Origin of the sequence: Paracoccus ravus (assembly GCF_004522175.1) — a bacterium.
In the GTDB taxonomy this organism is placed as follows: Bacteria; Pseudomonadota; Alphaproteobacteria; order Rhodobacterales; family Rhodobacteraceae; genus Paracoccus; species Paracoccus ravus.
Genome location: NZ_SDEB01000004.1, coordinates 1 through 56,701, shown reverse-complemented (window position 1 = coordinate 56,701; position 56,701 = coordinate 1). Strand labels below are relative to the sequence as shown.

At 64.2% G+C, this 56,701-nt stretch carries 50 protein-coding genes and 1 pseudogene (1 of these 51 cut by a window edge); 18 read left to right on the top strand and 33 right to left on the bottom strand.

Features of this window, described 5'->3' with window-relative positions; all coding sequences use genetic code 11:
* The 4 genes from recG to sciP form a co-directional block, all read right to left on the bottom strand.
* Positions 1-206: the start of an ATP-dependent DNA helicase RecG gene (recG, locus tag ESZ60_RS04715; protein ID WP_134679273.1), read on the bottom strand. 1,906 nt of this gene lie to the left of the window's left edge; the window shows 206 of its 2,112 coding nt (coding positions 1-206); the start codon lies at positions 204-206; the stop codon falls past the left edge of the window.
* Positions 182-2,461, bottom strand: coding sequence for an NAD-dependent DNA ligase LigA (gene ligA / locus ESZ60_RS04710; RefSeq protein WP_134679272.1), 2,280 nt, complete (start codon positions 2,459-2,461; stop codon positions 182-184). Before ligA ends, recG begins: the two co-directional genes overlap by 25 nt.
* A gap of 101 nt (positions 2,462-2,562) precedes the next feature.
* On the bottom strand, positions 2,563-3,276 hold the full coding sequence (ctrA, locus tag ESZ60_RS04705) for a response regulator transcription factor CtrA (protein WP_134679271.1): 714 nt from the start codon (positions 3,274-3,276) through the stop codon (positions 2,563-2,565).
* Between the two features lie 94 nt (positions 3,277-3,370).
* Positions 3,371-3,646 carry a CtrA inhibitor SciP gene (gene sciP / locus ESZ60_RS04700; protein WP_134679270.1) on the bottom strand — a complete coding sequence of 92 codons (276 nt, stop codon included), beginning with the start codon at positions 3,644-3,646 and terminating at the stop codon, positions 3,371-3,373.
* Between the two features lie 171 nt (positions 3,647-3,817).
* Here sciP and mnmA point away from each other — a divergent pair, with 171 nt between their 5' ends.
* Positions 3,818-4,984, top strand: coding sequence for a tRNA 2-thiouridine(34) synthase MnmA (mnmA, locus tag ESZ60_RS04695; RefSeq protein ID WP_134679269.1), 1,167 nt, complete (start codon positions 3,818-3,820; stop codon positions 4,982-4,984).
* A 3-nt stretch (positions 4,985-4,987) separates the two neighbouring features.
* On the opposite strand, the gene ESZ60_RS04690 is transcribed toward mnmA, so the two are convergent.
* Positions 4,988-5,395: a SufE family protein gene (locus ESZ60_RS04690; RefSeq protein ID WP_134679268.1), complete on the bottom strand. Its 408-nt coding sequence runs from the start codon at positions 5,393-5,395 to the stop codon at positions 4,988-4,990.
* 155 nt (positions 5,396-5,550) lie between these two features.
* Here ESZ60_RS04690 and ESZ60_RS04685 point away from each other — a divergent pair, with 155 nt between their 5' ends.
* Complete coding sequence (locus ESZ60_RS04685) at positions 5,551-6,063, top strand: hypothetical protein (RefSeq protein WP_245155576.1); 513 nt, start codon at positions 5,551-5,553, stop codon at positions 6,061-6,063.
* Positions 6,064-6,111: 48 nt separating this feature from the next.
* On the opposite strand, the gene ESZ60_RS04680 is transcribed toward ESZ60_RS04685, so the two are convergent.
* The 4 genes from ESZ60_RS04680 to miaB form a co-directional block, all read right to left on the bottom strand.
* Positions 6,112-6,660, bottom strand: coding sequence for a GNAT family N-acetyltransferase (locus tag ESZ60_RS04680; protein ID WP_134679266.1), 549 nt, complete (start codon positions 6,658-6,660; stop codon positions 6,112-6,114).
* A gap of 108 nt (positions 6,661-6,768) precedes the next feature.
* Positions 6,769-7,041 (bottom strand): 50S ribosomal protein L27, encoded by a 273-nt coding sequence (rpmA, locus tag ESZ60_RS04675; protein WP_134679265.1) that lies wholly within the window; start codon positions 7,039-7,041, stop codon positions 6,769-6,771.
* A gap of 12 nt (positions 7,042-7,053) precedes the next feature.
* Positions 7,054-7,434 carry a 50S ribosomal protein L21 gene (rplU, locus tag ESZ60_RS04670; protein ID WP_134679264.1) on the bottom strand — a complete coding sequence of 127 codons (381 nt, stop codon included), beginning with the start codon at positions 7,432-7,434 and terminating at the stop codon, positions 7,054-7,056.
* Positions 7,435-7,649: 215 nt separating this feature from the next.
* Positions 7,650-8,999, bottom strand: a complete 1,350-nt coding sequence (gene miaB / locus ESZ60_RS04665; RefSeq protein ID WP_134679263.1) for a tRNA (N6-isopentenyl adenosine(37)-C2)-methylthiotransferase MiaB — start codon at positions 8,997-8,999, stop codon at positions 7,650-7,652.
* 67 nt (positions 9,000-9,066) lie between these two features.
* Here miaB and ESZ60_RS04660 point away from each other — a divergent pair, with 67 nt between their 5' ends.
* Positions 9,067-9,408 carry a TfoX/Sxy family protein gene (locus tag ESZ60_RS04660; RefSeq protein ID WP_134679262.1) on the top strand — a complete coding sequence of 114 codons (342 nt, stop codon included), beginning with the start codon at positions 9,067-9,069 and terminating at the stop codon, positions 9,406-9,408.
* Here ESZ60_RS04660 and ESZ60_RS04655 read toward each other — a convergent pair.
* Positions 9,387-9,839, bottom strand: a complete 453-nt coding sequence (locus tag ESZ60_RS04655; protein WP_167620063.1) for a DUF2380 domain-containing protein — start codon at positions 9,837-9,839, stop codon at positions 9,387-9,389. The genes ESZ60_RS04660 and ESZ60_RS04655 overlap by 22 nt on opposite strands.
* A 138-nt stretch (positions 9,840-9,977) precedes the next feature.
* On the opposite strand from ESZ60_RS04655, the gene ESZ60_RS04650 reads away from it, so the two are divergent.
* Positions 9,978-11,339 carry an aminotransferase gene (locus ESZ60_RS04650; RefSeq protein ID WP_134679260.1) on the top strand — a complete coding sequence of 454 codons (1,362 nt, stop codon included), beginning with the start codon at positions 9,978-9,980 and terminating at the stop codon, positions 11,337-11,339.
* A gap of 128 nt (positions 11,340-11,467) precedes the next feature.
* Positions 11,468-13,216 carry a pentapeptide repeat-containing protein gene (locus ESZ60_RS04645; RefSeq protein ID WP_134679259.1) on the top strand — a complete coding sequence of 583 codons (1,749 nt, stop codon included), beginning with the start codon at positions 11,468-11,470 and terminating at the stop codon, positions 13,214-13,216.
* Between the two features lies 1 nt (position 13,217).
* Here ESZ60_RS04645 and ESZ60_RS04640 read toward each other — a convergent pair whose 3' ends face one another.
* A complete protein-coding gene (locus ESZ60_RS04640; RefSeq protein WP_134679258.1) occupies positions 13,218-13,487 on the bottom strand; it encodes a DUF3572 domain-containing protein in 270 nt (89 codons plus the stop codon).
* 110 nt (positions 13,488-13,597) lie between these two features.
* Here ESZ60_RS04640 and ESZ60_RS04635 point away from each other — a divergent pair, with 110 nt between their 5' ends.
* The 3 genes from ESZ60_RS04635 (at position 13,598) to ESZ60_RS04625 (ending at position 16,195) form a co-directional block, all read left to right on the top strand.
* On the top strand, positions 13,598-15,001 hold the full coding sequence (locus ESZ60_RS04635; protein WP_134679257.1) for a diguanylate cyclase: 1,404 nt from the start codon (positions 13,598-13,600) through the stop codon (positions 14,999-15,001).
* 115 nt (positions 15,002-15,116) lie between these two features.
* Positions 15,117-15,518 carry a DUF983 domain-containing protein gene (locus ESZ60_RS04630; RefSeq protein ID WP_134679256.1) on the top strand — a complete coding sequence of 134 codons (402 nt, stop codon included), beginning with the start codon at positions 15,117-15,119 and terminating at the stop codon, positions 15,516-15,518.
* On the top strand, positions 15,515-16,195 hold the full coding sequence (locus ESZ60_RS04625) for an NUDIX hydrolase (protein ID WP_134679255.1): 681 nt from the start codon (positions 15,515-15,517) through the stop codon (positions 16,193-16,195). The genes ESZ60_RS04630 and ESZ60_RS04625 overlap by 4 nt, the downstream gene beginning before the upstream one ends.
* A 647-nt stretch (positions 16,196-16,842) precedes the next feature.
* Here ESZ60_RS04625 and ESZ60_RS04620 read toward each other — a convergent pair.
* The 8 genes from ESZ60_RS04620 to ESZ60_RS04585 form a co-directional block, all read right to left on the bottom strand.
* Positions 16,843-17,613 carry an enoyl-CoA hydratase-related protein gene (locus tag ESZ60_RS04620; protein WP_134679254.1) on the bottom strand — a complete coding sequence of 257 codons (771 nt, stop codon included), beginning with the start codon at positions 17,611-17,613 and terminating at the stop codon, positions 16,843-16,845.
* Positions 17,614-17,685: 72 nt separating this feature from the next.
* Complete coding sequence (locus ESZ60_RS04615; RefSeq protein ID WP_134679253.1) at positions 17,686-18,138, bottom strand: cytochrome c-type biogenesis protein; 453 nt, start codon at positions 18,136-18,138, stop codon at positions 17,686-17,688.
* A gap of 4 nt (positions 18,139-18,142) precedes the next feature.
* Positions 18,143-20,104, bottom strand: a complete 1,962-nt coding sequence (locus tag ESZ60_RS04610) for a heme lyase CcmF/NrfE family subunit (RefSeq protein WP_134679252.1) — start codon at positions 20,102-20,104, stop codon at positions 18,143-18,145.
* 84 nt (positions 20,105-20,188) lie between these two features.
* The gene (locus ESZ60_RS04605; RefSeq protein ID WP_134679251.1) at positions 20,189-20,740 is read right to left on the bottom strand and encodes a holin family protein; all 552 of its coding nucleotides are present in this window, start codon (positions 20,738-20,740) and stop codon (positions 20,189-20,191) included.
* On the bottom strand, positions 20,731-21,342 hold the full coding sequence (locus ESZ60_RS04600) for a holin-associated N-acetylmuramidase (protein ID WP_134679250.1): 612 nt from the start codon (positions 21,340-21,342) through the stop codon (positions 20,731-20,733). The genes ESZ60_RS04605 and ESZ60_RS04600 overlap by 10 nt, the downstream gene beginning before the upstream one ends.
* A 74-nt stretch (positions 21,343-21,416) precedes the next feature.
* Positions 21,417-21,860, bottom strand: a complete 444-nt coding sequence (gene ccmE, locus ESZ60_RS04595; protein ID WP_134679249.1) for a cytochrome c maturation protein CcmE — start codon at positions 21,858-21,860, stop codon at positions 21,417-21,419.
* Positions 21,861-21,878: 18 nt separating this feature from the next.
* Positions 21,879-22,691 carry a glutamate racemase gene (locus ESZ60_RS04590; RefSeq protein WP_134679248.1) on the bottom strand — a complete coding sequence of 271 codons (813 nt, stop codon included), beginning with the start codon at positions 22,689-22,691 and terminating at the stop codon, positions 21,879-21,881.
* A 65-nt stretch (positions 22,692-22,756) separates the two neighbouring features.
* Entirely contained in the window at positions 22,757-26,152 is a 3,396-nt protein-coding gene (locus ESZ60_RS04585) for an indolepyruvate ferredoxin oxidoreductase family protein (RefSeq protein WP_134679247.1), read from the bottom strand.
* A 158-nt stretch (positions 26,153-26,310) separates the two neighbouring features.
* Between ESZ60_RS04585 and ESZ60_RS04580 the strand changes: the two genes are divergently transcribed.
* Positions 26,311-27,216, top strand: a complete 906-nt coding sequence (locus tag ESZ60_RS04580; RefSeq protein WP_134679424.1) for a LysR family transcriptional regulator — start codon at positions 26,311-26,313, stop codon at positions 27,214-27,216.
* A 328-nt stretch (positions 27,217-27,544) separates the two neighbouring features.
* Positions 27,545-29,716 carry a phosphoribosylformylglycinamidine synthase subunit PurL gene (purL, locus tag ESZ60_RS04575; RefSeq protein WP_134679246.1) on the top strand — a complete coding sequence of 724 codons (2,172 nt, stop codon included), beginning with the start codon at positions 27,545-27,547 and terminating at the stop codon, positions 29,714-29,716.
* 106 nt (positions 29,717-29,822) lie between these two features.
* Here the strand turns inward: purL and ESZ60_RS04570 are convergent, their stop codons facing one another.
* The 3 genes from ESZ60_RS04570 to ESZ60_RS04560 form a co-directional block, all read right to left on the bottom strand.
* Positions 29,823-31,340, bottom strand: a complete 1,518-nt coding sequence (locus ESZ60_RS04570) for a peptide MFS transporter (protein ID WP_134679245.1) — start codon at positions 31,338-31,340, stop codon at positions 29,823-29,825.
* 237 nt (positions 31,341-31,577) lie between these two features.
* Entirely contained in the window at positions 31,578-32,876 is a 1,299-nt protein-coding gene (locus tag ESZ60_RS04565) for an MFS transporter (RefSeq protein ID WP_134679244.1), read from the bottom strand.
* Positions 32,877-33,110: 234 nt separating this feature from the next.
* A complete protein-coding gene (locus ESZ60_RS04560; RefSeq protein WP_134679423.1) occupies positions 33,111-35,084 on the bottom strand; it encodes a bifunctional 2',3'-cyclic-nucleotide 2'-phosphodiesterase/3'-nucleotidase in 1,974 nt (657 codons plus the stop codon).
* A 139-nt stretch (positions 35,085-35,223) separates the two neighbouring features.
* Here ESZ60_RS04560 and ESZ60_RS04555 point away from each other — a divergent pair, with 139 nt between their 5' ends.
* The 5 genes from ESZ60_RS04555 (at position 35,224) to ESZ60_RS04535 (ending at position 44,603) form a co-directional block, all read left to right on the top strand.
* Positions 35,224-36,483 carry an Hsp70 family protein gene (locus ESZ60_RS04555; RefSeq protein WP_134679422.1) on the top strand — a complete coding sequence of 420 codons (1,260 nt, stop codon included), beginning with the start codon at positions 35,224-35,226 and terminating at the stop codon, positions 36,481-36,483.
* A gap of 103 nt (positions 36,484-36,586) precedes the next feature.
* Complete coding sequence (locus tag ESZ60_RS04550) at positions 36,587-37,753, top strand: AI-2E family transporter (protein WP_425331303.1); 1,167 nt, start codon at positions 36,587-36,589, stop codon at positions 37,751-37,753.
* A 123-nt stretch (positions 37,754-37,876) separates the two neighbouring features.
* Positions 37,877-41,203 (top strand): transglutaminase family protein, encoded by a 3,327-nt coding sequence (locus tag ESZ60_RS04545; RefSeq protein WP_134679242.1) that lies wholly within the window; start codon positions 37,877-37,879, stop codon positions 41,201-41,203.
* Between the two features lie 8 nt (positions 41,204-41,211).
* Entirely contained in the window at positions 41,212-43,617 is a 2,406-nt protein-coding gene (locus tag ESZ60_RS04540; RefSeq protein WP_245155575.1) for a circularly permuted type 2 ATP-grasp protein, read from the top strand.
* Positions 43,614-44,603, top strand: coding sequence for a transglutaminase family protein (locus ESZ60_RS04535; protein WP_134679241.1), 990 nt, complete (start codon positions 43,614-43,616; stop codon positions 44,601-44,603). Before ESZ60_RS04540 ends, ESZ60_RS04535 begins: the two co-directional genes overlap by 4 nt.
* A gap of 39 nt (positions 44,604-44,642) precedes the next feature.
* Here ESZ60_RS04535 and hflC read toward each other — a convergent pair whose 3' ends face one another.
* Genes hflC through rpiA form a run of 4 tightly spaced genes read right to left on the bottom strand, consistent with a single transcriptional unit; the run spans position 44,643 to position 49,125 of the window.
* Complete coding sequence (gene hflC, locus ESZ60_RS04530; RefSeq protein ID WP_134679240.1) at positions 44,643-45,737, bottom strand: protease modulator HflC; 1,095 nt, start codon at positions 45,735-45,737, stop codon at positions 44,643-44,645.
* Positions 45,737-46,942: an FtsH protease activity modulator HflK gene (gene hflK, locus ESZ60_RS04525; RefSeq protein WP_134679239.1), complete on the bottom strand. Its 1,206-nt coding sequence runs from the start codon at positions 46,940-46,942 to the stop codon at positions 45,737-45,739. Before hflK ends, hflC begins: the two co-directional genes overlap by 1 nt.
* Positions 46,943-47,002: 60 nt before the next feature.
* On the bottom strand, positions 47,003-48,403 hold the full coding sequence (gene gorA / locus ESZ60_RS04520; protein ID WP_134679238.1) for a glutathione-disulfide reductase: 1,401 nt from the start codon (positions 48,401-48,403) through the stop codon (positions 47,003-47,005).
* Complete coding sequence (gene rpiA, locus ESZ60_RS04515; protein ID WP_134679237.1) at positions 48,400-49,125, bottom strand: ribose-5-phosphate isomerase RpiA; 726 nt, start codon at positions 49,123-49,125, stop codon at positions 48,400-48,402. Before rpiA ends, gorA begins: the two co-directional genes overlap by 4 nt.
* A gap of 173 nt (positions 49,126-49,298) precedes the next feature.
* Here rpiA and ESZ60_RS04510 point away from each other — a divergent pair, with 173 nt between their 5' ends.
* The 3 genes from ESZ60_RS04510 to ESZ60_RS04500 are packed head-to-tail and all read left to right on the top strand — an operon-like array spanning position 49,299 to position 51,402.
* Complete coding sequence (locus tag ESZ60_RS04510) at positions 49,299-50,441, top strand: bifunctional 2-C-methyl-D-erythritol 4-phosphate cytidylyltransferase/2-C-methyl-D-erythritol 2,4-cyclodiphosphate synthase (protein ID WP_134679236.1); 1,143 nt, start codon at positions 49,299-49,301, stop codon at positions 50,439-50,441.
* A 2-nt stretch (positions 50,442-50,443) separates the two neighbouring features.
* The gene (locus ESZ60_RS04505) at positions 50,444-50,935 is read left to right on the top strand and encodes a phosphatidylglycerophosphatase A family protein (RefSeq protein ID WP_134679235.1); all 492 of its coding nucleotides are present in this window, start codon (positions 50,444-50,446) and stop codon (positions 50,933-50,935) included.
* Positions 50,932-51,402 carry a CinA family protein gene (locus tag ESZ60_RS04500; protein WP_134679234.1) on the top strand — a complete coding sequence of 157 codons (471 nt, stop codon included), beginning with the start codon at positions 50,932-50,934 and terminating at the stop codon, positions 51,400-51,402. The genes ESZ60_RS04505 and ESZ60_RS04500 overlap by 4 nt, the downstream gene beginning before the upstream one ends.
* Here ESZ60_RS04500 and ESZ60_RS04495 read toward each other — a convergent pair.
* The 7 genes and pseudogenes from ESZ60_RS04495 to ESZ60_RS04465 form a co-directional block, all read right to left on the bottom strand.
* Positions 51,399-52,436, bottom strand: coding sequence for a threonine aldolase family protein (locus ESZ60_RS04495; RefSeq protein ID WP_134679233.1), 1,038 nt, complete (start codon positions 52,434-52,436; stop codon positions 51,399-51,401). The genes ESZ60_RS04500 and ESZ60_RS04495 overlap by 4 nt on opposite strands.
* Positions 52,433-52,873 (bottom strand): YcgN family cysteine cluster protein, encoded by a 441-nt coding sequence (locus ESZ60_RS04490; protein ID WP_134679232.1) that lies wholly within the window; start codon positions 52,871-52,873, stop codon positions 52,433-52,435. Before ESZ60_RS04490 ends, ESZ60_RS04495 begins: the two co-directional genes overlap by 4 nt.
* Entirely contained in the window at positions 52,873-53,802 is a 930-nt protein-coding gene (locus tag ESZ60_RS04485) for a bifunctional riboflavin kinase/FAD synthetase (protein WP_134679231.1), read from the bottom strand. The genes ESZ60_RS04490 and ESZ60_RS04485 overlap by 1 nt, the downstream gene beginning before the upstream one ends.
* Before the next feature lie 32 nt (positions 53,803-53,834).
* Positions 53,835-54,278, bottom strand: a pseudogene (locus ESZ60_RS04480) (MaoC family dehydratase).
* Positions 54,279-54,383: 105 nt separating this feature from the next.
* Positions 54,384-55,253 (bottom strand): TIGR01459 family HAD-type hydrolase, encoded by an 870-nt coding sequence (locus ESZ60_RS04475; RefSeq protein WP_134679230.1) that lies wholly within the window; start codon positions 55,251-55,253, stop codon positions 54,384-54,386.
* 12 nt (positions 55,254-55,265) lie between these two features.
* Positions 55,266-56,186: a manganese-dependent inorganic pyrophosphatase gene (locus ESZ60_RS04470; protein WP_134679229.1), complete on the bottom strand. Its 921-nt coding sequence runs from the start codon at positions 56,184-56,186 to the stop codon at positions 55,266-55,268.
* A 211-nt stretch (positions 56,187-56,397) separates the two neighbouring features.
* Positions 56,398-56,701, bottom strand: a 304-nt coding sequence (locus ESZ60_RS04465) for a transposase (protein WP_167620062.1), incomplete at its 5' end; no start/stop codon positions are given.

Sequence of the window (56,701 nt, the reverse complement as noted above, 5' to 3'; positions counted from 1 at the left end):
GGGCTGGCCTCGGCAAGATGGTTGATCCTGCGCCGGGTGACGCCGGAATGTGGCAAGGTCAGGATGAGGTCACGCGGCCGAGCGACCCCCATCTGCGAAAAGGCCTCGGCCGCCTTCGGACCGATGCCGGGCAGCGATTCCAATGTTCCGAAAAGCGGAAACAGCGCGGTGGGCCGCCCCGTCACCGCTGGGCGATCGCCAGCCATTCGTCCTCGTCGATGACCCTGATCCCCAGTTCCGCGGCCTTCTTGGCCTTGGAGCCCGCCCCCGGTCCCGCAATCAGCAGATCCGTCTTGGCCGAGACCGACCCCGCGACATGCGCGCCCAGGGCCTCGGCACGGGCCTTTGCCTCATCCCGCGTCATCTTTTCAAGCTTGCCGGTAAAGACGAGGGTCAGGCCGGAAACCGCGCTTTCCGACGAGACGGCCTCGGGGGGCTGAATGTCGAGATGGCTGACCAGCCTGTCGATCGCAGCACGCTCGCGCTCGTTGGAAAAGGCTTCGGCAATCGACATGGCAAGGACCGGGCCGATGCCGTTGACGGCGATGAGATCTGCCCAGGCCGAGCGGGCGGAGATAGAGATCGCGCTTTCCGCCAGCACCGCCGAACGGGCTTCGGCCACCCGCGCCCGGCGGCCCGTCCTTGCCGCGGCGGCACGTTCGGCCTCGGCGGCTGTTTCTGCCGCGCGATGCGCCTCGGCCGCGGGCGTCAACCGATCGACCGCTTGCGCCAGCGCATCCCAATCGCGGTAGTGCCGCGCCAGATCACTGGCCGCGACTTCGCCCAGATGGCGGATTCCCAGCGCGAAGAGCAGCCGCGCCAAGGATATATGGCGCTTCTCCTCGATTGCACGAAACAGGCTCGCGGCACTTTTCTCGCCCCAGCCCTCGCGGTTCTTCAACTGCGTCAATTGCCCTGGCCCGTAGCGGTCGCGCAGCAGAAAGATATCGGCAGGCTCGGCGATCCAACCGTCGCGGAAAAGCTCTTCGACGAGCTTTGCGCCAAGCCCCTCGATGTCGAAGGCGGCGCGGGATACGAAGTGCTTGAGTTTCTCGACCGCCTGGGCCGGGCAGATCAGCCCACCGGTGCAGCGCCGCACCGAGTCGCCCTCTTCCCGGATCGCGGGAGAGCCGCATTCGGGACAGGTTTCGGGAAATTCGTAGCGCTCGGCCCCCGGCGGGCGCTTTGCCAGATCGATATCGGCGACCTTTGGAATGACATCTCCCGCGCGATAGACCTCGACCCAATCGCCGATCCGGATATCCTTGCCGTCCCGGATCGTGCGGCCATCGGCGCTGCGGCCGGCAATGTAATCTTCGTTATGCAGGGTGGCGTTCGACACGACGACCCCGCCCACGGTCAGCGGATGCAGGCGCGCCACGGGGCTGAGCGCGCCGGTCCGGCCGACCTGGATGTCGATCCCTTCGAGGCGCGTCCAGGCCCGTTCGGCGGGAAACTTATGCGCGATCGCCCAGCGCGGCGTGGTGGAACGCAGGCCCAGCCGCGCCTGATAGGCCAGGTCATTCACCTTGTAGACCACGCCGTCGATGTCATAGCCCAGCGTCGCGCGCATCTGCTCGATCCCGGTCCAGACCTCGATCATCTCGGCGACAGAATGACAAAGCCGCATATGAGGGTTGGTGCGAAATCCCATTTCACTCATCCGCGCGACCGCCTGCATCTGGGTCAGGCCGAGGGGCCCCGAGAGTTCGCCCCAGGCATAGGCAAAGAAGCGCAGCGGGCGGGCGGCCGTGACATTGGGGTCGAGTTGGCGCAGCGAGCCGGCCGCGGCATTGCGCGGATTGGCAAAGCTGCGCCCGGCATCCGACGCGTTCAGCGCCTCGAAATCGTCATGCGACATGTAGCATTCGCCGCGGATCTCGACGATTTCCGGGATGTCAGGACTGGCCAGGCGCTGGGGAATATCCGCGATCGTCCGCGCATTCGCCGTCACGTTCTCTCCGACGGCCCCATTGCCCCTTGTCGCCGCATGAACGAGCAGCCCGTTTTCATAGCGCAGCGACAGCGACAGGCCGTCGATCTTGGGCTCGGCCGTCATCTCGACCGGGGCATGGGCCGGCAGGCTGAGAAAGGATCGGATGCGCTGCACGAAGGCGCGAATATCCTCTTCGTCGAAGCCATTCTCAAGCGAGAGCATCGGCAGGCGGTGGGGCACCTTGGCAAAGCGACCGTCCGGTGCCGCGCCAATGCGTGAGACCGGACTGTCGGGCGAAGCCAGTTCGGGGAATTGCCGTTCAAGCGCGGCAAGCTGCCGCTTCTTGGCATCATATTCCGCGTCGCTGATAAAGGGCGCGTCCTCGGCATGATAGGCGCGGTCCGCCTTCAGAAGCACGTCCCTCAGAGCCGCCATCTCTGTCGCGACCGCGTTTCTCTCGCCCGGTTCCGCCCCTGCCTCTGCGGCGAGGTCGCCCTCATTTTGATCCCGATCTTCTGGGGTCATACCCGCCTCCGCATGTCGCCCCGCGCGGGGGCATTCAATCAGAGCCAAGTTGATAGCTTTTCGGGCGGGCTCTTGTCCAGCTTGAGGCCAGGAATGATCGGCTAGGCCCCCAGCGCCATCCGGTCGTTGCCGAGTCCCGCCACCGGGTCGCGCAGCACATATCCCCGACCCCAGACCGTCTCGATATGGCTTTCACCATTCATGACCGCGGCAAGCTTCTTGCGCAATTTGCACACGAAGACGTCGATGATCTTCAGTTCCGGCTCGTCCAGCCCGCCATAGAGATGATTGAGGAACATCTCTTTCGTCAGGGTCGTGCCCTTTCTGAGACTGAGAAGTTCGAGGATCTGATACTCTTTACCCGTCAGGTTCACCGCCTTGCCCCTGACCTCGACAGAGCGAGCGTGAAGATTCACCATCATCTCGCCAGTCTGGATGATCGACTGGCTATGCCCCTTGGAGCGCCTGATGATGGCATGGCTGCGCGCCACCAGCTCGTCGCGGTTGAACGGCTTGGTCATGTAGTCATCGGCCCCGAAGCCAAAGCCGCGAAGCTTGCTTTCCGTGTCATCCGAACCGGTCAGGATCAGGATGGGCGTATCGACGCGAGACATCCGGATCTGGCGGAGCACTTCCATCCCATGCATATCCGGCAGGTCCAGATCCAGCAGGATGAGGTCGTAGTCATAGAGCTTGGCGAGATCGATTCCCTCTTCGCCCATATCCGTCCGATAAACGTTGTAATTCGCGTGAGTGAGCATCAATTCGATGCTGCGTGCGGTGTTCTGGTCGTCCTCAACAAGCAGGATTCGCATCTACTTCTCAGCCCTTATTGATCCGATGAGACTAACTCCTGTCACAAAGTTATTAATATCACGTTACCGGAGACTGTGGCGACATAAATTCAACTTAAGATTGTTTAAATCGCTGGAAATGGGTTGTCTTGAGGGCATCGACCCCATGCCGCTTCACGGCCCGCGCCCAAGAGATGAACTCTTCCTCACTCAAATCGTAGCGCTGGATGGCCTCCTCTCGGCAGAGCAGACCATTTTGCACGGCAGCCAGGACAATCGCCTTGCGGCTGGCGACCCAGCGCGTATCCGGCGGGGGCAGGTCCGCAAGCGTCAGGATAGACCCATCAGGCAGGGTCACGGTACGCGGGCCAGAGCTTTTCTTAACGAACATGCAATAATTCCTGTATTCCAGCCCTTTGTTTTTCGCCAGAAATCCTTAAGTCCGGGTGAAGCGGACGCATATTCCGGGGCGGCATGACCTTGAGAATTTCGCGCTTTTCATATAAATGCTCACGATCGCGGAATGCATGACCCGACAAAGCGCGCCGCAAAAGGACGATCCATGACAAGCTGCAGCACTGAACCGCGCGCCACGGCGCATGACAGCCAATTGAATTCCCTGGGCTTTGCCAAACCCCCTGCGCAGACGCGGGTGGTCGTGGCCATGTCCGGCGGCGTTGACAGCTCGGTCGTGGCGGCCCAGCTTGCCGCCGAGGGTTATGACGTGATCGGCGTCACGCTTCAGCTATACGATCATGGCGCGGCTCTGGCCAAGAAGGGCGCATGCTGTGCCGGTCAGGATATTCACGATGCCCGCCGCGTCGCCGAACGTGTGGGTTTCCCGCATTATGTCCTTGATTACGAGAACAAGTTCCGTGAATCGGTGATCGAGGAATTCGCCGATGCCTATCTGGCCGGCGCCACCCCGGTGCCCTGCATCCGCTGCAATGAGCGGGTGAAATTCCGCGATCTGCTACAGACCGCGCGCGAGCTTGATGCCGATTGCATGGCAACGGGCCATTACATCCGCCGCTTTGATGGGCCGAAGGGCGCCGAATTGCATATGGCCGCCGACCCGAATCGCGACCAGAGCTATTTCCTGTTCTCGACCACCGCCGAGCAGCTCGACTTCCTGCGCTTCCCGCTGGGCGGCTTAGTAAGCAAAGCCGAAACACGCGCTCTGGCGACGAAATACGGCCTCGCGGTCGCCGATAAGCCGGACAGTCAGGACATTTGCTTCGTGCCGAATGGCAATTACGCAAGCGTCATTGAAAAGCTGCGCCCCGGCGCGGCCGATCCCGGTGATATCGTCGATCTTGAGGGCAATGTTCTGGGCCAGCATCGCGGGGTCATCCATTACACCATCGGCCAGCGCCGCGGCCTTGGCATTGGTGGCCTTGGCGATCCGCTTTATGTCGTCCGCCTCGACCCCGAGTTGCGCCATGTCGTCGTCGGCCCCAAGGAATCGCTTGCGACCAAGATCGTGCCGGTGACCGAGGTGAATTGGCTTGGCGATGCGCCCTTCGAAGGCGAGATCCAGATCACAGCGCGCATCCGCTCGACCCGGCCGCCGCGCCCGGCGATCCTGCGCCCCACTGGCAAGAACCGCGCCGAGATCGAGCTGCTCGATCCCGAGGAAGGTGTCAGCCCCGGTCAGGCTTGCGTCTTTTACGCGACCGAGGGCACCCGCGTCCTTGGCGGGGGCTGGATCGCCCACCGCCGCGGCTGAACTTCAGGCCGAGGCCGCCAGCAAGCGAATACGCTCGACCATCGCGCGTAGCCCATTCGAGCGCTGCGCCGAAAGATGCTCTTCGAGCCCCAGCCGACGCAATTCGGCGGGGGCGTCGATCGCGGCGACCTCGCTCACCGGCACGCCCGAATAAAGCGCATGCAGAATGGCGATCAGCCCGCGCACGATCAGCGCATCGCTCTCGCCGTCGAAATCGAAGACCCCGCCCGAGATGCGCGGCATGATCCAGACCTGGCTGGCACAGCCCTCGACCTTGGTGGCGGGAACCTGCAATGCCGGATCAAGGCCGGGCATCGCCTTGCCAAGCTCGATCACATGCCGGTAGCGATCTTCCCAATCGTCGAGAAAATCGAAGGTCTCGGCAATGTCTTCAAAGGCGGCGGTGGCCATCTGGCATCCTTTCGCAATGCTGCGATATCGGGGAGGGCCTTTGGCATAGCGCTTCGCCCGGCCAAGGTCAAAGAGGCTTTCGCGCCTGCCCGCTTTGCCCTATCACTCGCGGAAACCGGAAAGGAACAGGGCGGGGCGGTATGCGGATCAGGACTTTGGCTTCAATTGGCTGCGCCATGCTGATGCTGGCCGGATGCGGTCGTTTCGGTGATAGCGCGGGCGACAGTGCGGGGGATAGCAGTTGGAACCCCACGACTTGGTTTGGATCAAGCGAACCCGAGACGCTGGAGCCCGAAGGGGGCTATCCGACCACCGTCGAGGATGGCCGCCTGCCGGTCAATCACATCACCGCCGCGCATTGGGAGCCGCTTTATGAGGGGCGCCTGCTGGTAGTGAACGCCATTCCCGCGACCGAGGGCTGGTGGAACCTTGCCCTCGTGACCGAAGTGCCGATGCCCAAGGGCCGCATCCGTCCCGATGAAAATGGCGTGCTGCGCCTGCGCCTCGTCGGCTATCCGCCAAAGCCGGGCACACGCGAAGCCAGCCGCCCCGCCAACCCGGCCAGCGACACCGCGACCGTCGCCCTGACCCTGTCGAACGAGGCGCTGAGCCCTGTCAGGCAGGTCGTCATCACCGGCGGCGGCAATGTGGTCACGCTGAACAAGTGACAGCAAAAAGGGCGCCACATTGGCGCCCTTTGGCATTCTTCCGAAAGATCAGCCCATCTTACGCAGATAGGTCCAGGTCGGAACCCGCGCATCGCGCGCCACCGACCAGCTTTCGGCATCTCCCAGATATTCGAAACCGCAATTCGTGAGCACCCGAGCCGAGCCCGGATTGTCCTGAAACGCCTCGGCGAAAAGCGTGCGCGAGTGATGCGGATTGGCGGCGACCAAGGCGGCCACAGCCTCGGTCGCGAATCCGGTATTCCAGAATCCCGAACCGACCCAGAAGCCGAGCTCGGACTGGTCCGGCCCGATGCGCGTCAGCGAGACCACGCCCAGAACCTCGGCAAGCTGCTTGTTCGAGCCGTCAATGGCCCAGACATCCTCATCGCGGTCATGGGCGATGGCGCGCTTGACATAGGCCTCGGCCGCGCCCGGCGGAAGCGGATGGGGGATCGAGCGCGTGCCATCGGCAACGCGGCGATCCTGCGTGTAATGCGCGATCAACCCTGCATCCGACTGCCGTAGCGGGCGCAGGACGAAACGTTCGGTCGCGATCACGGCCTGTGCCTTCAGGTCCGGCGCGATCAGGTCATTCATAATCTGTTCCTCCCTCGTACTCATGGAACATAATCGGGATCGTGAAAAAGCAAAGGGGACCGGCTTGCGCCGATCCCCGATATGAAACACGAAAGTGTTTAAAAGGGCTTACTCGGCAGCCTCGAGATTGGCCGGCAGCACGGAGATATAGGTGCGGCCCTTGAGGCCCTTGCGGAAGGTCACCTTGCCATCGGTCAGCGCGAACAGGGTGTGGTCGCGGCCCATGCCGACGTTCGCACCGGCCCACCAGGTGGTGCCGCGCTGACGCACGATGATGTTGCCTGCAACGGCAGCCTGGCCACCGAACAGTTTCACGCCAAGACGACGACCAGCGGAGTCGCGACCGTTGCGGGACGAACCGCCTGCTTTTTTATGTGCCATGGGTCACTCTCCTCAGTTGGCGGTTACGGCGTCGTGGCGGCGCGCAAGGCGTGCACCGACAGCGGCTTTGACGTCCGATTTCTCGGCGCCTTTTTCCAGCAGATCGGTGATGCGAACCAGCGTCAGTTGCTGACGGTGGCCACGGGTGCGCTGCGACGAGTGCTTCCGGCGGCGTTTGACATAGGTGATGACCTTGTCAGCCTTGATGTTGTCGATGACTTCGGCTTGCACGGCCGCGCCAGCAACCAGCGGAGCACCGACGGTCGAACCGATCATCAGGACTTCGTTGAACTGGATCTTGTCACCAGCTTCGGCGTTCAGTTTTTCGACGCGCACGACATCACCGGCTTGAACCCGGTACTGCTTGCCGCCCGTCTTGAGAACTGCGAACATTCCGTCTTTCCTTGCTTCCATCGCGTCCTTTGGCCCCTGCGGAACAGGCGTTCGGTGGGTCCCGGACCCGCCTTCGGACAGCGCACCCGCATATCGGGTGAGATTAAAATAACGCACCGGCAACGGGCAGAGACCCGGCCGGTCGCAGCCATATGGGGGATTCGCGCCGAAAAGTCAACCGGATTGCGGCTTGTCGTCGCAATCCCTTTGCTCGCTTACGCGACCAATTCGCCCGCCAGCGAATTACGCTCGCTTCGGGTGATCCGCACCCGAACGAGATCGCCGACCTTGGCCGTGGGGGCCTCGACAAATACGGCATGAAGGTAGTCGGATTTGCCGACCATCTGGCCTTCCAGTCGACCCGGCTTTTCGAACAGCACGCCCATTTCGCGCCCGACCATGCCCTCTTGCGCGGCCCTTTGCTGGGTCGATAGCAGCGCCTGCAGTTCCTGCAATCGGGCATCGGCCAGGGCGCTGTCGATTTCGGGCCGGTCAAAGGCGGTCGTGCCGGGGCGCGGCGAATATTTGAAGCTGAAGGCCGTGCCGAAATTCACCCGCGCCACCAGATCCAGCGTGTCCCGATGATCCTGATCGGTTTCGCCGGGAAAGCCCACGATGAAATCCGAGGTCAGCATGATGTCAGGCCGCGCATCGCGAATGCGGTCGATCAGGCGCAGATACTGGTCCACCGTATGCTTGCGGTTCATCGCCTTGAGGATGCGGTCGCTGCCCGACTGCACCGGCAGATGCAGATAAGGCATCAGCTTAGGTTCACTCCGATGCGCCTCGATCAGGTCATCGGCCATGTCATTGGGGTGGCTCGTCGTGTAGCGGATGCGGTCCAGACCATCGATTTCGGCAATGGCGCGGATCAGGCGGCCAAAGCCCCATTCGCCGCCCTGCCCCTCGAAGGTCGGGCCTTCGCCATGCCAGCCATTGACGTTCTGGCCCAAGAGCGTGATCTCGCGCACCCCGCGCGAGACAAGATCGCGCGCCTCGCGCAGGATGCGGTCGACCGGCCGGCTGACCTCGGCCCCACGGGTATAGGGCACGACGCAGAAGGCGCAGAACTTGTCGCATCCCTCCTGCACGGTCAGGAACGCCGCGGGCGCGCGCCGGGTGGCGGTGGGTTTCGGCAGATGCTCGAACTTGTCCTCGGCCGGGAATTCGGTGTCCACGCCACGCCCCGCACGGGCCATGGCGGGCAGACGGTGATAGGCCTGCGGGCCGACGACCAGATCGACGATCGGCATGCGGCGCTGAATCTCTTCGCCCTCGGCTTGGGCCACGCAGCCCGCGACGCCGATCTTCAGATCGGGCTTTTCCGACTTCAGCGGCTTCAACCGGCCCAGATCGGAATAGAGTTTCTCGGCGGCTTTCTCGCGGATATGGCAGGTGTTCAGCAGAACCATGTCGGCTTCGGACTGGTCCTCGGTCAGAACATAGCCTTCGGCCCCCATGGCCTCGGCCATGCGCTGGCTGTCATAGACATTCATCTGGCAGCCATAGGTCTTGATGAAGAGCTTCTTGGCCGCCGAAACGGGTGTGCTGGCTTGGTCGGTCATGCCGTGCTGTCCTTGGAGTTCCGGCGCTGATACAGGAAACCACGCGCTTTGGAAAGTCTGGCCAAGCATGAGTGACCTGACCGAGATCCCGAATATCGGCCCCGCGACCGCGAGGGCCCTGATCGCTGCGGGCATACCCGACGCGGCCGCCCCGCGCGGTCTGGGCGCGCACGCGGCCTATCGCGCGCTGCTTCAGGCGGGCGAGCGGCCGCATTTCATCGGCTATTATGTTCTGCACATGGCCTTGCAGGGTCGGCCCTGGAACGATTGCCGGGGCGAAGAGAAAGCCGCGTTGCGCCGTCACTTCGATGGCTTGGTCAGCCAGTTTCGCGCGCGCGCACCGACCGGGATCGAAGCCGAACTGCGCGAGATCGGGCTGATCGCCCCTCAGTCAAGCGCGCGCAGCTGACGCCCCAGAAACCGCGCCGCGCGCGCCCAGCTTTCGTCATTGTCGCCGCGAAAGCTGAGTTCGCGATGCGCGACGAGTTTCTCGGACTTCACCTCGACCAGATCGGCAAAGACCTGAAGGATGAGCGTGCTGGTCTTTTGCACCGTCACGAAAAGCGCGCGATCGGTCGGTTTCGCCGCCAGCAGGTCCAGAAGACAGCGCGCCGTCTCGCGGGGACAGGCGGCCTCGATCTCTTCGGCGGCGATCAGGCTACCCGACAGATCCCCGGCCAGGGCCTCGGCAAAGGCGGCCTGACGCCGCAGGTGGTCCTGGCGCTGGTCGGTGGCCTCGTTGGACGTGTCGAGCATCTTGACCGGCAGCACGATCGGTCCTGCGGCCAGAACCGGTCCGGGCAAGAGCGCCACCACCAGCACATACAAAAATGCGCGCATCCTTTCCTCCCTCCGAGCAGTCTGCATGCCCGGCCTCTGCCCGACAAGCCCGACATATGTCTGGCTCAAGCGGCCCATTGAACGCCCCAATGCGCCCGGATAGCCTTCCCGCAACGCATGATCACGGAGGCTGAGAACATGAACCAACCGCAAAGCTGGGAAGCGCGCGCCAATGAATTTTCGCTCTATGGCTTCACCGACATGCCCTCGGTCCATGAGCGCGGCACCGTCGTGCTGACCCATGGCGAGGGCCCCTATGTCATCGACGTGCATGGCCGGCGTTTCCTTGATGCCAATTCCGGCCTGTGGAACATGGTCGCGGGCTTCGACCACAAGGGCCTGATCGAGGCCGCCAAGGCGCAATATGAGCGCTTCCCCGGCTATCACGCCTTCTTCGGGCGGATGTCCGACCAGACGGTGATGCTGTCGGAAAAGCTGATCGAGGTCTCGCCCTTCGACCGTGGCCGGGTGTTCTACACGAATTCGGGTTCCGAGGCGAATGACACCATGGTCAAGATCCTGTGGTTCATGCATGCGGCCGAGGGCAAACCGCAAAAGCGCAAGATCCTGACCCGCTGGAACGCCTATCACGGCGTGACGGCGGTTTCGGCCAGCATGACCGGCAAGCCCTATAACTCGGTCTTCGGCCTGCCGCTGCCCGGCTTCATCCACCTGACCTGCCCACATTACTGGCGCTTCGGCGAAAGCGGCGAGTCCGAGGCACAATTTGTCAAGCGCCTCGCCAAGGAGCTTGAGGACACGATCGAACGCGAGGGTGCCGACACGATCGCTGGCTTCTTCGCCGAGCCGGTCATGGGCGCGGGCGGCGTCATCCCTCCGGCCAAGGGCTATTTCCAGGCCATCCTGCCGATCTTGCAGAAATACGACATCCCGATGGTCTCGGATGAGGTGATCTGCGGCTTTGGGCGCACCGGGAACACCTGGGGCTGCGAGACCTATGACTATATGCCTGACGCGATCATCTCGTCCAAGAACCTGACCGCCGGCTTCTTCCCGATGGGGGCAGTGATCCTCTCCGGCGCGCTTGGCGACCGGGTGCAGGCCGCCGTCGAGGCGATCGAGGAATTCCCGCATGGCTTCACCGCCTCGGGCCATCCGGTCGGCTGCGCCATCGCGCTGAAAGCCATCGACGTGGTGATGAACGAAGGGCTGGCCGAGAACGTGCGTCGCCTCGCCCCGCGCTTCGAGGAAGGCCTGCAGCGCCTCGCCCAGAAACAGAATATCGGCGAGTATCGCGGCGTGGGCTTCATGTGGGCGCTCGAGGCCGTGCGCGACAAGGCGACGAAAACGCCTTTCGAGAGCAACCTCTCGGTCAGCGAGCGCATCGCCAATACCTGCACCGATCTCGGGTTGATCTGCCGCCCGCTCGGCCAGTCGGTCGTCCTCTGCCCGCCCTTCATCCTGACCGAGGGCCAGATGGACGAGATGTTTGAAAAGCTGGAAAAGGCCCTCGACAAGGTCTTCGCCGAAGTGGCGTGACCAGGACGCTGCGCTGCTCCGGCACCCGCGCCGGGGCAGCGCATCAGTGGCCGGACCGATAGACGGCGATATGCAGCCCTCGCCCGACATGCTAGCATCGCCCGGGATTCTTATCCCATTTCAGAGCCATGCTGCGTCGAAGGGTCCCACGCCCCCCGATCCCGAAACCGGTTGAGACGCGCCCCCATATCGACGCGCTCATCAGGGATGCGCGCGTCACCTTTCTGGCCCTGCTCGCGTTTCTGGCCTTTGTCGGGGTGACGGTGCTGGGCGTCGAGGATGCCGATTTCTTCATCCCCTCGCGCCAGACCCAATTGCCGCTGATCGGCGTGACCGTGCCGACCGGGCTGTTCTTCTATGTCTCGCCGCTGCTGATCCTGTTGCTTTACGCCCATCTGCACCATTACCTGATGCGACTCTGGAAGGCGCTGGCGCGGTTGCAGGCGACGAAGCCCGAAGAGATCGAAGGCCGGATCGACCCCTGGATCGGCGCAGACTTTGCCCTGCGCATCATCTTTGGCCGGATAGACTGGCACTCGCCGCTGCAAAGCCTTACGGCGCTCGTCGTCTTTGCGCTGATCTTCCTGGCCGCGCCTGTGGTTCTTGCGACCATGTGGTATTGGGGCCTTGCCAAGCACGACGAATGGATGACGGTCGTGATGACCGGCATTCCGCTTTTCGCCTCGGTTTATATCAGCCTCACCAGCCTCAGAAGACTGCGCCGCGCGCGGATGGAACGTGAGGGCCCGGAATGGGGCCGGTGGCCGCGCCGCATCTGGGCGCTGGCCTTTCTGGCGCTGATGTCAGCGGGTTGGCTGCTGACCGAGGGAACCTTCAGGCAATATGAATTCGCGCTTCGCGTGGGGCTGCTGGGGCACGGCGTCAACGAGGTCGCCGACGCACCATGGGCGCCTTGGGATTTCTGGCAACCGGTCAGCGCGCAATTGCAGGACGTGGCGCTTACCCCCCTTCCCCCGGACTGGCTGGCGCGTGACGCCGCCGAGGAAAAATTTCGTCAGACATGGTGCGCAAGCCAGGGATGGTCCAACGCAGTCTGCGGGCCCGGCCCCCTCGCCTTGGATGGTCAGGAGCAGAAGGATCTCTTCGAGCGTGACGTGACAGCCGCGCGAAGCCATTGGTGCGACTCGAACCGCGCGCCACCGGCAGCGAGGGCTTGCCTTGACCATATCGCCGAACGCGAAAAGGCCTATCCGGCAGAATGGAAATTCCATCGAGAGGCCGCCCTGTCGGCACTGCCGAAGTCGGCCTATGGAAGCGCGCCGGATGCGCAGATGGGTTCACCGCGCGCGATGTGGGATCTCGCCATGGCTGCGGATCTCAGAAATGTCCGACTGCCCCGGGCGCGGATGGAGAAGGCGAATCTCCGCTTCGCGCGGATGGAGGGGGCGGACCTCCGCGGCGCGCGGATAGAGAGGTCGGATCTCAGCGACGCGAGGCTGCAGAGGGCGGATCTCAGCGAAGCGCTGATGGAGGGAGCGTTTCTCAGCGGCGCGCGGATGGACAAATCAACACGGTTCGCAGGTGCCGAAACTCACGTTGCAGCAGCGAGCCTGGTTGACTTTTCGATGACAGATCTTTCGCCTGACCAAATCAAATCGATGTTCGGTGATGGCAGCGTGTCCTTGCCAGGCTGCAAAGCCGGTGAATCCTGCTGGCCCGGTCACTGGCCAGAGAATATCTTGGACGGTGTCGAATTTCAGGACAAATGGTGCGCCTTCCAGCGCTCGGTCGACTATGACAAGCCGAACCAGCGCGCCTGCCAAGGAAGCGACGAGCGCCGTAAGCTGCAAAACCTTCCGCCCGTCACCGCTGCCGATGCCTATAGCCGCAAGCGGAACTTCGCCCCACAGCCCTGACCTACCAGGGATCGCCCCCGCCCAGCACGGCGCGCGCCATGACCACGCGCTGCGGCTTGATCCCGGCATCGGCCGCGAAATCCAGAACGCGCTGGTCCTCTTCCAGCAGGAAATCCAGCACGAATTGCGCGAATTCGGGCCGCCCTGCCATGGCGCGCAGACCCGCCACGTCGGTGCCCGCCTGGGCCAGCAGCGCCGAGACCAGTTCGGGCTGCCCGGCGACGTACTGGAAGCCGGCATCGGCGATCTCTCGGGCCTCGTGAATAGTCATTCTTTCTCCGTGAGTTGAAAGCTGCCGCAAGGGAAGCGGCGATTGGAAACGCTTTCTTAACCAGTTGGCCGCAAGGATGCGGGCGAGGCCAGCAGGTGTAAAGAAGACAGATGAATATCGCAGGGCGCATTCTCGTCGCGGATGGCGCGCCGACAACCCGGATTATCGCAAAAGTCAGGCTGACGACGGCCTGCTACGAAGTCATCACCGCGACCTCGGGGGCCGAGGCCCTGCGCCTCGCGGAGCGCAGCGAGCCGCAGATCGTCCTGATCGGCCCGGCCTTGCCCGACATGACATCCGCGCAGCTTTGCACTGCGCTGCGGGAACTCGTGGGCATGGCCGATCTGCCGATATTGGTACAGGCGCAGGGTGCGGCCCGGATCGATGCGCTTCGGGCCGGCGCCTCGGCCCTGATCGACGATCTCGAGGACGATCTCACGCTGCTCGCGCGGATCCGGGGATTGATGCGCTCGGACCCGCTGGCCCAGGCTTCGGGACCGCCGGATATCCTTGCCGAGCCCGCCGCCAAATTCCGCCATTCCGAGCGCCCGCATGCCGTCTTCATCGCGGGCCAGCCCGGCACCGCCCTGGGATGGCGGCATGCGCTGCAACGGGGGCTGGATTTTGCGATCACCGTCTGCGAGCCCGATCGCGCGCTGGCCGATGCGGCCTATGGGCAGGTGCCCGACATCTATCTGATCGCAGCCGACATGAACCAGCCCGGCGACGGGCTGCGGCTGCTCTCGGAACTGCGCTCGCGGCCAGTCTCGAAAGAGGCGGGTTTCGTGATCATCCTGGCCCCTGAAAGGCTCGACATGACTGCGGTGGCGCTGGATCTTGGTGCGGGCGATGTGCTGGCGTCGGGATTTGCCAACCCTCTTGCCGTCTCCGAGGCCGCAATGCGCCTTGAGGCCCAGCTGCGCCGCAAGCGTGAGCAGGATCGCTTGCGCCGGGAGACGCTGCGCCAAATGCAATGGGCGATGAGCGATCCATTGACCGGGCTCTACAATCGCCGCCATGCCCTGCCCCGACTGGCCGCAATGCTCGAGGATGCGATGCGCGCGCAACGCCATCTGTCGGTCATCGTGATGGATCTGGACCGCTTCAAGCAGGTCAATGACGGTTTCGGCCATGCCGCCGGGGATGCGGTGCTGCGCAGCGTTGCGCAGCAGCTCTCTCGCGCGCTTCCTGCCGAAGCCGTCCTGGCCCGGATCGGGGGCGAGGAATTCCTGGCCGTGCTGCCCGATCATCCCCTTCATGCCGCCTGCGAGATCGCCGAGACGCTGCGCCAGCAGGTGGCGGCCAGCCCCGTGCCGCTGCCGCTGGGCTGCCCCGCCGCCGAGATCCGGATTTCCTTCTCGGCGGGGATCGCGTCCTTGCAGGGGTCGCAGGGGCCGCAGGACCCCTTCCTGACGCCGGACCTGCTGCTGTCGCAGGCCGATCGGGCGCTTTTCAGCGCCAAGGCGCAGGGCCGCAACCGCATCGTCCTTGCCGGAGCGCCCGTGGCGGCGTAAGGCCCGGCGCTAGGCCGGGTCGGTCGCGGCATAAGGCGAGGTCTGGCGCGGGGGACTTTTCTTTCCCGGCCCTCATGCCTAGCTTGGTAGCCGTCCAGCCCAACGGAGCCGCGCCATGCCGCATTCCCATTCCCTTCCCGAGGATCGCCCGGTCCGGCCCGCCATGCTGCGCGCCGCGGCCCGGCACTGCCCCGCCTGTGGCAAGGGCGCGCTGTTCGACGGCTACCTGACCGTGCGGTCGAAATGCGCCTCGTGTGGCGAAGAGCTGCACCATCACCGCGCCGATGACGGTCCGGCCTATCTGACGATCCTGCTTGTCTCGCATCTGGGCGCGCCGCTTCTGCTTGCCGTCTACATGGCCTGGCGCCCCTCGGCCATGTCCATGCTTGTGGGATTCGGACTGGGGGCCGTTGTACTGTCCCTGGCCCTGCTCCCGATGATCAAGGGCGCTTTCGTCGGCTTTCAATGGGCCCGACGCATGCATGGCTTCGGCGCGGCGCAGCAGGCCGTCCGATGACGGAACCACAGATCCGCGACGCCGCGACGGTCATCGTGCTCGACCGCAAGGCCGCCGCGGGCCCGTCGGTCCTGATGGGCCAAAGGGGCGTCCAGGCCAGTTTCATGCCCTCGAAATACGTCTTTCCCGGAGGCGCGGTCGATCCCGAGGATGCATGGGCGCGGATCCGGCCGGCCGACACCCTGACGCGCAAGGTCCTGTCGCTCGCGCCGCGCCCGGCCAGCGCCCCCCGCCCCGAGGCCATTTTGGCCGCTGGGCTGCGCGAACTGGCCGAGGAAACCGGCCTGATGACCGGCGTGAATGGCGCAGCACCCGAGGGCTGGACCCATTACATCCGGTCCGGGCTTTGTCCCGATGCCTCGGCGATGTTCTGCATTTTCCGCGCGATCACCCCGCCAGGACGGACGCGGCGGTTCGACGCGCGCTTTTTCCTGCTCGACGCGGAACGGATCGCCGGCGACCTGCACGATTTCGGCGCAGCCTGTGACGAATTGTCCCATCTGCATTGGGTCCCCCTGTCCCAGGCGCGGGCGCTGGATCTGCCCTTCATCACCGAGGTGGTGCTGGCCGAGGTCGCGGGGCTGGCCCAGCGTCCTGGCCCGCTGGCGCAGCCGGACAGGGTGCCGTTTTTCGACAATAGCGGGGATGAGCCGCGCTTTGTCACCCTGGCCGCCTAGGATTGACCAAGCCCAGATGGAGCGCCCGGAGGCGTTCTTCCCAGAAGCCACGACAAGCGATCGCCGCGCCCCAGGTCCCGGCCATATCCCTTTGCAATAGCTGGAGTGACTTCGGGATCTTCGCCCGGATTGTGCCGGGGCTGGCCGTCGAAGAATGCCGTAGAGGACGATCATCGACGCGATCTATCTGAAGCACGTCGCACAGCATCGTGCCTGCCGGTCAAAAAGGCCAGGTCGCCAGATACGGCATTGAAAATGCGGCATGGGCAACAAGCCGCACGCCGTCAACAATAGGGCATACCGGTTCTTCGTGTCGACCGGAGCGCCATGGCAAAGGCGCGGCGGCGCTGCTCCTCCGCCCAAAGCCAATCGGCGGCTTGCAGCCCGGGGCGAGGACGCCGATCCAGAGCTTTGAAAGGTAGAAGCATTCGCGCTTGCCACTCTGACGGACGGAGCGCAGGACAAGTGGCGCTGCAACGGCCGCCGCAAGCACCGGCCAATCATTGGGGGGAAGACGGATCCCCGGATTCCCTTCTGATCCTCTCAGGCCGCCACCCGATCCGACCGATGCCACGATGCGTTGCTTCCCACCATCCTCCTCGCCGCGACGGTCACTTTCTGACCCTGATCAGCAGCCAGACCTGACCCTAGCAGCCGGAGAACCGCGCGGGTCGCTTTTGCAGGAAGGCCGCCACGCCTTCGGCAAAATCTGCGGTGCGCACCATCTCGCCTTGCAGCCGCGCCTCGAGCGCGAGTTGCTCGGACATGCCTTGGCCCGCCGCCTCGCGCAGCGCCTTGCGGATCGCAAGAAAGGAACGGGTCGGGCCCGAGGCCAGGACCGCGGCGCGTCTTTCGACCTGCGCCGCGAATTCCGCATCTGGAACCGCCTCCCAGATCAGGCCCCATTCGGCCGCCTGACCGGCAGAAAGAGGCTCGGCGAAGAGCATCATTCCCATGGCGCGGGCGGTGCCGACGGCGCGCGGAATGATAAAGGTGCCGCCCGCATCAGGGATCAGGCCGATACGGCTGAAGGCCTGCACGAAACTCGCGCTCTCGGTGGCGATGACGACATCCGCGGCAAGCGCGAGATTTGCGCCCGCCCCCGCGGCGGCGCCGTTCACCGCGGCGATGATGGGCACGGGGGCCTCGGTCATCGCGGCGAGCATGGGCTCATATTCCTCGCGCAGGATGCGTTCGGCATCCAGGCCCGCCGTCGCATCGCCCAGATCCTGCCCCGAGCAGAAGGCGCGCCCCGTCCCCGTCAGCACCACGCAGCGCGTTTCTTCGGGCAGGTCGCGAAGCGCCGCCGTCAAGTCATGGCGCATCGCGGCGTTCAGGGCATTCATCACTTCGGGCCGGTTCAGCGCGATGCGGGTGATGCCGGCCTTGGTCGTGACGGTGATTGTGCGCTCTTCCATGATCTTCTCTCTCCCCGATCTTGCGCGCATCCTGAGCCAGGCCATGCGGGATGGGAAAGAGGCGACCTGACGTCAATCGCGCATCAGCCGGTCGAGCCGGGCCTTTTCCTCGGTGCTCAACTCCTGAGGATCGGTCTCGGTCTGTCCCCGCGCGCGAATGAACCGCCATCCGACAAAGAGGCCGAAAAGAGCCATCAGCGGGCCGGCGAGATAGAGCAGCCAGTTGATCCCCCGCGCTGGTGGCTCAAACAGGACATATTCGCCGAAACGGTCAACCACCGCCTGCACCGCTGCTTTGTCATCATCCCCGGCGACCAGCCTTTCGCGCAGATAAAGCCGCAGGTCGCGGCTGATCGGGGCGTTTGATTCGTCGATGGTCTCGCCCTGGCAAACCGGACAGCGCAGGATGCGCGAGATCTCGCGCGCGCGGGCTTCGAGCGCGGGATCCGACAGCACCTCATCGGGCTGGACCGCCCAGGCCGGCAGCGCAAGCAGGAGGACCAGGCATAGAGTCAGCAGTCGCATGATGTCACTCCGCCGGGCGTGCGAGCGCCGCGCCGCGGGCCGCACCGGCCCCGACACGGTAGCGCCGGTCGCTGAGACTGATCAGACCACCCAGCGCCATCAGCGCCGAGCCCAGCCAGATCCATCCGGCAAAGGGCTTGATATAGGTGCGCACTGCCCAACCCCCGCCCTGCTGCGGATCACCGATGACGAGATAGAGATCGCGGAACAATCCGCTCTGGATCGCGGCCTCGGTCGTCGGCATGGCCTGGACCGGGTAAACCCGCTTCTCGGGATGCAGCATCGCGACCATCCGGCCATCGCGCTCGACCCTCATCGCGGCAATCGTCGAGACGTAATTCGGTCCGTGAATATCCTCGACGCTTTCCAGCGTGACATCGTAGCCTGCGACCTCGAATGTCTCGCCGATCTGGGCCACGCGAATATCCTCGACCTGCCAGGCCATCAGCAGGCTGACGCCGATGAAGGTCACGCCCAGGCCGGCATGGGCGAGAACCCTGCCCCAATCCGCGCGCGGCAGCCGGGCCAGGCGCGAGGGTCCGGAATTGCCCTTGCGCTGCCACAGATCCGCAGCCGCACCCGCGATCAGCCATGAGCCCAGTCCCGCTCCCAGGACGGCCAGCGCCGAATGCCCGGTCGAGACGGCAAAGACCAGGAGCATCACCGCCGCCGCAAAGATCAGCGCCCCGCGCAGCGGAACGAGGACACGGCCCATCCGGCCCCGCTTCCACGGGATGATCGCGCCCAGCGGCAGGACCAACGCCAGAACGATCATGAAGGGGGTAAAGGCCTTCTCGAAAAAGGGCGGGCCGACGGAGAGTTTCCGGTCCCAGAGCAGTTCTGCGACAAGCGGCCAAACTGTGCCGATAAAGACGACAAAGGCCGATACCGCCAGCAGGATATTGTTCAGAACCAGCGCCCCTTCGCGCGAAAGCGGCGCGAAGACGCCCTTGGCCTGCATCGACCCGGCCCTTGCGGCGAAGATCGTCAGCGCCCCGCCCACGAAAAGCGCAAGAATGGCAAGGATGAACACGCCGCGTTCAGGATCATTGGCAAAACTGTGCACCGAGGTGATGACCCCCGAGCGGACGATGAAGGTCCCGATCAGCGAAAAGCCGAAGGCCATGATCGCCAGCAGGATGGTCCAGCTTTTCAGGACCTCGCGCTTTTCGACCACAATCGCCGAATGCAGCAGGGCCGCGGCCAGCAGCCAGGGCATGAAGCTGGCATTTTCCACCGGATCCCAGAACCAGAAGCCACCCCAACCCAGTTCGTAATAGGCCCACCATGACCCAAGCGCGATGCCGATGGTCAGGAAAACCCAGGCCGCCAGCGTCCAGGGCCGGACCCAACGCGCCCAGGCGGCATCGACCCGGCCCTCGATCAGCGCGGCGACGGCAAAGCTGAAGGCCATCGAAAGCCCGACATAGCCGAGATATAGAAAGGGGGGATGGAAGGCGAGCCCGGGATCCTGCAACAGCGGGTTCAGGTCGCGACCATTGAAGGGCGCGCTGTCCAGCCGCAGGAACGGGTTCGAGGTAAAGAGGATAAAGGCGAGGAACGCCGCCCCGATCGCGGCCTGAACCGACAGGACGCGGGCGCGCAGCCGGGGCGGAAGGTTCGCGTCGAATATGGCGGCGGCAGCTCCGAACAGCGCAAGGATCAGCACCCAGAGCAGCATCGAGCCCTCGTGGTTCCCCCAGACGCCCGAGATCTTGTAGATCATGGGCTTCGCGGTATGCGAATTCTCATAGACCAGAAGGACCGAGAAATCCGAGGTGACGAAGGAAATCGTCAGCGCGACGAAGGATATCGCGATCAATCCCAGCTGCGCGATTGCCGCGGGCCGGGCGCTGTCGATCCATCCGCTCCAGCCCCGCGCCGCGCCGATCATCGGCACGATCATCTGGAACAAGGCCACGGCAAAGGCAAGGATCAGTGCAAAATGGCCGATTTCAGCGTTCATCTTCTCCTCCGGCTGTTGAGGCGAAGATAGCGACGACGCCGGGGCCAGACCAGCCCCGCCGCCGTCCTTGATGTCGCATTCGCGTCAGATCGAGGCGCGAGAGGCCACCCAATCCCTCAGAGCCGCGTTATCGGCAAATTCGTCCTGGACCGGCGAGGGCGTCGCGCGCAGCGCCGCAGCGCCCGCAGTCGCAGTCTCAGTCTCGGTCTCAGTCTCGGTCGCGGGTGGAACGGTTCGGGGCCGGATTCGAAAGTAATGCGCCTCGCGCGCGCCGAAATAAAAGCTGATGATCGCGCCAAGCAGCCACCAGAGCGGCTCGGGAACGAGGTTCAGATTCTGCATCCGCAACCCGAACCCCACCGGCTCGACCATGGCATAGACGAACAGCGCCAGCGTTCCCAGCGTCAGCAAGGGACGCGGCAGCCGGTTCATCCCGTTCATCAGCCCATCGAACCAGCCCTGCGGCGCGAGCGCGAATTCCGCGCCCATCTGGCTCAACGCCCGGGCATGGGCCTCTTCGTCCAGTTCCATGCGCCGGGTGGCATTTTCACGAAACACCTCGGCCATCCCGGTCGCGGCATTGCTGACCGTGGTCACGGCCCCCGAGGCATTCAGGAAACGGTCGATCATCCCCATGCGGCAGTCCTCGCCTGATGTTCCGTCAGTGTCAGGTGGTATCGGGCCGAGATGAATTCCTCGGCGCGCAGGATCCAGCCGCCCTTGCCGCCGGATTGGCTGCGGGCGTATTTGCGGCTGGCCGGTCGGGCATCGGCCAGATTGTAGTAATAATTCCGCCGCTCGATGCCATAGGCGTCAGCCAGATGATCGCGCGCAGCGATCTGGGCAAGGCGCGCGGCTTCGATCGTCTGGGGGCCGATCACGCCGTCCGGATTGGTCGCGAACCCCATCCGGGTCAGCAGGCGCTGCAGGATCTTGACCGCATTGGCCCCCGCATTCACCTGCATGTCGAAAACCGAAGGTTGCAATGGCTCGGGCAATTCGCCCAACCGAGGCTTGCGAAAGTAATGCGTGACAAAAATCCGCTGCGCATCGGCCCGGTCGAGCGCCTTGAGATCCTCAAGATCGACCTTGCCATCGCCATTGCCGTCTTCGCCCAAGCCACGCAAGGTCGTCAGGGTGACGCCGTAATTCGTCGCGCCGCCCGGATCGTCGGGATCGTTGACATAGCCACCCTCGCGCGTGACGATCTCGCGCGCGATCTGCTCGACAGTCTTCATCTTCAGCCCTCCGCATGCATCCGGAAAAGCTGGCTTCGGGGGGTTAACGCTTCCCTAACCGGGGGTGCGTTGCATCAGGAATTCGGGTCCTCGTAGACACCCTGTTCCTTGAGCGAATCGATGACCTCTTTGGGCATGTAATTCTCATCATGCTTGGCGAGGATTTCCGAGGCGACGAATATTCCGTCCTGCATCTGCCCGGTGCCGATCATGCCCTGCCCCTCGGCAAAGAGATCCGGCAGGACACCGGCAAAGCGCACGGGCACCGAGGCCCCGCCATCCGTCACGCGGAAAGTAACGGTCTCGCCCGCGCCACGGATCAAGGTGCCGTCCTCGACCAGCCCGCCCAGTCGAAAGACCTCATTCACTGCGGGCGGGTTATCGGCCATCTGGCTGGGAGAGCGATAAAGGTTGATGCCATCGCGAAAGCCGTAGCCGATCAGACCGACCGCGATGCCCAAAGCGATCGCAGCCGCAACGAGAACCTGGATACGACGCCTTTTCTTGAGCGATTTCATACTATAACACCGTCTTATTCAGGCAGATTCGAACTTGATCGGATAGCGCAGAAATTGCGTTGCCTTGCCCGATACGCGGATCGGATCACCCGTCGTCAGGAAGCGCGAGACCGTCCCCGAACCCACGAGTTCCGGATGACGCGCCAGATAATCCTCAAGACTTTCGGCGACCAGTTTGGGCTGCGAATAGACCTGGACCTGCTCCCCCAGCGCCTTCTGGAAGGCGTCCTGGACCAGAGGGTAATGCGTGCATCCCAGGATCGCGGCTTCGGGGTGTGGCATCCGGCGCATCAGGGCCTCGACATGGCTGGTGACCAGCGCTTCGGCCAGGATCTCGTCGCCCTGCTCGATCGCATCGACGACCCCGCCGCAGGGCTGGGCCTCGACATCGACGCCGATGGCGCGGAAAGCCAATTCGCGCTGAAACGCCCGGCTGGCCACGGTCGCGGGTGTGGCGAACAGCGCGACATGCTTGACCTCGACCTCGCGCGGCGGCGAGTTGTCGCCCCAGCGCCGCTCGGTCAGGGCTTCGATCATCGGCACAAAAACGCCCAGCACCCGCTTGTTCGGCGGCAGCCAGGTTTCCTGCATCCGCTTCAGCGCGGCCGCCGAGGCGGTGTTGCAAGCCAGAATCACCAGATCGCAACCCTCGGCCCAGAGGCGTTCAACCCCCGCGCAGGTCAGGTTGAAAATATCCTCGGCATCGCGCACGCCATAGGGCGTATGCTTGTTGTCGCCCAGATAGACCAGCGGCAGATCCGGCAGACGCGCGGCGATGGCGTCCAGAACCGTCAGCCCGCCCAGCCCCGAATCGAATACGCCTACTGCCATGACTGGTCTCCTGCTCGATGACGCGCCTATTTAGGACGTGCCACCAGGGAACGCCATGACTTATGTCATTCCGCTGCCTGCGCCATGGGCGTCCCGCCCTTGCGAAAGGCATCGAGCAATTCCCGCCGCCGCAACGCCGCCTGATGCGCGGCGGCCTCCTTGACCGGGCCATAACCCCGCACGGACAGCGGCAATTCGGCAAGCTCGCGCGCCAGAGCCAGGGTCGCCGGCGTCACATCGGCAAGGATTTCGGTCATGTCGGATTCATATTCAAGAATGGCCGCCCGCTCGGCCCGGCGTTCTGCACTGTAGCCGAAGGGATCGAGGACGCTGCCGCGCAAACCCTTCATCCGCGCCAGCAGCCGGAAAAGCGGCAAGATCCAGGCGCCGAATTCACGTTTCCGTGGCCGCCCATCCGGATCCAGCCCCGGCATGAAGGGAGGCGCGAGATGAAAGCTCAGCTTGGCCCCGCCCTCGAACTCATCGGCAACCTGGGCGGCGCTGGTCAGATGCAGACGCGCAACCTCATACTCATCCTTATAGGCCAGAAGCTTGTAATAGCCCTCGGACACGCTTTCGCGCAGATCCGCCGGGGCGCGTCCGACCAGCGCCCGGAACCGTTCGGCCAGCGCGGGCCCCTGATACTCCACGAGCCTTGCCGCGCGATAGGCGACGGGATCAACCGCGTCCGTATCATCCAGCGGCGCAAGGAAGCGGGCGGCTTCGGCCGGTGCGACCATCGCCCAGCGACCGATCTGGAAGGCGCGCTGGTTTTCGGCGGTCTTGGCCCCGTTCAACTCGATCGCCCGCAGGATCGCAGCCTCGCTCAGCGGGATCAGGCCCTGCTGCCATGCCGCACCCATCACCAGCATATTGGAGTAGATCGAATCCCCCAGAAGCCGCAGCGCCAGCATCGAGGCGTCGAGAAATGCCACCTTCTCGCCCAGACGGGCCTCGAGCGACAGGCGCAGGCGGTCGGCAGGGATGTGAAAATCGCGGTTGCGGGTAAATTCGCCGGTGATGATCTCATGATCATTGACCACCGCGCCGCTGCGGCCCTTGGTCATCAACCCCAAGGTCTTGGCCCCCGCCGTCACCACCAGATCGCCGCCGATCACGCAATCGGCCTCGCCCACCGCGACGCGGATCGCGCTGATATCCTCAGGGACATTGGCCAGCCGCAGGTGGATATGGACCGCGCCCCCCTTCTGGGCGAGCCCCGCCATTTCCATCATGCCCGCGCCCTTGCCGTCAATATGGGCGGCCTGGGCCAGAACCGCGCCGATCGTGACGACGCCCGTGCCGCCGACGCCGGTAATGACGATATTATGCGTGCCGGTGATCGCGGGCAGCGTCGGGCTGGGCAAAGCGGGCAGATCCAGTGCCGCAGCCTTTGGCCGCCTGGGCTTTGCCCCGCGCACCGAAACGAAGCTGGGGCAGAAGCCCTTCACGCAGGAATAGTCCTTGTTGCAGCTGGACTGGTCGATGGTGCGCTTGCGGCCAAGTTCCGTATCCTTGGGCACGATCGAGACGCAATTCGACTGGACCCCGCAATCGCCGCAGCCCTCGCAGATCTCGGGATTGATCCAGACGCGCCGGTCGGGATCGGGGAACTTGCCGCGTTTGCGACGCCGCCGCTTTTCCGCCGCGCAGGTCTGGATATAGACGATGGCACTGACACCGGGGACGGTCTCCAGTTCCTTCTGGACCGCCAGCATCGAGGCGCGCTCTTCGAAGCGCAGCCCCGAAGGAAACTGCCCGCGGTCGATTTCCTCTTTCTCATCATGGACCACGACCACCGGCGAGACACCCAGCGCCTGCAATTCCCTGACGATCTGCTGCGCGGTCAGACCGCCCTCATTGGGCTGGCCACCGGTCATCGCGACGGCATCGTTGAACAGGATCTTGTAGGTGATATTCGTCCCTGCCGCCTTGGCGGCGCGGATCGCCAAGGACCCGGAGTGATTATAGGTTCCATCTCCAAGGTTTTGAAAGACATGCGATCTCTGGCTGAACGGGGCCTCGCCGATCCAGTTCGCCCCCTCGCCGCCCATATGCGTGAAGCCCGAGGTCTCGCGGTCCATCCACTGCACCATGTAATGGCAACCGATCCCGGCATAGGCCCGCGCCCCTTCGGGCAAGCGCGTCGAGGTGTTATGCGGGCAACCCGAACAGAACCAAGGCGTCCGAACCGCAATTTCCGGCGCATTGTCATTGCGGCGCACCTCGGTCAGGCGTTGCAGCCCAGCCTTGATGCCTTCGGTTCCGCGCCCCTCCTCGATCAGGATCGCGCCCAGTTTCTGGGCGATCATCACCGGGTCGAGGGCATAGCGGGTCGGGAACAGTTCCTCATGCGTGCGGTCATGCTTCCAACCCAACACGCGGCGGCCATGGCGATTGTCAAAGATCGCCTCCTTGACCTGCACCTCGATCAGCTTGCGCTTCTCCTCGACCACGACGATGACTTCGAGCCCCTCGGACCATTCCTGAAAGCTCTTCATGTCCATGGGCCAGGTCTGCCCGACCTTGTAGGTGGTGATGCCCAGACGGTCGGCCTCGGCCTCGTCGATGCCCAGAAGCGACAGCGCATGCACCAGATCCAGCCAGTTCTTGCCCGCGGCGACGAAACCGATCCGTGCGCCGGACTTATACCAGACCGGGTGGTCGATGCGGTTCGCTCGGGCAAAGGCTTCGGCGGCGAATCGCTTGTAATCGATCATCCGGGCTTCCTGCGCGACCGGCGTATCGCCGAGCCGAATGTTCAGCCCGCCTTGCGGCATGGCGAAATCGGGGGTGACGAATGTCATCCGGAACGGGTCGCCATTGACGACGCTGGTCGCCTCGACCGTGTCCTTCATCGTTTTGAGGCCGGTCCAGACGCCGGCAAAGCGTGACAGGGCAAAGCCGTAAAGCCCGAAATCCAGGATCTCCTGCACGCCCGCAGGCGAAAGCACCGGGATATAGGTATCGACCATCGCCCAGTCGGATTGGTGCAACACGGTCGAGCTTTCGCCGGTATGGTCGTCCCCCATCGCCATGATGACCCCGCCATGCCTGGACGACCCGGCCATATTGGCATGGCGCATCACGTCTCCGGTCCTGTCCACCCCCGGCCCCTTGCCGTACCAAAGCGCGAAAACGCCGTCATATTTGCCTTCGCCGCGCAGTTCGGCCTGCTGGCTGCCCCAAATCGCGGTCGCGGCCAGATCCTCGTTCAGGCCGGGCTGAAACAGCACCTGCGCCGCCGCAAGCTCTTTGCCTGATTTCATCATCTGCAGATCGACACCGCCCAGCGGCGAGCCGCGATAGCCTGTCACCAGACCGGCCGTGTTCAGCCCCGCCGCACGGTCGCGCGCGGCCTGCATCAGCATCAGACGCACCAGAGCCTGCGTGCCGTTCAACAGCACATGGCCCTTCGTCAGGTCGAAACGGTCGGAAAGAGAAAATTCCTGCACACTCATCTGGCCCTCCCAAGCGCGATGACTGGTATGGAGGCATCATAGGTCAGTAAAACTGACCGATAAAGAAATTTTCAACCACCTGTCGCATATTCTTTCGTTGCACCTATGTGGTAAGCGTTGCGAAAATTGCATGGCTGATGCCACGAGAAAGCTGGATCATGGACTGGGACAAGCTCAGAATTTTTCACGCGGTTGCAGATGCGGGTTCACTCACCCATGCGGGTGATGTCCTGCATCTCTCCCAATCCGCCGTCAGCCGCCAAATTCGCGCGCTCGAGGATTCACTGGGCTCGACCCTGTTTCACCGCCATGCGCGCGGGTTGATCCTGACCGAACAGGGCGAATTGCTGTTCGAGGCGACCTCGTCGATGGTACGCAAGCTCGACACCACTGCCGCGCGGATCAGGGACAGCGAGGAAGAGGTCGCCGGAGAGCTCAAGGTGACCAGCACGACCGGTTTTGGCACGATGTGGCTGGTGCCGCGACTGGCGAAGCTCTATGAACGCTATCCCGACCTGAAAATCGACCTGATGCTCGAAGAACGGGTTCTGGATCTGCCCATGCGCGAAGCGGATGTCGCCATCCGCATGAAGGAACCCGCCCAGCAGGACCTGATCCGGCGGCGCCTGCTCAATATCCGGATGCGCCTTTATGCGACGCCGGAATATCTCGAGCGCGCCGGCACCCCCCAGGTCGTCGAGGATCTGCGCGCCCATCGCCTGATCTGCCAGAACCAGCACAGCCCGCAGGTCAGTTCCGGGGCCGCGCTGGTCCAGATGCTCATGGCCCATCAACTGCCCTCGCTTTTGATGATCAACAGCTATTTCGGGGTTTTGCAGGGCGTGCTGAACAATGTCGGTATCGGCGTGCTTCCGGACTACCTGACGGCGGACTTCCCCAATCTGACCCGCGTCCTGCCCGAGATCGAATCCGGCGAGGTGCCGGTTTTCCTTGCCTTCCCCGAGGAATTGCGCGCCTCGCGCCGGGTCACCGCTTTCCGCGATTTCGTGCTCGAGGAAATCCAGTCCATCCGCAAGCATCAGGCCGATAGCAACAACGAGTGAAATCCAGACGGGCGAAGCCATTCCCCAAACGCATATCGGGCATGTTTGAAGATTCCGAATTACATCTTGAACGGTTCGCACACTGCACATATCTGAGGCGGCGAAGGGGATGATTTGAGGAAACTCTCATCAACTTCAACCTCCCTGTTGGACTTAGGCCGGGCTTTATGCCCGGCTTCTTTTTTTGTCCGGCACCCGGATCGGGCAGTGACATCGCAGCACGTTTTGCGGCTGTTGAATGCCGGTCTGCGCCCGACTGCGCAGGGCCTCTTTCCTAATCGCCCGTCGCCGCATAAAAGGCGCCAAATTCCGGGAAAAGGGCTCGACCATGGATGAACCGCAGATCACCGAAGACCTGATTGCCGCACATGGCCTGAAGCCTGACGAATATCAGCGCATCCTCGAGATCATCGGCCGCGAGCCGACGTTCACCGAGTTGGGCATTTTCTCGGCCATGTGGAACGAGCATTGCTCGTATAAATCCTCCAAGAAATGGCTGCGCACCCTGCCCACCACCGGCCCGCAGGTCATCTGCGGACCCGGCGAGAATGCGGGCGTCGTCGATATCGGCGACGGTCAGGCCGTGGTCTTCAAGATGGAAAGCCACAACCACCCCTCCTATATCGAGCCGCATCAGGGTGCTGCGACCGGCGTCGGCGGTATCCTGCGCGACGTCTTCACCATGGGCGCGCGTCCGATCGCCGCGATGGATGCTTTGTCCTTTGGCCGCCCCCAGCACCCCAAGACCGCCCATCTGGTCAAGGGCGTGGTCGAAGGCATCGGCGCTTACGGCAACGCTTTCGGCGTGCCGAATGTCGGCGGCGAAGTCCGCTTCCACCAATCCTATGACGGCAACTGCCTCGTGAACGCCTTTGCGGCGGGGCTGGCCGATGCCGACAAGATCTTCTACTCGGCGGCTTCGGGTGTCGGGATGCCGGTCGTCTATCTGGGTGCCAAGACCGGACGCGACGGCGTCGGCGGCGCGACCATGGCATCGGCCGAATTCGACGACACGATCGAGGAAAAGCGCCCGACCGTGCAAGTCGGCGACCCCTTCACCGAGAAATGCCTGCTGGAAGCCTGCCTCGAACTGATGCAGACGGACTCGGTCATCTCGATCCAAGACATGGGCGCGGCGGGCCTGACCTGCTCGGCCGTGGAAATGGGCGACAAGGGCGGGCTTGGCATCAAGCTGAACCTTGAAAACGTGCCGCAGCGCGAAGCGCATATGACCGCCTACGAGATGATGCTCTCGGAAAGCCAAGAGCGCATGCTCATGGTGCTGAAGCCCGAGAAAGAGGCAGAGGCCCGCGCCATCTTCGAGAAATGGGATCTCGACTTCGCCATTGTCGGCGAAACCATCGCCGAGGACCGTTTCCTGATCCTGCATCACAACGAGGTCAAGGCAGACCTACCGCTGTCGAAACTGTCCTCGAGCGCGCCGGAATATGACCGTCCGTGGGTGGAAACGCCCGCTGCCGAAGCCCTGCCCGCTCTGCCCGCAATCACCCCCATCGCCGCGCTGAAAGCCCTGATCGGCTCGCCCAGCTATGCCCATAAAGCCTGGGTCTGGGAGCAATATGACACGCAGGTCGGCGCTGATACCGTCCGCCGCCCCGGTCTGGGTGCTGGCGTGGTCCGCGTTCATGGCACCGGCAAGGCGCTCGCCTTCACCAGCGACGTCACTCCGCGCTATGTCAAGGCGAACCCCTATGAGGGCGGCAAACAGGCCGTGGCCGAGGCCTACCGCAATCTCTCCGCCTGCGGCGCGCTGCCGCTTGCGACGACCGACAACCTGAACTTCGGCAATCCCGAAAAGCCCGAGATCATGGGCCAGCTGGTCGGCGCGATCAAAGGCATCGGCGAGGCCTGTGCGGCGCTCGACTTCCCGATCGTCTCGGGCAACGTCTCGCTTTACAACGAGACGGATGGCAAGGGCATTCTGCCCACGCCCACCATCGGCGGCGTCGGACTGATCGCCAATCTCGACGATCTGATCGCGGGCCTGCCCGCCGCGGGTGATGTCGCGCTGGTCATCGGCGAAACCAAGGGCCATCTCGGCCAGTCGGCGCTGGCCGCCGAGGCCTTTGGCCTGGAAGCCGGCGATGCGCCGCATGTCGATCTGGCCGCCGAGCGCAAGCATGGCGAATTCCTGCGCGCCAATGGCAAGCTGTTCTCGGCATCGACCGATCTGTCGGATGGCGGCCTCGCTTTGGCGGCGTTCGAGATGGCAGAGGCTGCGGGTCTGGGCGTCGAGTTGGACGTATCCGACATCGCGCGTCTTTTTGGCGAAGATCAGGCCCGCTACCTCGTTGCCTGCGACGCGGAAAATGCCGCGAAGCTGCAAGAAGCCGCAAAGGTGGCCGGGGTTCCGGTCGCGCGTATCGGACGCTTCGGGGGCGAGACGATCAGCCTTGGTCAGGACAGCGCGCCGCTTGCCGAACTGAGCGCGCTTTATCGCGGAGCCTTTATCGAGACGCTGAAGATCGAGATCGCCTGACGCGAGCCCGGGCCTCGGGCGCAGACCGAGCGCAAAAGGGCCGGTGGCGTGGTGCCACCGGCCCTTTTTAGTCGCGAAAGGCTGGCCCGAGGGGCCAGCCCTCAGGTCAATGCGATTGCGCCGAGCCGGCCTGCCGCTCGCTGCCCCCAAGCGCCCAACGGGTCAGCGGCCGCGCGACAAGGATCAAGACGACCCCGGCAATCGCGCTGTCGACGAAGAGGCGGGTGAACAGGTCAGGCAGGCTGGCCGGCGAACTGGTATCGATCTCGGAGGCAAGCAAGCCCGCGAACAGATTGCCGAGCGAGGCCGCCAGGAACCAGAACCCCATCATCTGGCTGACGAAACGCGCCGGGGCGAGCCGCGAGAACGTGCTCAGCCCCACCGGGCTCAGCAAGAGTTCGGCAAGCGTGTGGATGAAGAATGTACCGAACAGGAACAGGAACGAGACCTTGACGCCGGTCATGGCGATCTCGGCGGCGGGGACCAGCAGAAGGAAGCCCGCGCCTGCAAGGATCAGCGCCAGGCCGAATTTCACAAAGACCGAGATTTCCCAACCGCGCGCCTGCGCCCAGATCCAGAAGGACGCCAGAATCGGGGTCAGAAGGATGATGAAGGCCGGGTTGAGGTTCTGGAACCACGAGGCTGGAACGAGGAAGCTGCCCCATTCGCGATCGGTCAGCTGCGAGGCAAAGACGGAAAGCGAGGAACCGGCCTGCTCGAAACGGGACCAGAACAATGCCGCCGCGACGAACAGGACGGCCAGCACGATCATCCGGCGCTTTTCATCGGCTGCGAGATCGCCGGCGAAGTAGATATTGAGGAAGAAGCCGACGGCCACCGTCACGATCAGGACACCCATCGCCTTGGCAAGTCCCGCAGCGCTGCTCAGATCGACCCATCCCATGAACATCATCAGGGCGACAAGGCCGAATGCGCCCATCACCAGCCCCGCGGTCCAGCGGTGATCGCGATCGGCCGTTTCCGCATCGGGGTGATGATGCGGCACCGGGGCGTCACCCTTGCCCGCAAGCGAATTGCGCCCGGCATGGATAAAGTTCAACAGCCCGAACAGCATCGCAATCGCCGCGGCACCAAAGCCCCAATGCCAGCCCCAGCTTTCGCCCAGATAGCCCGCGACAAGACCGCCAAGGATCGCACCGACATTGATGCCCATGTAGAAGAACGAGAAACCGGCATCCCGCCCCGCCACGTCATCCTTGTCGTAAAGTTCGCCCACCATGGACGAGATATTGGGCTTGAGCAGCCCTGTCCCGATCGCGATCGCGCCGAGGCCCAGATAGAACACCCCTTGGCTCGCCCCGGCAAAGGCCAGGAACAGGTGCCCGATGATGATGATGACGGCCCCGACCGTGATCGCCCGGCGCGAACCCCAGAAACGGTCCGCGATCCAGCCGCCCGGAAGCGCCAGAATGTAAACTGCGGCGGTATAGATGCCATAGATCGCCATGGCCTCGGATTCCGGCAGGCCCAGCCCTCCGGTGCCGATCGCATCGATGAGGTAAAGGACCAGGATGGCGCGCATGCCGTAATAGCTGAAGCGCTCCCACATCTCGACAAGGAAGAGCGCGGGAAGTCCGGCGGGATATTTCGCGTGATGGGTCATGGTTACTCGTACTTATGCAGACATAAGTTTACCCCATGTGTTCACCGACCGGTATGGGCCTATCGGCGATTTCTTGCCATCCGCGCGGATTTGCCGCGTCAGAAACGCGGCTCTTCTCATCGCCGCGCCGCCGCAAGTCGGGCTATTCATGCATATTGCACGACTCATGATCCCGGAAGAGGCGGCACGAGAAAAGCCGCAGCCAGAGCGGCTGCGGCTTTCCGGATTGGGGCGGGATCAGACCTCGTCCTTGCCCGAGGCAAGGATGCAGAGCAATGTCACCGCAGCCGCAAAGAGCATGTAATAGCCGACATGGGTCAGGCCATAGTTCTTTTGCAGCCAGGTCGCCGCATAGGGCGCGAGCGAGGCGCCGAAGATGCCCGCGAAATTGAAGGTGATCGACGAGCCGGTATAGCGCACCTGCGTCGGGAAGGGCGCAGCCAGCGCCGCCCCGATCACGCCATAGGTCAACCCCATCAGGAACATGCCGATGGTGACAAAGCCGTAAAGCGCGGCGTCGCTGCCGCTCATCAAGGGCGCGAGCAGGAACGAGAAGCCCGCGATGAGCACCGTCACCACGATCAGGAATGGACGGCGGCCCACGCGATCCGCGATCTTGCCCGCGATCGGGATGGCGATGCCAAAGACCACCGAGCCAAAGATCTGCAATCGCAGCGCATCAAGGAAGGCCATCTGACGGACCTTGACGTTGAAGGACAAAAGCCAGGCCGAGCAGATATAGAACAGCACGAAGGTGACCAGCGCGACAAACGTGCCGAGGAACAGGCTGCGCTTGTGATTGCGGAAGACCTCGACCACAGGAACGGCGGCGCGCTTGTCCTTTTTGACGGCTTCGGCGAATTCAGGCGTCTCGGTGATCGAGAGCCGCACCCAGAGCCCCAGCGCGATCAACAGGATCGAGGCCAGGAAAGGCAGACGCCAACCCCAGGCCAGCAGGTCCTCTTGCGACATGAAATGCAGCAGGACCCAGAAGAACCCCGAGGACAGGAACAGCCCGACCGGCGCGCCCAGTTGCGGGAACATGCCGTACCAACTGCGCTTGCCTTCCGGCGCGTTCTCGGTCGCGAGCAGCACCGCGCCGCCCCATTCTCCGCCCAGGCCGAAACCCTGACCAAAGCGGCAAAGCGCCAGCAGCGCCGGCGCGGCAACGCCGATCTGTGCATAGGTCGGCAGAAGCCCGATGATCACGGTCGAAATGCCCATGGTCAGCAGCGCGGCCACCAGTGTCGCCTTGCGGCCGACCCGGTCTCCGAAATGGCCGAATACGATGGCGCCGAAAGGACGCGCGAAGAAGGCAATCGAGAAGGTCGCAAAAGAGGCAAGCAGCGCCGTGGTCGGATCGCTGGCCGGGAAGAAGAGCGCCGGAAAAACAAGCACGGCCGCCGTGGCATAGACGTAGAAGTCGAAGAATTCGATCGTCGTGCCGATCAGGCTGGCGAGCAGCACCTGCGCGGGCGAATTGACACGCGCAGCTCCGCGCACCGCAGCGGGCGCGCCGATGGATTGGTCAGTCATTTATACTATTCCGCATTTACGAGGGGTAGTGCGGCCATCGCGGAGAAGGCGCACTGGGCGCGCATAGCGGATGAGCGGCGCGATGAAAATACCGCTCCGCTCGCAAAATTGCTTTTGCATGGCAGGCTTGCGCAAGAAGATGAGCTAAACCCTATATAGGTCAGCAATTATTCCATATTTTTCGCTTGTGCAAGAGGAAATCCGATCGCTCTTGCAGATAGCCGCCATGCCCGCCTAGAGCGTCAGGCGATATTGCGCAAAGCCGCCTTCTGCTGGGCCGATCTCGTCGATGGCAAGGCCGCGCGCGCGCAAAAGCGGCAGGTAGTCCCGCGCCTTGGGGCCGGTCTCGAAGAGCGCGGTCGCGCCCTCAATCGGAGCAAAGCGCCAATTGGCATCCGCCGAGGGCGAAATGACCCTCTGATCCACGATATAGCGCACCAGCAGGTCGCGATTGGTATCGGGCGCGGCAAGGATCACGGTCGAGCCATCCGCCCCCGGAAAGGTCCCGCCCCCCGAGGCGCGGTAATTGTTGGTGGCGATCAGGAATTCCTGCGCCGGGTCGATCGGCTTTCCGTCATATTGCAGATCCCTGATCCGGTTCGCCTCGGGGTCCAGAAGCTCGCCCTCGGCCGCGCCATATTTCGACGGCTGGGTCAGGTCGATCAGATAGCTCACCCCGTCGATCACGTCGAAATTGTAAGAGCGGAAATCCGCATTCAGCAGCGGCGCGTCCTGCGCACCCGGCGCGATGCGGTTGAACTGTCCGGCGGACCGTTCGAGCCAATCCTTAACCTCGGCCCCGGTCACCTTCACCACCTGCAAGGTGTTCGGATAAAGATAAAGATCGGCCACGTTCTTGATCGCGACCGGACCTTTCGGCACGTCGGTATAATAGTCCGGACCGCCCCTGCCCCCTGCCTTGAAGGGCGCGGCGGCGGAAAGCAGCGGCAGCGCCTCATGCGGCGTGCCCTTGAGCAGCTGACGCGCATACCAACTCTGCGCCAGCGAGACGATCTGCACCGAAGGGTCATCGGCCACTTGCGCGAAATAGCTGAAGAGCGGGGCATCGGTCTGGCCGACCTCGGCACGGACATAGTCCAGCGTCGCCTCGTGCCCGGCCTTGGCGGCGGCCAAAGCGGGCGCATAATCCTGAACCAGCGGCTCGATCCTGCGATCTTCGCCGCGCTGCGCGATCGGCCGCGCCTCGCTGAGCGCATCGACGACGCGCCAGCCGCCTCCATCATGTTCCAAAAGCAGGTCGATCAGCCCCATATGCGATCCCCAGAACCCGGCCATGACCGCCGGCACGCCCTTGATCCGACCGGTCGTCGGGTCCAGCCCATCGCCCGTGAAATCCTCGGATGGCCAGACCGCATGGGCATGGCCCATGACGATGGCATCGATCCCCTCGACCTCGGCGAGGTAATAGCACGCATTTTCCATCCCCGGCGCGACGGGATCGAGCGACAGGCCCGAATGCGCAAGGGCCATGACGATATCGGCCCCCTGGCGGCGCAGTTCGGGGACCCAGGCGCGCGCCGTCTCGACGATGTCGCGGGTCGCATATCCGGCCGCCAGATGGGTCGCGTCCCATTGCATGATCTGGGGCGGCACAAAGCCGATCACGCCGATGCGGATTGGACGTTTCTTGCCCGCCCCATCGGTCAATTCGCGCTCAAGAAGGACAAAGGGCTGGAAGACATGGACATCATCTTCGGGCTTTGCCCCCAAACGACGCGCGAAATTCGCGCAAACCAAGGGGCGCGTCGTGGTTTTGCTGGCAAGTTCAAGGAACTCCATCCCGTAGTTGAACTCGTGATTGCCGATTGCTCCGGCGTCATATTCCAGCGTGTTCATCGCCGCGATGACCGGATGGGTGTCTCCGGACCGCATGCCTTTCTCATAGGCCATGTAATCGCCCAAAGGATTGCCCTGGAGGTAATCGCCATTATCCACAAGGATCGTGTTCCCGGCCTCGGCACGGACCTGTTCGATCAGGCTTGCGCTGCGCGACAGGCCCACCGCATCGCTCGGTCTGTCGGCGTAATAGTCATAGGGATAGACGTGGCAATGCAGGTCCGTCGTCGACAGGATGCGCAGATGCGCCTGCCCGGACTGTGCCCGCGCGGCAAAGGGATGCAGGACGACCGTACCGGCCATCGCGGCGGTGCTGGCAATGAAGCGGCGACGGGACAGGGGCAAGGCGATCTCTCCTGCAAGGCCGGAATGGCGCGTGACGAGCCTCACCGATCGCCCGCCTTGGGTCAAATGGCAAGAAGCGGTTGCCCTTGTGCAGGGCGCGCTTTGCCGCTATCAGCCTCGGCTTTTCGCGGGAAAGGGACAGGACATGACCGAGAGCGTGCTCGCCATCGATTTCGGGACCTCGAACAGCGCGGCCGCGACCCTGCGAGATGGCCGGGTGCATCGCATCCCGATCGAGGACGGGGCCGATACCCTGCCCACTGCGGTTTTCTTTCCGGCGCGCGGGGGGGCGATGCGCATCGGCGCCGCCGCCGCAGACGACCTGATCGAAGGCAATGAAGGGCGCTACATGCGCGCCCTGAAAAGCGTGCTGGGGACCTCGCTGGTCCATGAAAAACGCCTGATCGGCGGCAAGCGCCGCAGCATCGCCGAGATCGTCGCGGAATTCCTGCGCGAAGTGAAACGCCGGGCCGAGGCGGCGACCGGGCAGCGCTTTAACCGCGTCCTGTCCGGAAGGCCCGTGCATTTCCACAGCAATCACGCCGAGCGCGACAGCCAGGCCGAGGCTGATCTGCGCGCCTGCTATCTGGCGGCCGGTTTCACCGAGGTCGAGTTCCTCGTCGAGCCCGAGGCCGCCGCTCTGGCCTCGCATGGTCTGGGTCGCGCGGGAGGGCTGGGTCTGATCGTCGATATCGGCGGGGGCACCTCGGATTTCTCGGTCTTTCGCAGCGGCCCGACCGGCGCGCAGATTCTGGCCAATCACGGCATCCGGCTGGGCGGCACGGATTTCGACCATGCCGTCTCGATGAGCCATGCCATGCCCGCTCTGGGCCATGGCGGCAGCCTGCGCCGCGAGATGGGCGAGGGCCTGCTGCCGGTCCCCAATGCCGTCTTTTCGGAACTGGCGACCTGGGCGCGCATCCCCTTTCTCTACACGCCCGAGACGCGGCGCATGGCACAGGACATGGCAAGGCTCGCCACCGACCGCGCCGCGCTGTCGCGGCTCGTCGCCGTGCTCGACGAGGAACTGGGCCATGAACTGGCCTTTGCGGTGGAACGCGGCAAGATCGCCGCGAATGGCGGCAGCGATGCGGCGGGCATCCAGATGGGCTTTATCGAGCCCGGCCTTGGCGTCGCGATCACGCCCGCCTCGCTGCAAGACGCGTTGACCCAGTATCAGAATGACCTCTCACTGGCCGCGCGCGAGACGCTGGACATGGCCGGGGTCGCGCAGGATGAGATCGCGAGCGTCATTCTGGTCGGCGGCTCCAGCCTGATGGATCTGGTCGGCCACGCGGCCCGGGCGCTGTGTCCGAATGCCGAATTGCGCCGTTCCGAGGCCTTTACCGCCGTCGTCGATGGCCTGGCGCTTGCGACCGCCCGCGAGGCCTTGCACGGGGCTTGACGCCACGCATTTGACTCGATTCCTGCGGCCTTGTGACCATTCCCTGCTTGCAGCGGGGTGGGATCTGTTATGATGTGACCCCGCGCAGACCGGAATTGGAATGATGACGACCGCCGAGGCCCCCCCGGAAAAGACCGGAAAATCAACGCTGCATATCCGCGCGACGGGCCTGCGCCCGCATCGCCAGCCGCTTCTGACGAATATTTCGGCGGCGCGATGGCTGCTTTTGGGCATCGTGCTTGCCTCGGTCTATTTCTTCCACGGGTTTCTGGTCCCGGTGCTTGCGGCGGTCGTGATCGCGCTGGCAAGCTGGCCCCTGCGTGAGCGGGGCGTGCATCAGCTTGGGCTGGGCCGGACGATGACGGCGGCGGCCATGGTGCTGATCCTCGTCTGCTTCCTTGTGATCCCGATCGCCATGGCGCTGCTATATGCCTTTCGCGAACTCAAGGACTGGATCAACTGGGCGATCTTCGTGAATGCCTCGGGGGCGCCGACACCCGACTGGATGTTGAACCTGCCCCAGATCGGCCCCTGGCTCGATGAGCAATGGCGCAGCTATATCGGCCATCCCGGCGGTATCAGCGAGATCGTGCAGGCGATATCCGGCTCGAATATCGGCACGATCTATCGCGGCGCGCTGACGGCGGGCTCGCTGGCCTTCCATCTCGCGCTGACGTTGCTTTTCATGCTGATCACGCTGTTCGTCCTTTACCGCGACGGAGACCGCATGGTGGCGCAGCTCGACCGGGTCGGCGCGCGCATCCTGCCCGATCGCTGGGACCGGCTGTCGCGCGTCGTGCCTGCCACGATCAGTTCGACCGTGACCGGCATGACCCTGATCGCCATTGGCGAGGGGGTGATCCTTGGCTCTGCCTATTGGATCGCGGGCGTGCCTTCGCCGGTGACATTCGGGGTGATCACCGGGTTCATGGCGCTGATCCCCGGCGGCGCTCCGCTGTGCTTCACCCTGGTCTCGGTCTATCTGGTGGCGAGCGGCTCGCCGATTGCGGGGATCGCGCTCTTTGTCTGGGGCACCTGCGAACTTTTCGTCGTGGACAAGACGATCAGGCCGCTTCTCGTCGGCGGACCCGTCAAGCTGCCCTTCCTGCCGACCTTTTTCGGGCTGGTGGGCGGGGTCAAGACATTGGGCATCGTGGGGCTTTTCGTCGGCCCCGTCCTGATGGCGCTGCTGGTTTCGATCTGGCGGGAATGGCAACGCGAGATCTCCGAGGACGAGATCCGGGCCACGACACCAGCCCGCCCGGAATGAACCCGTTCTTGCTGAAATTTTAGGCAAGATTGCCCGGTCGGCCCGTTCCGAGCCGGGCAGCCGTTCCCAATCGCAATGCCGCGCTGTTAGCAATTCCAAAGGCAACAGGAAGCGGGACGGACCATGTCGATCAAGGCCAGCATCTATCACCTGACCCATTACAAATACGACAAGCCCGTCATTCTCGGCCCCCAGATCATCCGCCTGCGCCCTGCGCCCTATTCGCGCACCCGCGTGATCTCGCATGCGCTGAAGGTCAGCCCCGGCGGGCATTTCGTAAACCACCAGCTTGACCCGTTCGGCAATTGGCTCGCCCGTTTCGTCTTTCCCGAGCCGGTGCGCGAATTGAAGATCGAGGTCGATCTGGTCGCGGACATGACCGTCTATAATCCTTTCGATTTCTTCACCGAGGACAGCGCCGAGTTCTGGCCCTTCACCTATCCCGAGGACCTCGTCGAGGATCTCGCGATCTATCGCCAGCCCGAGCCTGCGGGGCCGGGCCTGCAAAAGCTTCTGGACAGCATCCCCCGCGAGAAGAGCCGCACCACCGATTTCATCGTCTGGCTGAATGCCCGCATCTCGCAACTGGTGAACTACACCATCCGCCTTGAGCCCGGCGTGCAGAGCCCCGAAGAGACCTTGACCCTCGCCAGCGGCTCGTGCCGCGATTCAAGCTGGCTTCTGGTGCAGGTCTTGCGCCATCTGGGTTTTGCCGCGCGGTTTGTCTCGGGCTATCTGATCCAGCTGAAGCCGGATCTCGAGGCGCTGGACGGGCCTTCGGGCACGGATCACGACTTCACCGACCTTCACGCATGGGCGGAAGTCTATATCCCCGGCGCGGGCTGGATCGGGCTGGACCCGACCTCGGGGCTCTTGACCGGGGAAAGCCATATCCCGCTGGCCGCGACCCCGCATTACCGCAATGCCGCGCCGATCAGCGGCGGCTATTCCGGCATCGCGAAGACCGAGTTCGACTTCGACATGCAGATCCGCCGCGTGGCCGAGCATCCGCGCATCACCAAGCCTTTCAGCGACGACGCGTGGGACGACCTGAACGCGCTTGGCCAAAAGGTCGATGCGGCATTGCAGGTAGGCGATGTGCGTCTGACCATGGGCGGCGAGCCGACCTTCGTGTCGATCGACGATTTCGAAAGCGCCGAGTGGAACACCGCCGCCGTCGGCCCGCAGAAACGCGCGCTCGCCGATACGCTGATCCGCCGCCTGCGCAGCCGCTTCGCGCCGGGCGGCTTCCTGCATTACGGTCAGGGCAAATGGTATCCGGGCGAGAGCCTGCCGCGCTGGACCTTCTCGCTTTACTGGCGGCGCGACGGCCAGCCGGTCTGGCAGAACCCCGACCTGATCGCCGCCGAGGGCGTGGACCAGCACGCGACCCCCCTGCAATCGCAGGAACTTTTGCGCGAGATCGCCGGGGAATTGGGCGTGCCGCAGCAGAATGTCATGCCCGCCTATGAGGACCCCGCCGAATGGCTGGTCAAGGAAGCGAACCTGCCCGAAAACGTCACCCCCGAGAATTCCAAGCTCAAGGACCCCGAGGAACGCCACCGCCTCGCCACCGTCTTCAATCGCGGCCTGACCGAGCCGGTCGGCTTCGTCCTGCCGGTGCAGCCCTGGCAGGGTCGCGCGGGCAAGCGGAAATGGCATTCCGAGCGCTGGCGGCTGCGGCGCGGGCAGATGTTCCTCGTGCCGGGCGACAGCGCGGTCGGCTACCGCCTGCCGCTGACCGGCCTGCCCCATCTGACCGAGGGGCAATATCCCTATGTCAATCCGATGGACCCGACCATCGACCGCCCCGACCTACCACCCCCCGGAGAGATCGAGCCGACGCGGAAATCGCAGCCCATGGCGAGCTTTGTTCCGGCAAGCCCCGCGCAGCCCCAGCAAGCCCAGAGCCCGGTCGAGATAGACGGCTTCGTCCGCACCGCCCTGTCGGTCGAGCCGCGCGACGGGCGGCTTTGCGTCTTCATGCCTCCGGTGACGATGCTGGAAGACTATCTCGACCTCCTGCATGCCGCCGAGGCCGCCGCTTTGCGCCTGGGGCTGAAAATCCACATCGAGGGCTATGCCCCGCCGCATGACCCGCGTCTGAACGTGATCCGCGTCGCCCCCGATCCCGGCGTGATCGAGGTGAATATCCACCCCGCCCGGAACTGGCAGGATTGCGTCGATATCACCACGGCGGTTTACGAGGAGGCCCGCCAGTCCCGTCTTGGCGCGGACAAATTCATGATCGACGGCAAGCATACCGGCACGGGCGGCGGCAACCATATCGTCATCGGCGGCCAGACCACGATGGACAGCCCCTTCCTGCGCCGGCCCGACCTGCTGGCGAGCCTGATCCTGCATTGGAACCGGCATCCCTCGCTGAGCTACCTCTTTTCGGGCCTGTTCATCGGCCCGACCTCCCAGGCCCCGCGTATCGACGAGGCCCGCCATGACGCGCTTTACGAGTTGGAGATCGCGCTGGCCCAGATCCCCGCGCCCGGCGAAGGCATGCCACCCCAGCCTTGGCTGGTCGATCGCCTGCTGCGCAATATGCTGACCGATGTGACCGGCAATACCCATCGCGCCGAGATCTGCATCGACAAGCTTTACTCCCCCGACGGCCCGACCGGGCGGCTCGGGCTGATCGAGTTCCGCGGCTTCGAGATGCCGCCCGATGCCCGCATGAGCCTGGCCCAACAGCTTTTGATCCGGGCGCTGATCGCGCGCTTCTGGGCCAGTCCCGCAAAGGGCGAACTCAGCCGTTGGGGCACGATGCTGCATGACCGCTTCATGCTGCCGCATTACCTGTGGCAGGATTTCCGCGACGTGCTGGCCGATCTGCGGAGCCACGGCTTCGATCTGAGCGAGGAATGGTTCGAGGCCAGCCGCGAGTTCCGCTTCCCCTTCTGCGGCGAGGTCGAATATGAGGGCGCGCATCTCGAACTGCGCCAGGCCCTCGAACCTTGGCATGTCCTTGGCGAAACCGGCGCGATCGGCGGCACGGTGCGCTATACCGATAGTTCCACCGAGAGGTTGCAGGTCAAGCTGACCACCGCGGAACCCTCCCGTTACCAGCTGCTTTGCAATGGCCGCCGCGTGCCGCTGCATTCCGTCGGCACGGGCGAGGCCGTGGCGGGCGTGCGCTTCAAGGCATGGCAGCCCGCATCCGCGATCCACCCGGTGCTGCGTGTCGATGCACCGCTGACCTTCGACATCTGGGACACCTGGTCGGGCCGCTCGCTGGGCGGTTGTACCTATCACGTCGCCCATCCCGGCGGGCGGAATTACGACACTTTCCCGGTCAATGGCAACGAGGCCGAGGCCCGCCGCCTCGCCCGTTTCCAGCCCAATGGCCACACCACCGGCCACGCCTTCCGGCCACAGTCCGAGCGAATCTCGCCGGAATTTCCCATGACGCTTGACCTGCGCCGCCCCATGGGCCTGTGATTCCAGGCATGGAACCCGCCGGAACCGAGACTTTCGCCAACCCGCCCCGGCGTGCCGTGCTGGGCATGGACAGCTATGCGCGCCTGCCCGGCGTTCCCGACGAGATGCTGGACCCGGACGGACGCATCCGCCCCCTCTGGCTGCCGCTTCTTGAACATCTTCAATCTCTCGAACCGGACAAGCTGATCCGTGCGCTTGGACGCGCCAGCCAGTATCTGCGCGATTCGGGCGTGTTTTACCGGCAATACGGCGGCGGCACATCCATCGAGCGGCCCTGGCCGCTGAGCCATCTTCCGGTCCTCATGTCCGAGACGGATTGGGAGGCAATCAGCGCCGGGCTGATTCAGCGTGCCGAATTGCTGGAAATGGTGATGGCCGATCTCTATGGCCCGAACCGTCTGGTGGCCGAGGGGCATCTGCCGCCATCGCTGGTGGCGGGCAATCCGCAATGGCTGCGCCCGGTCGTCGGCATTCCCCCCCGCATGGGGCATTATCTGCATTTCATCGCCTTCGAGATCGGACGCGGTCCACAGGGGAAATGGTGGGTGCTGTCGGACCGGACGCAGGCGCCATCAGGGGCGGGCTATGCGCTTGAGAACCGTGTCGCCACCTCGCGCGCCTTTGCAGATCTTTATGCCGCGCAGAATGTGCATCGCCTTGCCGGTTTCTTTCGTGATTTCCGCGACCACCTGATCGCCGCGCGCGAGGATCGCGACGCCCGGATCGCCATCCTCTCCCCCGGTCCCTGGAACGAGACCTATTTCGAACAGGCATGGATTGCGCGCTATCTGGGATTTCTCTTGGTCCAGGGCGACGATCTCGTGGTCGAGAACGACCACCTGATGGTGCGCACCATCTCCGGCCTTCGCCCCGTGGACCTGCTCTGGCGGCGGATGGACGGGGATTATGTCGATCCGCTGGAACTGAACCCGGCCTCGCGGATCGGCACCCCCGGCATGGTCTCGGCGCTGCGCAGCGGCGGGCTGACCATGCTCAACGCGCTGGGTTCGGGCGCGCTTGAGCCGCGCGCCATGATGGCCTTCATGCCCAAGCTTTCACCGGTGCTGACCGGGCAGCCGCTTGCCATGCCGAATATCGCCACCTGGTGGCTTGGCGGCGCGGATGAGCGGCGCGAGGTTCTGGCCCGCCCCGAGCGCATGGCGCTGAGCCGCGCGCTGGACATGGGCCTGCCATTTGACAGCGACGCGCCGCCGCTTCTTGCCGGGGGGATGCAGCCAGATGCCCTGGCGAATCTGCTGGCACGCGCGGGTGCAGCGCTTGTCGCGCAGGAAACCGTGAGCCTTTCCACGACGCCCGCCCTGATCGACGGGCGCATCGTGCCCCGCCCCTTCAGCCTGCGGGTCTTTCTGGCCCGCACCGCCGATGGCTGGCAGGTCATGCCCGGCGGCTTCGCGCGGATCGGCGCGACCGAGGACCCGACCGCGCTGGCCATGCAGCGCGGCGGGGCGGCCGCCGATGTCTGGATCGTCAGCGAAACCGAGGTCCCGGCCGTCACCATGGCCCCCGCGCATCGCGGCCCCTATCGTCGTAGCGCGCCCGCCACCCTGCCCTCGCGCGCCGCCGACAACCTGTTCTGGATGGGTCGCTACGTCGAGCGGACCGAACAGATCACCCGCATCCTGCGCGCCCGTCATATCCGCGAGGCCGAAAGCGGGCGCGGCGCGGAGCCGCTCCAGCTCGCCCTGGACGCGCTTCTGGAGGATTACGGCGTGACGCCGGATCACCCGATCCCGCAGGGCCTGATCGACACGCTTTCGGCTGCCGTGGCCAGCGCGGGGCAGGTTCGCGACCGTTTCTCGACCGATGGGTGGTCGGCCTTGGCTGATCTGGAAAAGACCGCCAAGCTGCTCGCAGGCCGGGTCAGGTCCGGAGATGACGCGGCACGCGGCCTTTCGGCGATCCTGCGCAAACTCGCCGGCTTTTCGGGTCTCGTCCACGAAAACATGTATCGCGTGGAGGGGTGGCGTTTCCTGACGCTCGGCCGCCTGCATGAGCGGGCCCTCGGCACCACCGCCAGCGTCGCCGCGCTCACGGGTCCGGATGCGCCTCATGGCGGCTTGGATCTTTGCGTCGAACTGGGCGACAGCGTGATGATCCACCGTCAGCGCTTTGCCATTGCGACCACGCGCGAGACGGTGATCGACCTGCTTCTGCTCGATCCGATGAACCCGCGTTCGCTGCGCTACCAACTGGACCAGATGTTCGGACAGGTCACCGAATTACCCGGCGGGGTCATGCATGGCGAATATTCCGCCCTCGCCCGCGCCGTGCTGCGCTGTCGCACCGAGATCGCGACCGGGAGTCCCGAAACCCTCGACAGCCTCCAGCTTTCGGCGCTGACCGAGAATATTTCCGCCCTGTCCGAGCTATTGACCGAAGGCTATCTGCGATGACCGCCTATCGGATGCAGATCGCCTTTCGTTATGACTTCGAGCGGCCGACAGGGGCCGGGCGGCAGCTTTTCCGGATCCTGCCCGCGACGATTCCGGGCACGCAATCCGTCCAGAGCGCCAGCATCCGCATCGATCCCGACCCGGTCGAGACACGCGAATTCGTGGATTTCTTTGGCACGCGGGTGATCGAACTGGTGATGCCAGCCGGGATTTCCGACCTGGAACTGATCCTCGAGGCGGATGTGCAACGCCTCGCGCATGGCATCGGGCTGGATATTTCGGCACCGCTCAAGCGGCTTGCGACCGAGATTGCAGGCCATCGCGGCCTTGACGCCCGCTCGCCGCATCATTTCCTTGCCGCGACGCCCCGCATCCCCACCACTCCCGAGATCGCGGATTTTGCGGCAAAAGCCAGCCATGGGGCGGCGACCGCTCGCGAAGCCCTCGAACGCATCGGCCTTGCGCTGCATCGCGAGATGACATTCGACGCCAAGGCCACGGATGTGAACACCCCGCCGGAGGAAGCCTTCCGGCTCGGGCGCGGGGTCTGCCAGGACTTTGCCCAGATCATGGTCTCGGGCCTGCGCAGCCTGGGGATTCCGGCGGCCTATGTCGGGGGCTATCTGCGCACCCTGCCCCCGCCCGGCCAGCCTCGGCTGGTGGGCGCAGATGCCAGCCATGCCTGGGTCCGGGCCTGGTGTGGGGCCGATGCCGGATGGATAGATTACGACCCGACCAATGCCTGTTTCGCGCTGGGTGACCATATCGATATCGGCTTTGGTCGCGATTACGACGATGTCGCCCCGGTCACCGGGATGATGCGACTGGATGGCGGCCAGACGGGCACGCATAGCGTCGATATCGAAGAGGCGCCCTTGCAGGTCCAGAGCCAGACACCCTCCTGGATGCCACTGGCGCTTGATCTGGGAGCGAAAGCCCGCGCCAGATCGCGGCGCGAAACCGAGAGCGTGGCCGGGTCGGAATGAAAAAAGGGGCGCAGACCGCGCCCCTTTTCCGTCGGATCCTTACTCGACCGGCGCGGCCGGCACCACGCTTTCCTGCTGCGGCGGCGGGGCGAGCGATTCCGGCAACGGCGTCAGTTTAACCCCGGCATTCTCGCCCAGAGGCTGGCCTTCACGATTGGTCGCCTCGGGTGCGACGGGCTCGTCGGCAGCGGGTTCGGCCGCCGGTTCGGGAGAGGGCTCGGTCGGAGCCGCGGCGGGGGCCGCCGGGACCGGATTTGCCCTGTCCGCGCCGTCATCGCGGAGATAATCGAAAAACTGGCCTTCGGGCTTGATCACCATCGAGCTGTTATCCGCCTTCAGCGAACGCTCGTAGGAGGTCATCGCCCGGGTAAAGGCAAAGAATTCGGGATCGCGGCCAAAGGCCTCGGCATAGATCGCGTTCCGGCGGGCATCCGCCTCACCGCGCACGATCTCGGCCTTCTTGCGGGCCTCCGAGGTCAGCTCGACCACGGTGCGGTCGGCTGCGGCGCGGACGCGCTGCGCGGCCTCGCCACCGCGGGCGATCTCATCGGCGGCCTCGCGTTCGCGCTCGGCGCGCATCCTGGCATAGGTCGCGGTCAGGTTCTGCTCGGGCAGGTCGGTGCGGGTCAGGCGCACGTCTATGACGCGCACGCCCAGATCCTCGGCATTGGCGCGGGCCAGATCGCGGATCTGGTTCATCAGCGGCGTGCGGTCATCCGAAAGCACCGTGGTCGAGGGCACCGAACCCATGACCTGACGGATCGCGTTGGTCACGATATCTGCCAGACGCTGCTGGGCGAACTGGATGCCACCTGCGGCGGTCGCGCGGCGGAACTGCACGACATCGGTGATCTGCCAGCGCGCGAAGGCATCGACGACCAGACGGCGGTCATCGAGCGGCGTGACCTCCATCGGCGGCGTCGGAATGCCGAGGATTCGCGCGTCATAGCGCACGACCTGATCGATGAACGGAACCTTCAGGCCAAGGCCAGGATTTTCGCGCACATCGACGACCTCGCCAAAGCGCATGACCAGCGCCTTTTCACGCACATCGACGATATAGACCGAGGCCATGATCAAAAGCGCCACGACCGCGACAAAGGGCAGAACCAGAATGGAAATTGCACGGTTCATCACTGGTTCCCCCCGCTCGTCGTATTGGCATTCGTGGCGGGCTGGGCACCGCTGCGCAGTTGGTCCAGCGGCAGATAGGGCACGACACCCTGACCGGCTTCGCCATCAAGAATGACCTTGTTCACACCGCCCAGGACTTTCTCCATCGTTTCCAGATACATGCGGCGACGCGTGACGTCCGGTGCCTTGACATACTCGTCATAGACAGAGTTGAAGCGCGCGGCCTCACCCTCGGCGGTGTTCACGGCATCGGCGCGATAGGCTTCCGAGCGTTCGATCACGGCCGCGGCCTCGCCTCGGGCATTGGCGAGCACGCGGTTGGCATAGGCATCGGCCTCTTTTTCAAGACGGTCGCGTTCCTGCTGTGCGGCCTGCACCTCGCGGAAGCTGTCGATAACCTCGCGCGGCGGGTCGGCGCGGTCAAGGTTGACCCGGACCACGTTGATACCGGCCTCATAGGCGTCGAGCGTATTTTGCACGGCAAGCTTCAGATCCTCGCCGATGGTGCCGCGGTCGCGGTTCAGGATCGGCGCGAGTTCCGAGCGCGCCACGATGTCGCGCATCGCGGATTCGGCCACGGCGCGGATCGTGTCTTCGGGATCGGCAAGGTTGAACAGGTATTTCTCGGGGTCCGAGATGTTCCAGACCACCTGATAGGCCATGTCCACGATGTTCTGGTCGCGGGTCAGCATCAGCCCGCTATCCATGGGTCCGGCGCGGCCGGTGCCGATTTCGGTGGTGCGTTCGCTGGATACCGAGACGACCTCGGCGCGCACGACCGGCCAGGGCGCGAAATTCAGGCCCTCTTCGCCGGTGGCGAAGGGACGGCCGAACAGAAGCTCGACCGAGCGTTCTTCAGGATTCACGGTGTATAGGGACATGAAGGCCCAGAAAGCCAACCCGCCCAGAGCGACAAGGCCCCAGCTGCCCTTGGTCATCTGCGGGCCGGCCTGACGGCGCGGGCCATTGCCATTGCCGCGCGGACCGCCGCCACCCTTGCCGCCCATCAACACGCGCAGGCGGTCCTGTCCCTTGCGCATGAGATCCTCGATCTCGTGCATCTGGTCGCCACGGCGCGGGCCGCCGCGCGGGTCCTCACCCTTGTTGCCCCCGGCATTGCCCCAGGGCCTCTGGCCCCCTTGGGGTGGCTCTTTGCCACCCTTGCCGTCATCTCCTCCGCCGCCCCAAGGGCCTTGTCCCGCCATGCCTCTCTTGCCTCGTCTGCTCGTCGTTTCAGGTTCCAATTGGGGCCGAAGGCGCAAAAATCAAGCCGCGCCAACGGTTTTGTCAGGATGCGCCCCACCAATATAGCGGCTTGGCTTGCGCATCGTCACCAGTTCTTCGGCCAAGGTCGGATGCACCGCGATGGCGGCGTCGAAATCGGCCTTGGTCGCACCCATCCCCATCGGGATCGCGATCAACTGGATCATCTCGCCGGCATCGGGACCAAAGATATGGCAGCCGGTGACCTTCCGGGTGCTGGCATCCACCAGAAATTTCATGATCACGCGGATTTCCGAGCCCGCGAAAAGCGAGCGCATTGGTCGAAAGCTGGCCTCCCAGACCTCATGCGGACCTTTGGCCGCCGCCTCTTCTTCGGTCAGACCGATCGAGGCGACTTCATGGGGACGCAGATAGACCGCCGCCCCGACCAGCCGGTGATCGACCTTGCGGGGTTTCGCGCCGAAGATCGTGTCGGCGAAGCTGTGGCCCTCGCGGATCGCGACCGGGGTCAGGTTCACGCGATCGGTGACATCGCCCACCGCGAAGATCGAGGGCACTGCGGTCTGCGACCATTCGTCGACGAGGATTTCGCGGCGCTCGCCCAAGCCGACGCCGATCTCTTCGAGGCCCAATCCGCCCGTATTGGGCACACGTCCCGTCGCAAAGAACACCGCGTCGAAGCTCTCCTGCTTGCCATCGGCGAATTCGACCAGCGTCGCCTCGTCCTGCCGCTCGAGCCGGACGGGGCTCGAATTCAGGCGCAGATCGACGCCGATCAGGCGCAGTTGCTCGGTCGCCTTCTCGCGCATTCCGCCATCAAAGCCGCGCAGCACCGCATCGCCGCGATAGCTCAGGACGGTTTCCGCCCCGATGCCCTGCAGGATGGTGGCGAATTCGCAGGCGATGAAGCCGCCGCCGATGATCAGAGCACGGCCCGGCACTTTCTCCATGAGGAAGAGATCGTCCGAGACCAGTCCCAGTTCCTCGCCCTCGATGCCGGGGCGCTGCGGATGGCCGCCCGTCGCGATCAGGATATGCTTGGAGGTGAAGCGCTGGCCATCGGCCAGCTCGACCGTATGGGCATCGGCGAGACGCGCGCGGCTCTTGTGGATCTCGACATCCGCCGCGACGAGGCCGCCGGTATATGCCCCTTCCAGACGCGTCAGTTCGGCGTCCAGCTTCTGGCGGAACATCGCCCAATCGAAGGGCCCGGCATTTGCCGTGGTCCAGCCATAGCCCCGCGCCTCGGCGGCCATCGCCCCCGCTTGCGAGGCGAAGATCATCAGCTTTTTCGGCACGCAGCCCCGGATGACGCAGGTGCCGCCCATGCGGCTTTCCTCGGCCAAGGCCACTTTCGCGCCATATTCGCTGGCCGCGATCCGGGCGGCGCGCACGCCCCCCGAGCCGCCGCCGATCACGAACAGATCATAGTCGAATGTCATTCCAGATCCTCGCGCCGCAGCTCGACCACCGAGCCGTCGGGGCGGCCAATGATCGCCAGATTGCAGATATTCAGGAAAAGACCATGTTCAACCACTCCGGCAATCGCCGAAAGGCTGGCCGCCAGAGCCGGCGCGTCATGGATCTCGCCCAGATCGAGATCGAGGATGTAATTATTCTCGTCGGTGCGGATGGGCGCGCCGTCCTTCTCGCGCAGGATGATCGGGCGGTCCGCCATGTCGAGATCAGTCAAGGCGCGCTCGATATGGGTGCGGGTCGATTGCCAGCCGAAGGGGATGACCTCGACCGGCAGCTTGAATTTGCCCAGACGCTCGACGACCTTGCCCTGATCGGCGATGACCACCATGCGATCCGAGGCGGTCGCGACGATCTTTTCGCGCAGATGCGCCGCACCGCCGCCCTTGATCAGGCTCAGGTCCGGATCGACCTCGTCGGCGCCGTCGATGGTCAGGTCGAGCCAGCCCAGATCATCCAGTTCATAAACCACGAGGCCAAGGCTGCGCGCCTGATCCGCCGTCGCCTGCGAGGTCGAGGCCAGACGCAGGTCCAGCCCCTCGGCATGGACGCGCTCGGCCAGACGATCGACAAAGACCTTGGCAGTGGACCCGGTGCCGAGGCCCAGTTTCATGCCATTTTCGACCAGCGCCACGGCGGCGCGGGCGGCGGCATCCTTGGAAAGGTCGGTGGTTGCGGGATCGGTCATGGCGGAGGCTCCGAAGCGAATGGTCGACAGGTTATGGCCGCGATGGGCCTTCCCGGTCTTATACGCAGAAACCGACGGCATGGGCCACCGGCGCGCGCGTATAATCTGTGACGCCTTTGGTCGCAGCGCTGGCCGATTGCTTCGCACCGAAGCCTCGCCTAATCATGCGCCCCATGAAGATACCTGACACATATGCCGCCATCATCACCGCCGCGGGCCGGGGCACGCGCGCGGGCGGCGACGTCCCGAAGCAATGGCGCGGCCTTGACGGGCAAAGCGTGATTTCGCGCAGCATTGCGGCATTCGCCGATTTCCCCCATATCGCGGTCACCGTCGCGCCCGAGGACATGTCCCGTGCGATCGGCGAACTGGCCGGACCGGTGGTCTTGGTTGCGGGCGGCGAGACCCGCAGCGCCAGCATCCGCGCCGCGCTCGAAACGCTCGAAGGGCGCGGCATCACACATGTGCTGATCCATGACGGCGCGCGGCCCCTGATCGCCCCCGACGTGATCCATGGCGTGATCGCCGCCCTCGAGGCCGGTGCCGAGGCCGCTGCCCCCGCCCTGCCCGTCACCGATGCGCTCTGGCGCGCCGAGGGCAACCGCGTCACCGGCACCGCCAGCCGCGACGGGCTTTTCCGCGCCCAGACTCCGCAGGGTTTCCGTCTTGACGCGATTTTGGCCGCGCATCGCGCCTATCCCGAGGGAGGCGCCGATGATGTCGAGCTTGCCTTACGCGCCGGGCTTTCCGTCACCGTCACGTCGGGAGACGAGGACAATCTGAAACTGACATGGCCGCAGGATTTCTCGCGCGCCGAACGCATCATGGGGGCCGCGATGGATATTCGCCTTGGAAACGGTTTCGACGTTCATGCTTTCACGGCGGGCGATCATGTCTGGCTTTGCGGCGTGAAGATCGCGCATGACAAGGCGCTTTTGGGCCATTCCGATGCCGATGTCGGCATGCATGCTTTGACCGATGCGATCTATGGCGCTTTGGCGCAGGGCGATATCGGGCGGCATTTCCCACCCTCGGACCCGCAATGGAAAGGCGCGGAAAGCCATATTTTCCTGCGCCACGCGATCGAACTCGCGCGCAGCATGGGCTTCAGCCTGTCCAATGCCGATGTCACGCTGATCTGCGAGCGGCCCAAGGTCGGGCAGCATGCGGGTGCGATGCAATTGCGCCTCTCCGAGATCATGGGCGTCGATCCCGACCGCATCAGCGTCAAGGCCACGACATCCGAGCGGCTCGGCTTCACCGGGCGCGAGGAAGGCATTGCCTCGATCGCCACCGCAACTCTGATCCGGGGGTAAGGATGGAACGCCAGATCGCGACCTTCTTCGGTGTGGGCCTGCTGCGCCCCGCCCCCGGCACTTGGGGCTCGGCGGCGGCGGTCGCGCTGGCCGTCTTGGCCTGCGAGATCGCGACGCCGCTGCTTGTGCCCTTGGGCTTCGTGCTGGCGACGGTGCTGGGCTTCTGGGCCGTGCCGCGCGTCGTGGCAGGCAGCGAAAACAAGGACCCGTCCGAGATCGTCATCGACGAGGTGGCGGGCCAATGGCTCGCCATGTGCTTCACCGTGATCCCGCTTTGGCGGCACGGCGTTTCTATCCTTGACGCTTGGCCCGGTTTTGTCGCGCCCTTCCTGCTGTTTCGGCTTTTCGACATTTGGAAGCCGTGGCTCGTCGGGCGCGCCGACCGTCGCGGCGATGCCAAGGGGGTCATGCTCGACGACCTCTGGGCGGGCTTGTTCGCGGGCGTGGTTTCGGTGATCCTTGCCGGGATCTATCACGGAGTCCTGAAGCTTTGACCCCAGCCGAAGTCCTTGATCTGGCGCGGGCGCGTGGCGTGATGATCGCCACCGCCGAAAGCTGCACCGGAGGGCTGATCATCGGCCATCTGACCGATGTGCCGGGTTCGTCCGCTGTGGTGGATCGGGGCTTCGTGACCTATTCCAATGCCGCCAAGATCGAGATGCTGGGCATCCTGCCCGAGACGCTCAATACTCACGGCGCGGTCAGCGAAGAAATCGCCGCGGAAATGGCCTCGGGCGCGCTTGCCCGCTCACAAGCCGGGATCGCGGTTGCAGTGACGGGGATCGCGGGTCCGGGAGGGTCCGAGCACAAGCCCGAGGGGCGGGTCTGCTTCGGCCTCGCCGATGCCTGGGGCATCCGGACCGAAACCGTGGATTTCGGCGCGCTTGGCCGCGACGCGGTGCGCGCCGCCACGGTCGAACACGCGCTCCACCTGCTCGCGAGCGCCCTGCGCGCGGATTAAGCGATCAGGCTCAGAAAGCGGCTCACATCCTCGTCGCGCGTGGCCCAGCTGGTCACGAGGCGAATGGTGACGTCCTCGCCCGGCAAGGGCGGTTTTTCCTGCCACAAATGATAGGCCGCGCCATGCGATTTGGCCCGCTCATGCGCTATGGCGGGCAAAGTCGCAAAGACTTCATTGGCTTGCACCGGCGCCGCCAGCGTGCCCCCCGCCTTAAGAATTCCCTGCCCGAGTCGCGTCGCCGCGTCATTGGCATGGCGCGCCAGATCGAGCCACAGCCCGCCCTCGGCCAAGGCAAGCATTTGCGCCGCCAGGAAACGCTGCTTCGACCAGACGTGCCCGGCCTGCTTTCTACGATAATCAAACCCCTCGGCATGGGCGGGATTGAAGAAGACCACCGCCTCGGCCCCCATGGCACCGTTCTTGGTGCCGCCAAAGCATAAGGCATCGACGCTTGCCCGGCTGGTCAGATCGGCGGCGCAACAGTCCAGACCCGCCACCGCATTGGCAAAACGCGCGCCGTCCATATGGACGGTCAAGCCCGCCTCATGCGCGATCGCGCTCAGCGCCGCCACTTCGGAGGCATCATAAACCGTCCCCCATTCCGTGGCATTGGTCAGCGAGACCAGGGCATTGCGCCCATCATTCAGGCTGCCCGCCTTGCCAAAGCGGATTGCGTCGGCCAGCGTCTCTGGGGTGAGTTTACCGAACGCGCCCGGCAAGGGGACCAGCTTCGCACCATGCGAATAGAACTCGGGCGCGGCGCATTCGTCACGATGGATATGGGCGCTGTCATGGCAATAGATGCGCCCGAAACTGGGCGAAAGCTGGGCGCAGACCAAGGCATTGGCCCCGGTTCCGGTGGCGACGAAACGCACAACGGCCTCGGGCGCGTCCAAAATCTCGCGATAGGCCTCCTCGGCGCGGGCGGTGATCGGATCGGCCCCATAGGAGCCCATCGCGCCGTCATTGCAATCCGCCAATGCCTTCAGGACTTTCGGGTGAATGCCATGCACATTGTCGGAAGCGAAATTCATGCCAGATCCTCGATGATGTAATCGTCCCAATCGTCCTCGGTCACGGTCAATTCGTTGACCGTGCGACCGCGAATGCTGATCCCGGCCTCATGGACGGATTCCGGATCGCCCGAGATCAGGTAATGCCACGGGTAAAGCGGCTTTCCCTCGGTGCGCAGCCGATAGGCGCAGGTCGCGGGCAACCACCATGCGATCTCTTTGAGCTTCTTCGGCGTCAGCACCACGCAATCGGGCACGAATTGATGCCGGTTCTCGTAATTCGAGCAGCGGCAGCTATCGCCGTCCAGCAGTTTGCAGCTGACACAGGTAAAGGCGATCTCGCCGGTATCCTCATATTCGATCTTGTTCAGGCAGCATTTGCCGCAGCCGTCGCAAAGTGCCTCCCATTCGTCGGGCTTGAGATCCTTGAGGGGCAGTTCACAGAATTTCTTGCGCATCACTTCGCCGCCAAAATCTCGCGCGCTCGGGCACTATCGGCATCCATCTGCGCGATCAGCCCATCGAGGCTGTCAAATTTCATTTCGGGCCGCAAGAATTCGACCAAAGCGACCGAGACATGCTGGCCGTAAAGATCGCCCTTGAAGTCGAAGATATGGGTCTCGAAATTCGGCACCAAGCCGTCAAACATCGGACGGATGCCCAGATTGGCCACGCCCGCGTAACTCCCGCGCTCGGGCCCGGTCAGCACATCGATCAGCACAGCATAGACGCCGAAACGCGGCAGATGCAGGCCGGTAACGGCCATATTCGCGGTCGGATAGCCCAGATCGCGGCCGCGCTTGTCGCCATGCAGCACTTCGCCGTCGATGCGGTGCCAATGGCCCAGCATCCGCTCGGCATCGCGCATCCGGCCCTCGGCCAAGGCAATGCGGATCGCGGTCGAGCTATATTCGTCCTTGCCGTCCCCGATCAGCGGCGCGACGGTCACGCCAAAGCCAAGTTGGTGGCCCAGTTGCGTGAGTGTGTGAACATCGCCCGAACGCTTGCGGCCAAAGCAGAAATCGGCCCCCACGGTGACATGGCGCACGCCCAGCCCCTCGGACAGGACCTCACGGGCGAAATCCTCGGGCGCAAGCCCCGCCAGCACGCTGTCGAAGGGAAGCTCGTAAAGATGCTCGACCCCAAGGCGCGCCAGACGGTTGGCGCGGGATTCCGCATTCATCAGGCGGAAGGCGGGCGCATCGGGTTGGAAATATTCTCGCGGATGCGGCTCAAAGGTGATCACACCCAAAGGCGCCTCCATTGCCGCACGCGCCGCATCGATCACCGAGCGATGGCCCAGATGCACGCCGTCGAAGTTGCCCATAGCAACAGTCGCACCGCGTGCGTCCTGCGGCAGAGCTTTCCAGTCGTGATGGATGCGCAAAGAGGCCCCCGATGGGCCGATCCGCGGCCCGCTCAGTCGAATTTGCGGCTTGGCGCCAACACGAGGGCCTCGCCATTGAGAACGACCGTATCGCCGACGAGGCAGCGGGTTGCAAGGGTCACGCGGCGACGGGAATAGTCGATTGCCTCGACTTTGACCTCGGCGCGGACCAAATCGCCGGGGCGGACGGGGGCCATGAACTTCAGCGTCTGGCCCAGATAGACCGTGCCATGACCGGGCAGTTGCTCGCCAATCACCGCCTAGATCAGGCCAGCGGTCAGCATCCCATGTGCAATACGACCTTCGAAAATGGTGTCGCGAGCGTAAGCCTCATCGAGATGCACGGGGTTTCGGTCGGTCGAGACTTGCGCGAACATCTCGATATCGGCGTCCGTCACCAGCTTTTGCAGGTGGCGGACCATGCCGATTTCGAGATCTTCGATCACGATCGTGCCGCGTGGAAAATTGTCGAGCATCATTCAACGCCTCCGCTTCCCGTCTTGCTGCATAGCAGCACGGGATCAGGCGCGCAACAAAATAACCCAAACAGGCTTATAATTGGTCTGATATTACCGCGCCAATCAGCGCAGCCGGCCAATGCTATAACGCGGCGCGGCACTGCGCAGGGCCAGCCACTCGTTCAGTTTGGCCGCTTGAGGGTTTTCGACATCCGGGCCGAACTGGTCGAAAGCCAGCCCACCGGTGATAAAGAGCGCATCGATCCCTTCGCCGGCGGCGCCCGAAACATCGGTGGCGATCCCATCGCCCACGGCAAGGATGCGCGCATCCGGCCCCAGCCCCAGCTTGCGCTTGGCCAGTTCATAGATCGGGGCATGGGGCTTGCCGAAATAAAGCGAAGTCCCGCCCAGATCCTCATAGAATTCGGCCAGAGCGCCGGCACAGTAAAGCCGGGTTTCACCCAGATCGACGATAATGTCGGGATTGGCGCAAAGCAGCTTGAGGCCCCGTTCTTTGGCCTGCAACAGCCTTGCCCGGTAATCCTCGGGAACCTCGTTCACCTCGTCGAAAAGACCGGTGCAGACGATACCCTCGGCCTGATCCAGCTCGACGCGCTCGATCGCGGGGGCGTCCTGCCATTCCTCAGGGATATCGGCAAAGAAGCCCTCGTCCTTGGGCAGCGAGATCGCCCAGACCTTGCGCCCGACCGCACCGGCGAACATCGCGTCTTGCGCGGCATCGCCCGAGCTTACGATCACGTCCCAAGCGTCGCGCGGCACGTCCATGCGCGTGAGTTGGGCCTCGACATATTTCCAAGGGCGCGGCGCATTGGTCAGCAGCACGACCTTGCCGCCCTTGGTGCGGAAATCTTGCAGAGCGGCGACGGCGGCCGGATAGGCCGCCACGCCATTATGCAGGCAGCCCCACAGGTCGCAGAAAAGCACGTCGTAATCGGCCGAAACCTCGGCCAGCGAATTGATGATCTGCGTCATGGGGCCGTGTCCTTAGATCGCCAGAGCCGGAATGATCTGCTTCTTGCGCGACATGATGCCGGGCAGAACCACGCTGTCGCCGCTGACGCTGGCATTGAAGCTTTTCTCGGCGACCTGCTTCACGAAGTCGTTCGGGACCAGCAGTGTCGCTTCTTCCTTGAGGATATCGACGACGAACAGCAGCACCTCATCGGCACCGTCGGCGGCGGCGACGCCCGGCATGGCGGCCATCAGCGCGGCCTTGCGGTCCAAGACAACCTGCGGCGCGGTGGTTTCCAGAACCGAGACGCGCAGCTGCTTGCCGCCCAATTCGTATTCCTTGCTATCCATGCGCAGAAGGGCCTCTTCCGAGAAGGCCGAGACGTCGGATTTCGCGGCGAACATCTCGCTCGCATAGGCCGGGATCGAGACGCCCAGATCGGCGGCGATCTTCTCGGCGACGAAACGGTCATGCGGGGTGGTGGTCGGGCTGCGGAATTCCAGCGTGTCCGACAGGATGCAAGTCAGCATCGCGCCCTTGATCGCGCGGGGGGCGCGGGCATAGGCCTCTTCGCCCATCAGGTCGAACATGATGGTCGCGGTGCAGGCCAGCGGACGGATGGTGATGTTGATCGGCAGGCGCGTCTTGATGCCGCCAGCCAGCAGGTGGTGGTCGATGATCTCGATGACTTCGGCATCATTGATCGAGGCGGGCAGTTCAGCCGGGTTGTTCGTATCGACGATCACGCATTTGTCGCCGGCGGCAACATCGGCGATGATCTCGGGCATGGCGAGATCCCATTTCGACAGCATCCACGCGGCTTCGGTATTCGGCTCGCCCTGCAGCACGGCAACGGCAGGCTCTTTGCGCACCTCGGACAGATACCAGGCCCAGATGATGGGCGAGCCGGTCGAGTCGGTGTCGGGGGCCTTGTGGCCGAAAACCTTGATCATGGATGATACCTTCAAGAGATCGGAAAAGTCGTGCCTTCATAAGACGGGGCGCGGCGCTTGTCTATCAATGCCGTCCACCGCGACCGCCGCCCGCAAGGGCCGCGAAACCGTCGCTCGTGACAGGAGGGCAACAGGCCGGACCAGCCGCCCGGATCGGAAACGCAGATGCGACGCCCCTCTTGGTCGGGCGCGGCCTAGGGCCCGTGGACATTTATCGGGATGCGATGATGGTCGCGGCGAGATGCCAGTTCGCGGCGTAGCTACAGGCGGTTTTTTCGTAGCGCGTGGCTATGGCTCGGAACTCCTTGATCTTCGCGAAGAAGTTCTCGACCAGATGGCGCCATTTGTAGGCATGTCTATCGTGATCTCGCTGGATTTTTCGGTTCATTTTTGGCGGGATCACAGCGCACGCGCCTCGCGCATCGATCTCTGCGAGCAACCAGTCCGCGTCGAAGGCTTTATCTGCAAGTAGGGCGCCGAAGGCCACGTTCTCGATCAGTGGTGCGACGCCTTTC

Excerpts from the sequence above, each read along its gene's own strand:
- miaB (WP_134679263.1), bottom strand. The coding sequence starts at position 8,999 with ATGACCGACCAAGCCAGCACACCCGTTTCGGCGGCCAAGAAGCTCTTC.
- hflC (WP_134679240.1), bottom strand. The coding sequence starts at position 45,737 with ATGAACCGTGCAATTTCCATTCTGGTTCTGCCCTTTGTCGCGGTCGTG.
- ESZ60_RS04565 (WP_134679244.1), bottom strand. The coding sequence starts at position 32,876 with ATGACTGACCAATCCATCGGCGCGCCCGCTGCGGTGCGCGGAGCTGCG.
- ESZ60_RS04600 (WP_134679250.1), bottom strand. The coding sequence starts at position 21,342 with ATGAAGACTGTCGAGCAGATCGCGCGCGAGATCGTCACGCGCGAGGGT.
- ESZ60_RS04605 (WP_134679251.1), bottom strand. The coding sequence starts at position 20,740 with ATGGGGATGATCGACCGTTTCCTGAATGCCTCGGGGGCCGTGACCACG.
- ESZ60_RS04475 (WP_134679230.1), bottom strand. The coding sequence starts at position 55,253 with ATGACGCAGATCATCAATTCGCTGGCCGAGGTTTCGGCCGATTACGAC.
- ESZ60_RS04545 (WP_134679242.1), top strand. The coding sequence starts at position 37,877 with ATGTCGATCAAGGCCAGCATCTATCACCTGACCCATTACAAATACGAC.
- ESZ60_RS04550 (WP_425331303.1), top strand. The coding sequence starts at position 36,587 with ATGACGACCGCCGAGGCCCCCCCGGAAAAGACCGGAAAATCAACGCTG.
- mnmA (WP_134679269.1), top strand. The coding sequence starts at position 3,818 with ATGACAAGCTGCAGCACTGAACCGCGCGCCACGGCGCATGACAGCCAA.
- ESZ60_RS04660 (WP_134679262.1), top strand. The coding sequence starts at position 9,067 with ATGAGTGACCTGACCGAGATCCCGAATATCGGCCCCGCGACCGCGAGG.
- ccmE (WP_134679249.1), bottom strand. The coding sequence starts at position 21,860 with ATGAAATCGCTCAAGAAAAGGCGTCGTATCCAGGTTCTCGTTGCGGCT.
- ESZ60_RS04580 (WP_134679424.1), top strand. The coding sequence starts at position 26,311 with ATGGACTGGGACAAGCTCAGAATTTTTCACGCGGTTGCAGATGCGGGT.
- hflK (WP_134679239.1), bottom strand. The coding sequence starts at position 46,942 with ATGGCGGGACAAGGCCCTTGGGGCGGCGGAGGAGATGACGGCAAGGGT.
- ESZ60_RS04620 (WP_134679254.1), bottom strand. The coding sequence starts at position 17,613 with ATGGAAGAGCGCACAATCACCGTCACGACCAAGGCCGGCATCACCCGC.
- rplU (WP_134679264.1), bottom strand. The coding sequence starts at position 7,434 with ATGTTCGCAGTTCTCAAGACGGGCGGCAAGCAGTACCGGGTTCAAGCC.
- ligA (WP_134679272.1), bottom strand. The coding sequence starts at position 2,461 with ATGACCCCAGAAGATCGGGATCAAAATGAGGGCGACCTCGCCGCAGAG.
- ESZ60_RS04650 (WP_134679260.1), top strand. The coding sequence starts at position 9,978 with ATGAACCAACCGCAAAGCTGGGAAGCGCGCGCCAATGAATTTTCGCTC.
- ESZ60_RS04640 (WP_134679258.1), bottom strand. The coding sequence starts at position 13,487 with ATGACTATTCACGAGGCCCGAGAGATCGCCGATGCCGGCTTCCAGTAC.
- ESZ60_RS04570 (WP_134679245.1), bottom strand. The coding sequence starts at position 31,340 with ATGACCCATCACGCGAAATATCCCGCCGGACTTCCCGCGCTCTTCCTT.
- ESZ60_RS04615 (WP_134679253.1), bottom strand. The coding sequence starts at position 18,138 with ATGCGACTGCTGACTCTATGCCTGGTCCTCCTGCTTGCGCTGCCGGCC.
- rpiA (WP_134679237.1), bottom strand. The coding sequence starts at position 49,125 with ATGACCGATCCCGCAACCACCGACCTTTCCAAGGATGCCGCCGCCCGC.
- ESZ60_RS04610 (WP_134679252.1), bottom strand. The coding sequence starts at position 20,104 with ATGAACGCTGAAATCGGCCATTTTGCACTGATCCTTGCCTTTGCCGTG.
- ESZ60_RS04555 (WP_134679422.1), top strand. The coding sequence starts at position 35,224 with ATGACCGAGAGCGTGCTCGCCATCGATTTCGGGACCTCGAACAGCGCG.
- ESZ60_RS04540 (WP_245155575.1), top strand. The coding sequence starts at position 41,212 with ATGGAACCCGCCGGAACCGAGACTTTCGCCAACCCGCCCCGGCGTGCC.
- ctrA (WP_134679271.1), bottom strand. The coding sequence starts at position 3,276 with ATGCGAATCCTGCTTGTTGAGGACGACCAGAACACCGCACGCAGCATC.
- gorA (WP_134679238.1), bottom strand. The coding sequence starts at position 48,403 with ATGACATTCGACTATGATCTGTTCGTGATCGGCGGCGGCTCGGGGGGC.
- purL (WP_134679246.1), top strand. The coding sequence starts at position 27,545 with ATGGATGAACCGCAGATCACCGAAGACCTGATTGCCGCACATGGCCTG.
- ESZ60_RS04630 (WP_134679256.1), top strand. The coding sequence starts at position 15,117 with ATGCCGCATTCCCATTCCCTTCCCGAGGATCGCCCGGTCCGGCCCGCC.
- ESZ60_RS04495 (WP_134679233.1), bottom strand. The coding sequence starts at position 52,436 with ATGAATTTCGCTTCCGACAATGTGCATGGCATTCACCCGAAAGTCCTG.
- ESZ60_RS04690 (WP_134679268.1), bottom strand. The coding sequence starts at position 5,395 with ATGGCCACCGCCGCCTTTGAAGACATTGCCGAGACCTTCGATTTTCTC.
- sciP (WP_134679270.1), bottom strand. The coding sequence starts at position 3,646 with ATGTTCGTTAAGAAAAGCTCTGGCCCGCGTACCGTGACCCTGCCTGAT.
- ESZ60_RS04645 (WP_134679259.1), top strand. The coding sequence starts at position 11,468 with ATGCTGCGTCGAAGGGTCCCACGCCCCCCGATCCCGAAACCGGTTGAG.
- ESZ60_RS04680 (WP_134679266.1), bottom strand. The coding sequence starts at position 6,660 with ATGAATGACCTGATCGCGCCGGACCTGAAGGCACAGGCCGTGATCGCG.
- rpmA (WP_134679265.1), bottom strand. The coding sequence starts at position 7,041 with ATGGCACATAAAAAAGCAGGCGGTTCGTCCCGCAACGGTCGCGACTCC.
- ESZ60_RS04470 (WP_134679229.1), bottom strand. The coding sequence starts at position 56,186 with ATGATCAAGGTTTTCGGCCACAAGGCCCCCGACACCGACTCGACCGGC.
- ESZ60_RS04490 (WP_134679232.1), bottom strand. The coding sequence starts at position 52,873 with ATGCGCAAGAAATTCTGTGAACTGCCCCTCAAGGATCTCAAGCCCGAC.
- ESZ60_RS04510 (WP_134679236.1), top strand. The coding sequence starts at position 49,299 with ATGAAGATACCTGACACATATGCCGCCATCATCACCGCCGCGGGCCGG.
- ESZ60_RS04625 (WP_134679255.1), top strand. The coding sequence starts at position 15,515 with ATGACGGAACCACAGATCCGCGACGCCGCGACGGTCATCGTGCTCGAC.
- ESZ60_RS04505 (WP_134679235.1), top strand. The coding sequence starts at position 50,444 with ATGGAACGCCAGATCGCGACCTTCTTCGGTGTGGGCCTGCTGCGCCCC.
- ESZ60_RS04635 (WP_134679257.1), top strand. The coding sequence starts at position 13,598 with ATGAATATCGCAGGGCGCATTCTCGTCGCGGATGGCGCGCCGACAACC.
- ESZ60_RS04590 (WP_134679248.1), bottom strand. The coding sequence starts at position 22,691 with ATGGCAGTAGGCGTATTCGATTCGGGGCTGGGCGGGCTGACGGTTCTG.
- ESZ60_RS04655 (WP_167620063.1), bottom strand. The coding sequence starts at position 9,839 with ATGCGCGCATTTTTGTATGTGCTGGTGGTGGCGCTCTTGCCCGGACCG.
- ESZ60_RS04535 (WP_134679241.1), top strand. The coding sequence starts at position 43,614 with ATGACCGCCTATCGGATGCAGATCGCCTTTCGTTATGACTTCGAGCGG.
- ESZ60_RS04585 (WP_134679247.1), bottom strand. The coding sequence starts at position 26,152 with ATGAGTGTGCAGGAATTTTCTCTTTCCGACCGTTTCGACCTGACGAAG.